Consider the following 54,800-nt stretch of genomic DNA (forward strand, 5'->3'; position numbering starts at 1 on the left):
GGGGCTATAGCTCAGCTGGGAGAGCGCCTGCATGGCATGCAGGAGGTCAACGGTTCGATCCCGTTTAGCTCCACCAATTTACAGTTCAACGTCGGGCCACACTGGCGTTGAATCGATCAAGCTTAAGCTTGATCACTGTTAGAAGGGTTTGTGTCCCCTTCGTCTAGTGGCCTAGGACACCGCCCTTTCACGGCGGTAACAGGGGTTCGAGTCCCCTAGGGGACGCCACGATTACCCGCTCTGCGGGATTTTTAAGGGTCATTCAATTATTGAATGGCCCTTTTGTTTGTCTGCGTTTTAAGCCTGTCGCTGCACCTCCTTCTAACCCTGCGTTACACTGCGCCCTTTATTGGAGCGTGGAGCTGGGCATGACGTGGGATTTGGCAACACCATTCATCATTGATCTACAGGTGCAGGCTGAAGACATTGACGGGTTTGGGCATGCCAACAACGCAGCCTATGTCGTGTGGCTTGAGCGGTGCGCCTGGCGCCACTCACAGCGCCTGGGTCTGGACCTGACCGAATACCGGCGTCTGGACCGTGCCATGGCGGTGGCCCGGCATGAAATCGACTATCTGGCCAGCGCCTATGAAGGCGACGAATTACAGCTGGCCACCTGGATTGTTGACTGTGACCAGCGCCTGCGCATGACCCGCCGCTTCCAACTGGTAAGGCCCTGCGATGGCAAGACCTTGCTGCGCGCGCACACCACCTTTGTGTGTATCGAGCTGTCCAGTGGCAAAGCCAAGCGCTTGCCGCCTGAGTTCCTGGAAGGCTATGGCCCGGCGGTCGTTAGCGGATGACAAAGGCTCACGGCTTGATACCGATTCCCCACGGAACACCGTAAACTGCGGCACGTTTTTTATGAGAGTCACCCATGCAAATTGCTTTGGCGCCGATGGAGGGGTTGGTCGACAACATCCTGCGTGATGTCCTGACCCGCACCGGCGGTATTGATTGGTGCGTGACCGAATTTATTCGGGTTACTGAGCGCCTGCTACCAGAAGCCTACTTCCACAAGTTCGCCCCTGAACTCCAGCACGGCGCCAAAACCCGTGCCGGGGTGCCGCTGCGTGTGCAGTTGCTGGGTTCGGACCCAGCGTGCCTGGCGGATAACGCGGCACTGGCTTGCCAGTTGGGTTCTGAGGTCATCGACCTTAATTTCGGTTGCCCGGCCAAGACGGTGAACAAGTCGCGCGGCGGCGCCGTACTGCTCAAAGAGCCTGAGTTGCTGCACGCGATCTTGTTGCAGGTGCGGCGCACCGTGCCCGCGCATATCCCGGTCACGGCCAAAATGCGTCTGGGTTTCGATACTCCCGACAGCGCCAATGAATGCGCCATCGCGCTGGCTGAGGGCGGTGCGAGTCAGATCGTGGTGCACGCCCGAACCAAGATGGACGGCTATAAACCACCTGCGCATTGGGAGTACATCGCGCAAGTGCAAGAGGCCGTCAACGTGCCGGTCTTTGCCAATGGCGATATTTGGTCGGTCGATGACTGGCGGCGTTGCCGGGAAATCAGCGGTGCTGAAGACATCATGCTGGGGCGCGGCCTGGTCTCGCGCCCCGACCTGGCACGCCAGATCGCAGCCGCCCGTGCGGGCGAAGAGATCGTAGAAATGACCTGGGCCGATTTGCAGCCCATGATTCGCGATTTCTGGGCGCAGGCGCAGGCCCAGTTGACCCCGCGTTCAGCGCCGGGCCGGCTCAAGCAATGGCTGGCCATGTTGACGCGTAATTACCCTGAGGCGATGGTGCTGTTCAACGCCATGCGCCGCGAAACCGACTGTGAAAAGGTGCGGTATCTGGTGAATAACCCGCCTGAGGGCGCGATTTGATCGGCCCAAAAAAAATTTGAAAAAGCCCCTTGAAATGATTTTGCCGGTCCTTATTTAGTGGGTACGCGATGCCGAAACCGGGTCGCGAATAAAAAACTCGCTGAAATCAGGAGGCATAAATTATGAGCACTGCATTTTCTCTGGCGCCACTGTTCCGTAATTCTGTCGGCTTTGACCGTTTTAGTGATTTGTTCGAAACAGCGCTGCGTAATGACACCAGTGGGGGCTACCCACCTTACAACGTAGAAAAACGTGGCGAAGACAGCTACCGCATCGTCGTCGCTGCGGCAGGCTTCCAACAAGATGACCTGGACCTGCAAGTTGAAAAAGGTGTGCTGAGCGTCAGTGGAAGCAAACGTGAAGCCAGCAATGATGAAGGCTTGACCTATTTGCATCAGGGTATTGCGCAACGGGCATTCAAATTGTCCTTCCGTCTCGACGACCATATCGAGATCAAAGGCGCCAACTTGAGCAATGGCCTGCTAAGTATTGATCTGCAACGGGTGGTGCCTGAAGAAGCGAAAGCCAAACGCATCCCTATCAATGGGGAGCAGCCAGCGCTGCAACACTGATCCACAGCAGGTGCTAGCCATGAACCCCGTCTCGTCAGGCGGGGTTCTTTGTTTTAGGGAGGGTGAGCCGCGTGCACAGATCTGCAAGCGTTTGTTTCTGTGGGCGATAAAGCGTTTTTTGTTCAACTAGCCTGTAGAGCACTGGCCGAACACATACGGTGTTTGGCACAACCCGCAGGTGAAGTAGATGAAGAACAAACGCGCGCGCGATGCAGTCACCGGGCTATTCATTCCTTTGGAAGAGGCCAAGCGTCGACCGCGGGAGAGCACCCTCGAAACCATCAAAAAACCCAAAAAGCCGGACGCAAAAAGCTGATGAGCAGCACGCAGGCATTTGTCTTCGACCTCTCCCCGAGGCAAGTGCCTGCACTTTTACCTGGCGCGCTTGCACGAGAGCGCACAAGCATCAAATGCGCGCCCTCTATGGGGCTGTGAGAAGCGTCTTTGCACCGGGCAGGTTGAATATGACCCTGAACAGTTCGGCGCGCTCGCAAGCCTGTTGCTCGACAACGAATGCGCCCTGCATACCCGTCAGCAAGCAATTAAGCGACGTTGATCCAGGCCCGGCATTGCGGGCCTGGGTAACGGGTTTTACTTTGGGTTGTGAGGCTGGGCGGTTGGACGTGCTTTAAGGTTTTTGTCCGCTTTGTAGCGCAAGGCTACATCCGGCACGCTGCCACTTTTGCCGGTTTCTATCCAGTTGCGGATACGGCTGGCATCGGCAAAATGCGTGTATTTGCCGAACGCATCCAGAATCACCAGCGATACCGGCCGGTTGCCCATTTCAGTCACCAGCACCAGGCAGTGCCCGGCCTGATTGGTGAACCCGGTCTTGGTGATTTTGATGTTCCACTTGTCCTTGTTCACCAGGTGATCGGTGTTGTGAAAACCCAGGGTGTAATTCGGTTTTCTGAACGCCACGGTTTTTTCTTTGGTGGTGCTCAACTGGCTCAGCATCGGGTATTTACGCGCGGCGGCCAGTAGCTTGCTGAGGTCGCGGGCGGTGGACACGTTGTGAATCGACAGGCCGGTCGGCTCAACGTAATGGGTATGCATCATGCCCAGACTTTTGGCCTTGGCGTTCATGGCGGCAATAAACGCCACGTAGCCGCCAGGGTAATGGTGCGCGAGGGTGGCAGCGGCACGGTTTTCAGAGGACATCAATGTAATCAGCATCATGTCGTGGCGGGTCAGCTCACTGCCAAGCTTGACCCGTGAAAACACGCCTTTCATTTCCGGCGTGTCGTTGATGTTGACCGCGATGTACTCATCCATTGTCAGTTTGGCATCGAGCACCACCATAGCGGTCATCAGCTTGGAGACCGAAGCAATCGGCACCACCACGTCGGGGTTGCTGGCGTAGATGATCTTGTTGGTTTGCAGATCAACCAACATCGCGCTGCCTGAAGCGATGTGCAGTTGTGATGTGTCGCGCGGGGCTGAGGTGCTCTCATTCGCTGCGGCGACTGAGCAAGCAGCGGTGCCTGTAAGAACTAAAAATAGGCCAAGAATCGAAAGATGAATTTTCACGCAGATTGACTCAATAAGGGTTAGGAAGTGCCTGGCTGTCAGTGCTGTTATACACATCACGTTACACTTAGAGAGTATGTATCAATAATCGCGCAAATGCGTGAATAAACGGGCCTTTAGAGCACCTTTTTCGCGTAAATCATACGTTTCGTGTTTGCCTGATGTGCACTGCCAGTCAGCAAGATCGCCTGCCTGCCAAGAGGGTAGCAGTACAACGCTGAGCGCACGCTGAACAGACACTTCATCGTCTGCGCCAAGCCATCGCATCGCGTGGCAATTGTGTAAAATGCCCGCCCTTTGAAATGACCGGCTCACACGATGACCCCTCAAGCGCTGTCCACCCTCCATCTGCATCTTCTGTCTGCGCTTGAAAACGTGCCCGACGAAACCCGACGTCTGTTTCACGGGCGCGGTCGTTGCTGGCCGGGATTGGAGCAGCTAACGGTGGACTGGCTGCAAGGCGTGGTGCTGGTTTCGCTGTTCAAAGAGCCTGAAGCGCCATCACTGGTTGCGCTGAAAGCGCTGCTGCTGGACCTTGCGCATACCCCGGTGTGGCAAGCGTGTGGTGCGCACACATTGGTCGTGCAGCATCGCTACACGTTGCAAAGCGACAGTGAATGGCTGGTGGGTGAGGCCATTGATGAATGCACGCTGACCGAAGGCGGGTTGCGCTATCGGGTGGACCTGGGGCGCAAGCAGAACAATGGGCTGTTTCTCGACATGCGTTATGGCCGTGATTGGGTCAAAGCGCAGGCCGAAGGCAAGCGGGTGTTGAATCTGTTTGCCTACACCTGCGGGTTCTCGGTGGCTGCGATTGCCGGTGGTGCACAGCATGTGGTTAACCTCGACATGTCCCGCGCGGCCTTGAGCCGTGGCCGCGACAACCATCGTCTCAATGGCCATGACATGAGTAAGGTGACGTTTCTGGGGCACGAGCTGTTCAAGTCATGGGGCAAGGTAAAAAGTACCGGTCCCTATGATCTTGTCATCATCGACCCACCGTCCTTTCAGAAAGGCAGCTTTCTGTTGACCAAGGATTACCAGCGGGTAGTACGACGCCTGCCGGAACTGTTGAGTGAAAACGGTCTGGTTTTGGCGTGCATGAATGATCCTTCGCTGGGGTCAGACTTTTTGATCGAAGGCGTGACCGAGCATGCGCCGGGTTTGCGTTTTGAGCAGCGCCTTGACAATCCCCCGGAGTTCCCTGACGCAGACGCCGAATGCGGCTTGAAAGCGCTGGTGTTCAAACAAGGTATTTGAGGGGCAAAAAAAAGCCCGCGGGGGAGGGTGCGGGCGAAGGGTTCATTGAATGAGCAGGGGCAATATACCGCCTGACATTCACTGGCTGGGTGAAACTAAATTCATCTAAAACGGCGGATTGATCACGATCAATCCGCCGTTTTGGTTTATTTGGTACGCGACGATTCAAACAGGAACCAGACGCGGCGCTCAGCTTCATCAATCCAGTTTTCCAGCAGGCTGGTGGTGGCCACGTCGCCCAGCTCGGAACACATGTCGTGGGTTTCGCGCATGTAGGCCGCCAGTTGAATGTTGTCTTCGCGCAGTTCGGCCAGCATGTCTTCCGGGGTCACGAAATCGGCATCGTTATCCAGCAGGCGTTGCAGCTTTTTGATGTGACCTATAGAGCGGATGGTGGTGCGCCCCAGCTTGCGCACGCGTTCGGCGATGGCGTCTGTGGTGGCGAAAATTTGATCGGATTGCTCGTCCAGCAGCAGATGGAAGTCGCGAAAGTGCGGGCCGGACATGTGCCAGTGAAAGTTTTTGGTCTTCATGTAAATGGCGAACGTATCAGCCAGCAGCGCATTCACTTCGGCTGCAATGTTGATGCAGGCTTCATCGCTCAGCGCCGAAGGTGTCCGCAGATCGGCCTTTCTGGTTTCCTTGGCGGATTTCAGGTCTTTCATGATGGTTCCTCGTGGAAGCTGTGGATGGGAGTTAACAGATATTGATTCGGGCTGACTTAAGACCAGGATTGGTCTTTCGTCAAACGAGCCAAGCCGCGCCAGTGCGGTATTTCAAGGGTTTGAAGGCCCGCTGAGCAAGATTGTTCAAGACTTTGCCTGCGTTTGTTGCGACGCTTTGACGCTGCCCACTGCCCGGAAGTTTTAAATGCCTGATTCGATTCCCCGCGTCGCGTTCATGCGTGGCGTGATTGCTTGTCTTCCCTTGACGCTGGCGTGTGCGCCCTGGGGGCTTCTGGCCGGATCGACGGCCATTGATGCGCAATTGACCCCCGCTCAAAGCCAGGGTTTGTCGGTGCTGGTGTTTGCCGGTGCGGCTCAGTTGGTGGCAATTGGCATGATCAAGGGTGGCGCCAGTGCGCTGTCTATCCTGTTAACGACCTTGCTCCTGACTTCACAGCATCTGTTGTATGCCATGCACCTGCGCCCTGTGGTTTCGCCTTTGCCTGCCAAGTGGCGGTTTGGTCTGGGTTTTTTACTGACGGATGAATTTTTTGCGTTGGTGAGCAGCCATGACCGCCAGACGTTTAACCGCTGGTACGCACTGGGCGTGGGCTTGTGCATGTACATCGGCTGGAACCTGTTCACGCTGCTCGGCGTGGTGCTGGGCAAGAGTATTCCGGGGCTGGATCAGCTTGGGCTGGAGTTTTCGATTGCCGCGACTTTTATCGCCTTGATCACGCCTGTGGTGCGCAATGTGCCGACCATCATGTGTGTGGCGGTTTCACTGCTCAGCGTGGTGCTGTTCAGTTACTGGCAGTGGGAGTCGGCCATTGTGCTGGCGGGGTTGGCCGGGATGGCCGCAGGGTATTTGAGCAAACGGGCGGGAGTGTTTTTCGAATGATGTGGGTCATTATTGTCGGGATGGCGTTGATTCTTTTTTTCAACCGTTATCTGTTTCTTGAGCCGCGCTTGCCGATCCGTTTGAACCGCGGGGTCAAGGAATTTTTGGGCTTTGCGGTGCCGGGCATGCTGACCGCAATTTGCGGGCCGATTATTTTCGTCAAGGAACACACGCTGGATCTAAGCCCCGGCAACCCATACCTGCTGGCCGGGTTGTGTGCCATTGGCCTGATGCTCTGGCGCCGCAACGTGTTGCTCAGTGTCGTGTGCAGTGTGGCGCTGTTTTATCTGTTTCGCAGGTGGCTTTGACCTGGGCGGCGGCGCGAGACGTAAACGGGCCGCTGACAGGCACTCCGTCGATCACCACGTACCAGCACGCTAACAGCCCATTGGCGCGAAGCGGGGCGGGTACTGCACTGCCCACCACGGACATGACATGAATCTTGGACATACACACCTCCATCAATCAATGAGAGCACCTTACGGCGTGCGCCGCGGTACAAAAAATCATTGCGCTTGATAGTCGCCATCGACAGTGATGAGGGTAGTGCGTGTGGCAGGTTAATCCACCACCAGGTCCAGCATGTGCATGACTTCGTGATCGCTGATCAACCCTTTGTTGACCAAATGCTGCGCCAGCAGTGAGACCAGCTTGGCAGAGCGATGCCCTTCGAGTTGTTTGAGTTCGGTGAGTGCGTTGTAAACCTTGCTGGAGGTGCACAAGCCAGCGGTGTGGTGAGGGTTCTGTGTTGGCATGGAGCCTTCCTTGTTTTTATAGGTATTAAGGTGTGTAAGCAGGTGGTTCAGCCATCAGTGGCAAGCCTGCGGGTACGCACGGCATTAATCATGCCGCAGATAAGTTACATTTTGTGTCTTACCTGCGACATTCACATCATCTATCCAGACCAGCTGCCGTTACCAGCGCGGCGGGCCGTAGTAACCGCGTGGTGGGCCGTAATACACCGGTTGTGGCCGGCCATAGTAACCCTGGTAATAAACGGGTTGGGGGGGTGGCACATACACCGGTTGTGGCTGGTAATACACCGGTGGCGCCTGTACATATACCGGCTGGGGCTGAGCATAGACCGGTTGTTGCACGTAGACCGGGCGTTGATCGTGGCTCGAAATGACCGAGCCGATGATCGCACCGCCCACCACTGCACCAAACAGGGCCGGGCCAGGGCCCCAGCCACCGTGGGCAGAGGCTTGGCCGGCGACAGCCAATGCGCCAATCAGCAAAGCGACTTTTGAGATACTGCGCAACATGACGAATCCTCGAATTCCAGCCCCGGCAATTTGGCCTGTACCAGGCCACAAAATGAGTGCGGGGATAACACTCAGACCGCATTTCTTGAAAAAACGGCGGCGCGCATCGGTAAATGTTGTGTAAGGTCTGCGCCAGCTGACACGTTTCAGCGTGATCTGCCCGTCCATGATTAACCAAAACACTCGAAACGGCTCTGGCCGTTTATCTGAAAGCGTTCTGCCTGGAGATGAGCATGCAAATGAATCCGAACAAAGACACTCGACTGTGCATATCGCTGTCGGGCCGGCCGGGGAATTTCGGGTTGCGTTTTCATAACCATCTGTATGGCCAACTGGACCTCAACTACTACTACAAGGCGTTCAGCAGCCAGGATCTGGCAGGCGCAATCACCGGTATTCGGGCGTTGGGTATTCGTGGTTGCGGTGTGTCCATGCCTTTCAAGGAAGCTTGCATTGCTTTGGTCGACGAGCTGGATATGTCGGCCAAGGCCATTGATTCGATCAACACCATCGTCAATACCGACGGTCACCTCAAAGCGTACAACACCGACTACATCGCCATTGCGCAGTTGCTTGAAACCCATCAAGTGGCGAAAGACACCACGTTTGCCTTGCGTGGCAGTGGCGGCATGGCCAAAGCAGTTGCCTCGGCGCTACGGGACGGGGGCTATCGCAATGGTTTGATCGTGGCGCGAAATGAAGCGAGTGGCACGGCATTGGCCGCCAACTGTGGCTATCAATGGCAACCTGAGCTGGGTGCGCAGCGCCCGCAGATGCTGATCAATGTCACGCCAGTGGGTATGAGTGGCGGGGCAGAGGCCGATCAATTGGCGTTCGAGGCCGGGGCGATTGATCAGGCGTCAATCATCTTCGATGTGGTGGCGATTCCCTCTGAAACCCCTTTGATCGTTCGTGGTCGCGCTCAAGGCAAGCAGGTAATTACCGGGCTTGAGGTCATTGCGATTCAGGCCGTAGAGCAATTTGTGCTGTACACCGGCGTGCGCCCGACCCCTGAGCAATTTCAGGCGGCTGTCGAGTTCGCGCGCCGTTGAGGGGGTGGCCGGATGAGCCAGCTCATCCGGCCAACTGTTTACTCAAGTTCGGCCAGGCGCGCTTCGAGCGCGGTGATCCGAGCCTCCAGCGCTTCGAAACGCTCCAGCGAGATGCCAGCGCTTGCGCCGCGCTCGGCCGGCTGCTGGCGAGCGGCCATGATCGTTTCGATGTCAGCCGGATCGCCTAGCGCGTGCATGTAGCGGTCTTCACGCTGACCATTCTGGCGAGGTAGCAGCAGGACCAGATCGCGCGCAATCAATCGTTCCAACGGGTGCTGTACTTGCTCAGTGTCTTCAAAGTCGTGCAAGCGCGCGCTGCGGGTCAGCAGCTCATTCAGGGTTTGCGGGCCGCGCAGAAAGAGCAGCCCGATCAACACCATCTGGGCGGGCACAAGCTCCAGTACCTTATCGACCCGGTGCTCCCAGCGATCTGCACGGCTGCCCATCACCAAACGAGTGAAGCCTCGACCTTCAAGGGCGCGCAAACTTTGTCCGACCTGGCCCTGACTTAGATTCATCACCGGTTCGCGGCTGGTTTTTTGATTGCAGGCCAGTACCAGTGCGTTGAGGGTCAGCGGGTAGGTATCGGGGTGGGTGGCCTGTTTCTCGATCAAGGAGCCGAGGATGCGAATTTCCGTGCTATTGAGCCGGGGTTCGACGTCGGTATCGTGTTCTGTGCTCATCACGCTTTCCTTGTGCGTTGGAAGGCGGCTAGCCTAGAACCAATGCTGGCTAAAAGACAAGCCGCTTGCGCGCGGCTTCAGGGCTATAATTCGCCGCACATTAATTCCCGCCCACAGACTGTCGAGACTTACATGACTATCTCTCTGTATGACGCTTCCATTCCCGTGTTCAAACAAATGCTTAACGCCATGAGCGGTGTGTTGAGCAAAGCTGAGGCGCACGCGACGGCCAAGAACATCGACCCGAGTGTGTTGCTGCAAGCACGTCTGGCCCCGGACATGTTCGCGCTGGTGCGTCAGGTGCAAATTGCGGTCGATTTCGCCAAGGGTGTTTCGGCACGTCTGGCGCAAATCGAACTGCCAAAATACGACGACACCGAAACAACTTTTGCAGAGCTGCAAGCATTGATCAGCAAAGTGCTGGCCTTTGTAGACACCATCAAGCCCGAGCAGATTGATGGCAAGGAAGGGATTGAAATCATCACCCGTCAGGGCACGCCCAAAGAAAAGCGCTTCACGGGTCAGGCTTACTTGTTGACCTATGGTCTGCCCCAGTTCTTCTTCCACGTGACCACCACCTACGCGATCCTTCGCCACAATGGCGTTGAAGTCGGCAAGCGCGATTACATGGGTGCGTTCTGAGTGTGAGAGGGCGTTGCGCTGAGTAGCGCATGGTCGGCATTCAAGCGCAGCCCTGGGCTGCGCTTGAATATCGGGAGGTTTAGCGTTGTACGGCTTTGTCTTCAGCCATGCAGGCTGCCGCTGTAAACAACACGTCGGTGGAGGAGTTGAGCGCGGTTTCTGCCGAATCCTGCAGAATGCCGATGATGAAACCTACCGCCACGACTTGCATCGCAATCTCGCTCGGGATACCAAACAGGCTGCACGCCAGCGGGATCAGCAGTAACGAACCACCCGCCACGCCCGATGCGCCACAGGCGCAAACAGCCGCCACGACACTGAGCAAGATGGCTGTCGGCACATCGACTTCAATACCCAGCGTGTGTACCGCTGCCAGGCTCAGCACGGTAATGGTAATCGCCGCACCTGCCATGTTGATGGTGGCGCCCAGCGGGATCGACACAGAGTAGGTGTCTTCATGCAGCCCTAAACGTTCACTCAGTGCCATGTTCACCGGGATGTTGGCGGCGGAGCTGCGAGTGAAAAACGCGGTGATGCCACTTTCACGCAAACACATAAAGACCAGCGGGAACGGGTTGCGACGCAGCTTCCAGAATACGATCAGCGGGTTGACCACTAACGCCACAAACAGCATGCAGCCGATCAGTACGGCGAGCAGGTGCAAGTAGCCCAGCAGCGCGTTGAAACCCGAAGAGGCGAGGGTCGAAGCCACCAGCCCGAAAATACCCAGAGGTGCAAAGCGGATTACGACGCGCACGATCAAGGTCACGCCGTTCGACAAGTCATTGAGCACGGTGCGTGTGGTCTCTCCGGCATGGCGAATCGCAATGCCCATACCGATAGCCCACGCCAGAATGCCAATGAAATTGGCGTTCATCAGAGCGTTCACCGGGTTGTCGACCACGCTCAGCAGCAGGCTTTGCAACACTTCACCGATACCACCGGGGGCCGACACGGCAATGTCTTGCGTGGAAAGCACCAGGTTCGAAGGAAAGAGCATGCTTGCAACAACAGCCACAACGGCGGCGGCAAAGGTGCCGAACAGGTAGAGGACCAGGATGGGGCGGATGTGGGTTTCCTGCCCGTGCTTATGGTTGGCAATCGAGGCCATGACCAGTACGAACACCAGAATCGGTGCGACGGCTTTCAATGCACTGACAAACAGCTTGCCAATAAAAGCCACCGAGAGTGCAGCTGAGGGCGCGAGCCAGGCCAGCAGAATCCCGGCAATCAATCCGATCACAATCTGGGTCACCAGGCCGGTGCGTTTGAGCCGGTGCAACAGGGAAGGTGAAGCGTCAGTCATAGGGGACTCTCTAGTTGTTGTGGGCATTGCATTCAGTGATCTTGCGCCGAACAGCAAACGGGCAGGCTGCTCAGCAAAAATCGCAGGACGGGACCTGCGCGGCAGATGATAGGCGGGCGTGTTAAACACGTCTGTGTGACTAAAACCATGGCGCAGGGGCGGACTTTATCATAGCGGTGTAGGAACTTTCCCGCCCAAGGGCAATCTGTCACACGCGCAGGGCTTGGCCCGCATGGATTCAACGCAGGCCACGATCGAAACATTCTGTTAATATTGCGCTCCCCCACATTTTTTCAAATCAGCGGACTCGTTGCTTCGCTGGCGTTGCTGTCTCTGGAGTTTTTCATGCTGTTGCCTATCTTGCTGCTGTCCGCGGCCGGTTTTACTGTGCTCACGACTGAGTTCATCATTGTTGGCCTGTTGCCATCAATCGCGCGCGACCTTGAGGTGAGCGTGCCTCAGGCCGGCTTATTGGTGACCTTGTTTGCCTTTACCGTTGCGGCGCTGGGCCCTTTTTTGACTGCTTATTTCGCACGATTTGAGCGTAAGCGCCTGTTCATAGGCATCTTGCTGATGTTTGCCTTCGCCAACACGGTGGCGGCACTGGCGCCCAACATTTGGGTGATGGCATTTGCCCGGTTATTACCGGCCCTTGGATTGCCGGTGTTCTGGGCATTGGCCAGTGAAACCGCAGTGGATATCGTGGGTCCTGATTTTGCTGGGCGAGCCATTGCCAAGATCGGCTTCGGGATTGTCTGCGCGACGGTATTCGGTATTCCAGTGGGCACACTGATATCGGATGCGTGGGGCTGGCGCAGTGCGTTCGCCATTTTGGCGGTCGTGGCTTTGGCCAAGGCCTTACTGCTGTGGATCTACCTGCCCGCCACTCGCGTGGCCAAAGAGACCGTCACGCTACGCTCGCAATTCGGCATGCTGCGCAATCCGCTGTTGATCGGCCATATTGTGCTGTCCGTGCTGGTGTTCAGCGGCATGTTTACGGCTTACACCTATCTGGCAGACATTTTGGAAAGGTTGGCAGGCTTTAACGGCACGCTGGTCGGTTGGTGCCTGATGGGGTTCGGTGCTGTTGGTCTGATCGGTAACTCGTTGGGTGGGCGGATGGTGGATCGTCATCCGCTGATTGCCTCTATGGTGTTTTGCGCCTTTATGATCGGCGGGATGGTCGCCTTGGTGCCCAGCATTCACTCAACGCTCGGGCTGGCGGCGGCGATGGGGGTTTGGGGCGTGACGCAGGCGGCGCTGTTCCTGGTGAGCCATGTGCGCTTGATGAAAGTGGCGCCTCACGCGCCCGCATTTGCAGCATCGCTCAACATTGCCGGGGCTAATTTGGGTATCGGTCTGGGGGCGATGGTGGGTGGCCGGGTGATTGATCATTACGGCTTGGGCAGCCTGGGTTTTGCGGCTGCCGGGTTCATTGTGCTGTCGATCTTGCTGGCTTTGTTGCTGATGACATCTAAAAGCCGCGCGGTCTGTGCTTAAGTCTCCATGTCAGTAAACAGTTCGCGCCGCGCACCTTCGGTAATCGCAACGATGCCGGGGTGCTTGATCTTGCGCTCCACGGTGATGGCGTAAAACGATTCGGTGACCGCCTCGGTGTGGCCTATCAGCTCAACGTCAAACTGGCGCATGACTTCTTTGGCGATCACGCTGGGCGCAATAAAAACGCCAATGCCCGACTGCCCGAAAGCCTGCATGAGGGCGCTGTCATCGAACTCACCGACGATGCGTGGCTGAATTTGCAGCTCGGCCAGCCAGCGCAACAAGCGGCTGCGCAACACTGTTTCCGGGCCGGGTATGAGCAACGGTGCGCCTTGCAAGCACTGCGGAAAGTTTTCTGAGTAGTGTTTAGCCAACGCATGAGTGGCAAAAAAACTGATCCCGCATTCCCCCAGTTTTTGGCTCAGACCTTTTATGTCCAGGTGAGAGGGCATCGGGCTGTCGGAAATCACCAAATCCAGGCGTTGAATGGCCAGATCCGCGAGCAGGCGATCGAGCTTGTCCTCGCGGCAGGTGATGCGAATCGGCTCATCCAGCTCCATCGTCGGCGCAATCAAGCGATACACGATTGATTTGGGGACCACATCGGCCACCCCGACCCGGAATAAGATCTGCTGCTCCTTGGGCGACATGCGCAACATGCTCTGGAGTTCGCTGCCCACTTGAAAAATTTGTTCAGCGTAGGGCAGCACCTGGCGTCCGGTCTCGGTGAGTTCCAGTTGCCGGCCCACGCGTTGAAACAGTGGCAGGCCGTAGGTCTGCTCAAACAGGCTGATTTGCCCACTGATGGTCTGGGGCGTGAGGTTCAATTGTTCACAGGCGCGGACGATGCTGCCGGTTTTGGCAACAACCCAGAAGTAGTGGAGCTGACGGTAGTTGAGCATTTGATGGGTAACACTTCGTAAAAAACGAAGTATAGTGCTTAAAAATACGAATTTTCCTGAACTGTTTGCCTCTTTAGAATCCCGCGTTATTCGCGTGTGCAGGCCGCGACCCCGATGACAGAGGAAAAACACGATGACAATCAAGAATGCGGGCGTGGCGACCTTGTTGGCGGCAGCGCTATTGATGATGGGCGGGTGCGATCAAGCGGAAAAAGCCGCGCAGCAGATGCTCAGTAAAACCGCAGAAAGCGCCAAGCAGGCAATTGATGACACGCATCAAGCTGCCGAGCAGGCGCTCAATGATGTCACCGGGGCTACACCCGATGACAAAGAGGCACCCGAGCAAGCGCGCAAAGAGTCGTCGCACACCATTTAACACCTCTTACTACTGAGTCAGATCGCACCTATGGAATACCTTTTACAACTGGCCGCCAGCCCTACAGCCTGGGTGGCGTTGGCCACATTGATCGTGATGGAGATTGTGCTGGGGATCGATAACCTGATCTTCATCTCGATCCTGACTAACAAGTTGCCGGAAAAATTTCGTACCCAGGCGCGCCGCATTGGTATCGGCATGGCGCTGATTTTGCGCCTGGGTTTGCTCAGCACCATCGCTTATATCGTGCAGTTGACCACGCCGGTGTTTGAAGTGCTGGGGCAAGCTTTCTCATGGAAGGACATGATCCTGATTGCCGGTGGTTTGTTCCTGGTATGGAAGGCTACCAGTGAAATTCACCACAGCATGAGTCCGCAGGCAGAAGGTGAGAGTGAAGGTCAGTCGTCTGCAATTTCTTTAGGCTTTGCGGCCGCGATTGGGCAGATTCTGATGCTGGACCTGGTGTTTTCCATCGACAGCATCATTACCGCAGTCGGTATGACTGAGCACTTGCCGATTATGGTGATTGCAGTTGTGGTGGCGGTGTTGGTGATGCTGCTGGCATCGGAGCCATTGGCCAAGTTCATCAATGAAAACCCGACCGTGGTGATGTTGGCGCTGGCCTTCCTGATCATGATTGGCATGACCTTGATTGCCGAAGGTTTTGGTGCTCACGTGCCTAAAGGCTACGTGTATGCCGCGATGGCGTTCTCGGCGACGGTTGAAACACTCAACATTTTGGCGCGACGGGTTCGTGAAAAACGCCAGGCTGCTTTGGTGAAGTAACGTCGCAGTGATGCAGCAGGCCGTTCCTCCCTTAAGGGGTGGGGCGGCTTTTTTGTTTAATGAGCATTAGCGGTGTTGATCTTGGGTGTGTCAGCGGGTTTTTTTTGAGCGGGCAACGTTTGCGGATGATGGCGCCGACTGATGCGCATCACGCCCCAGAGCATGGCAGCCGCAACGGCCAGCCAGCCGCTGAACAGTAGGAAAATGGTTAAGGCCGGGCTCATCAGTGCCTCCTTTGCCCTAAATGGGCATGCACACATAACAAGTGACAGTCTAGCCGCTGGTGTGTTTCAAGCTATTGACCAAAGGTCGAGAGTCATCGACTGATTCGCTCTATATGGCGGGGCAAACTGCGGGTTAAGGCTATACCTCGACAGGCGGGCGCCCTATGATCGGCGACCATGCTGGGTATTGAACATCCAGCCTCTATTCAAGGCGAGGGAGCATGCGTGCAGTGATGGGCTTGAAATTGACACGAGTGTGGTGGGCGGGTGTTCTGGTGTTGCTTATGGCGGGTTGTGCCAGTGTTGAACGGCCCGACCTGCGCCACTTGCCCGAGCGGGTTGAACTCAATGGGGTGCCGTTCTTTCGTGGCAATGCCAACCAGGGTGGCCCACAAGTGCTGGCGAGTATGTTCAGCGAGCAACGGATTCGTACTACACCCGGACTGTTGACCAAGCCATTAAAGTTGCCGGGCGCTGAAGACGCGTTGCAAAGCAATATGGAAAAACTGGCATCCGAATATGGATTGGTGGTTTATCCCCTGGATAAATCGCTCTCGGCGCTGCTGACACAAGTGGCTGCAGGTTATCCGGTGATGCTGCGATTCACTGACGGCACTGTTTGGTCTACGCCGCGTTACGCGATGTTGGTGGGCTACAACCGCACCAAGCAGACCGTTTTATTGCGCGCAGGTATGGAACGGCGCAGGTTAATGGACTTTGATAAGTTTGAGTCGGCCTGGAAGGATGCCGCAGGCTGGGCGGTGCTGGTGGTGTCGCCGGGGCAATTACCGGCCGATGTCGATCGGGCCCGCTGGCTGAAAGCCGCTAATGACCTTTCTCGCGCCGGGCAGGAGCAGGCAAGTGCCAAGGCGATTCAAGCGTTAGAGTCGCACAAGTAGCCAAACGCCTCCAAAACGGCGCCCTGGCGCCGTTTGAAGGTGCAGTTTGTCAGAATCCGTATTTGTCTCGCAGGCTGTAGTACCAGGCACCTAACGCTGTCAGTGGTGTGCGCAGCAGTTGGCCGCCGGGAAACGGGTAGTGTGGCAGATCGGCAAAGGCGTCAAAACGCTCAGCCTGGCCTCGTAGCGCTTCGGCCAGAACCTTGCCCGCCAGGTGGGTGTACGTCACACCGTGGCCGCTGCACCCTTGGGAGTAATAGATGTTGTCACCGATACGTCCCACCTGCGGCAGGCGTGACAACGTCAGCAGAAAATTACCGGTCCACGCGTAGTCAATCTTCACGTCCTTGAGTTGCGGAAAAGCCTTGAGCATTTTGGGCCGAATAATCGCTTCAATATTGGCCGGATCGCGTGCGCCATAGACCACGCCACCGCCGAAGATCAGGCGCTTATCGCCGGACAAACGATAGTAGTCAAGCAGGTAGTTACAATCCTCAACACAGTAATCCTGTGGCAACAGCGTCTTCGCCAGCTCATCACTCAACGGTTCGGTGGTGATGACTTGGGTGCCGCACGGCATTGATTTGGACGCCAGCTCAGGAACAAGGTTGCCCAGGTACGCATTGCCCGCCACGATGATGAACTTGGCCCTGACCTTGCCCTGTGGCGTGTGCACTACCGGGCTGGCACCGCGCTCGATGCGCACGGCGGGCGACTGTTCATAAACAGTGCCGCCCAATGACTCAACCGCAGCCGCTTCACCCAGCGCTAAATTGAGCGGGTGAATATGGCCGCCGCTCATGTCCAGCAATCCTCCCTGGTATTGGTCGCAGGCCACCACTTCACGGATTCGGCGCTGGTCCAGCAACTCCAGTTGCGTGTTGCCATAGCGCTCCCAGAGCCTTTTCTGCGCCTCAAGGTGACCCATTTGTTTGCTGGTGATTGCTGCGAAGACGCCGCCGTCTTTCAAGTCGCACTGGATTTGATATTTAGCGACGCGGTCACGGATGATCTGGCCGCCTTCGAATGCCATTTGGCCTAACAGTTGGGCTTGCTTTGCACCGACCGTGCGTTCAATCACATCAATATCGCGACTGTAACTGTTAACGATCTGGCCACCGTTACGCCCCGAAGCGCCAAACCCCACCTTGGCCGCCTCAAGCACCGTGACCTTGAAACCGTGCTCAAGCAGAAATAGCGCACTCGATAGCCCCGTATACCCGGCGCCAATCACACACACATCCGTCTCAACCTCACCTTGCAGGGCAGGGCGCTCAGGCGTCGGATTTGCTGAAGCCGCATAGTAAGACTGGGGGTAAGGAGTGTTCGCCATTCTGCAACCTCTGTTTTATATTTTTTACGAGTGCGGCCGATGCTACCTGAGTTGAAATCTGCCCGCCAGCGGCTCACAGCCGGCTATTTTTGCGCTTCAAATAAATAATTCGACAATTCATAGGGTTACCTGCAAAAAAGGTGTTGACACACCTCTGCAAATCTATAGAATGCGACCCCACAGCAGGCACGTAGCTCAGTTGGTTAGAGCACCACCTTGACATGGTGGGGGTCGTTGGTTCGAGTCCAATCGCGCCTACCAAACAAAATCCGCTCTGCTGGGCGGTCTAGAAGGGCTCACCGAAAGGTGGGCCCTTTTTTGTTGTCTGCGTTTTGCAAAACTTTTGCAAAACCCCCACCTCAGAACGCCAAATCAGCCCCCACCTCTAGGTACTCGATACCTTTCTCTGTGTGTCCCTCCTGATAGTGTTTGGTCATCTTCGCGTCCGCGTGGCCCATCAGCGCCTGGATGTATTCCTGCGGGAAATTCTGCTGCTCGTACAGCCAGGCCCCCAAAGCGCGGACTTCGTGAAAGGTGGGTCGCTCAGTGGCTGGGACATGGTCATACGCATGCGCCGCGTCCCGGGCTTTGCTGAACTCGTTGCTCAGATAGTTCGGAGTAACAGAGGTCCAGTGATCCTTGGCGGCTATCTGCTCGCGCTTTCGCGCTTTGGGCCTGTAATGGATCAGGTAGGGCGAAGCCACGGGGGAGCGCAAACATTCGCTCACAACCTCTCGCAGGGCTTGGCCCATTTTGATCTGCAAGTGAATCGGGTTGTCATAGCCCTGAGTCTTGCCGGGCGAAACCTTGATCGTGTTGTTCTCAAGGTCCACCGAAGACTTGAGCCACGAAACGATATCGTCACGCCGCTGCAGGCTGGCCAGTGCCAAGCGGATGGCGCGTTTCAGCCACATAGGCGTGGTGTCGGCGTCCACAATTGTCATCAGGCCCGCTAGCGTATGGAGTTGGCGCTTCTTCTCGGCTTCTTTTTTGATCAGCGTCAGCTCAGCCACGTTGCGCTCAGCCAAACCCTTGGCCACCGCGAAGGCAAAAATCTGGATCAACAAACCGCGATGCTTGGTGTAAGCGTTGTTGCTAAATCCGTCTAGGTACTCAGCGACAGTAAGCACGTCGAGTTGGCCGATCAGTTGATCTCCCAAGTCCTGCCGGTAGCGCTCAAGCTTGAACTGGATCTCTACAAGAGTGCGGGCGGCATACCCGCGATCTTTCAGCCATTCGGCCTCAAAGCGTTCTACCAGGTTGCGCATCGTTGGCAGGCGATCGCCTGTCAGGATCATGAGCAGCTCACCGTCACCGGCCATTACAGGAGCCAGCTTTGCGTTTGCAGCCCTGGCCAGCTTGATCGCGTCTTCAAGGGGGCGGTTGATGCTGGTCATCAGGCCGGTGATGGGGTTGCGGTACCGCCAGTATTTGCCATTGGGGTAGAGGTTGGGGGGAAGCTTGCGGTTCTTGATACTGCGAGGCCGGGAAGCCATTACCCAAGCTCCAGCATTTGAGCGAGCAGCGGATCACTTGACCCCATGATCGCGGCCTGCAGGTCTACGAAATACATCCCGCCTTTTACCTCACACAACACTTCACCTTCCTCTATCCATTTCTTTAGTTGTTGCAAGCTTGGTTTACTGCCTGCGTAGCGCAGCTTTCTGTATTCGCCTGCTTCCATCAAGCGAGGGAGACGGGCCGTGATCTGGGCAATGACTTTTGCCATGCAGCACCTGCCGCGTGGTTTATGGCGCCCATAGAGCCCAACTTGACCCAGCGCATGCTCAACGAATTATTGGAATCACCAGCGACGGCGACCAAGGACTGATCGCGCTGCAGGCCTGTCAGGCCTACGCCAAAGAAATCTCAAGCACATAGTAAAAAAGGAGCGGCCGAAACAGGATGCGTCAACATCCCGTCCGGCCACCGAACCCGCAGATCACACCTGCAAGCCCAGCCAAGGCTCCCGCCTCGTGCACAAAGCCGAGCGGCCTGGCAACGCCTGCAGGGACCTATGTCGAAAACCTGCCGTGGCTGAATGCGCTGAACGCTACCGCCGGGCGCACACCTTCCATTACATGGCCCCCCCCTGCTGGCAGACGGCAGGGTGCGGCGTCGACTTCGCGTTTGGAAACTACGAACGCATGGCCGCCTTCATGCATCGCTGCAAAGGCAAAGTGATGGTCAGAATCAACGACCACCCGGATATTCAACGTATATTTGAATGCTTTCACTTTGAGACGACCGAGACTCGCTACACGAACATGAGTCAGCGGCATGGGAAGCCTGAGGTGATGGGGGAGTTGATCATCATGAATTGGAAGCAGGAGGCGTTGGAAGGGTTGTTTCAGAGTGTAGAGATTGAACCGAGAGCAGTTTGTAGGGAAGACTGCTATCGGCCAAGAGCAGTCAGTCAATACGTCTACAAAAGCAGGACGATTCTGTAACGTAGCAGTTTGCATTAAGCATATCCAGCCGTCGGCACAAGGTAGAGGCGCTTAGTGATCATTCTGTGGCGTTCATTTTTCGGGGGGCGTAGCGATCAAGGTATGACTTTAGTCGTGTTCGGTTAGGTCAGACTCGGTTCAAGTAACTTATGGCTTTACCCTGATCGCAGGTGAGGCTATCGTGCTGGCATAAAGACATGATCCTGCCTGTTTTCGCTCTATCTGGAGCTCCGTTAAGACGTTCCTAACTAACAAATGTTGTGTCTTGGCTAGAGAAAAATAAAACCTTTTCTCGGTAAATTGCTGCCTTGAGAAAAGGCTTTTAAATCAAATGTTCAAAGGTGCTGGAATGGAAGATTCATCATTTTTTAGTCTACTGAAGGACGCGAGTGCGGAACAACTGACAGCCCCGGTGTTGGTGGTCAGTGTTGTGCTGTTTTTACTTGTGGTATTTGTCTTCCGCTACTTACGGCCCTCTCTGAGGCTGGCTAAAAGTCTCGCAGAGCTTAAGGTTGCCCTTAAAAAGGCCAAAGCATTTGCACCTGGTCAGCGCCGCTCTGAACTTCAACGAATTTTTGCAGGCAGTTCGCTTGAGCATTCCTGGGATGAATACTCTGAAACGCTGCACGACCAGTATGAGTTTCGCGAGGGTGAGCAAGTCTTGGTTCGCTCGCGTGCGACAGCCGCTGCGGCTCATTTTTTCTCGGCTCAGAGTGTTGTCGATACGCCATTGCGTACGGAGTTTTATAAACACCTTCCCGGCATCCTGACGGGTATCGGTATTGTCGGGACTTTTTTCGGACTTATGTTAGGGTTGCAAAGTTTTGATCCCAGTACCCCTGAATTGGTAAATGCTAGCTTGGATAAGCTGCTAAAAGATGTATTTTTTGCGTTTGTCGGTTCTGTATTTTCTATCGGAGTTTCAATTCTGGTCACTTTGGTCGAAAAGTGGCGTTTAGGCCGTTGCTACACATTGCTTGAAGGTCTGACCGAGACCCTCGACAGCCTGTTTGATAGCGGCGTGGGTGAAGAGTATTTGGCTGAACTGGTGCGTTCCAGCGCCGAGAGTTCGATTCAGACGCGTCAACTCAAAGACAGTCTGGTCACGGACTTGCGGGAAATGCTGCAAAACCTTGTCGACACCCAAGTGCGTGAAAGCCTGAAACTGGCTGACACTTTGTCCACGACTTATCGCGATTCAGGTCAGTTATTGGCTGATCAAGTCAGCGGTGCCATTGAGAACAGCCTCAAACAGCCCCTAGAAACTATCGCAGGAGCCGTTCAAGCCGCCAGCGGTGCCCAAACCGGGCAGGTGGAAGGCATTCTCAAAGATGTGCTGGTCGCTTTTATGAACAAACTGGAAAGCACCTTTGGCCAGCAGTTTAATGGCCTGCACGACTTGATGGGGCAATCGGTGGCCGCCATGCAGTCCATGCAACAAGGTTTCTCGACGCTTATCCAGGACATGCGTTCGGCCAGTGATTCGTCTAATCAGACCAGCTCGACGATGATTGCGCAGTTGCTGACGGACATGCATTTGGCCCAGAACGCCATGCAGGCGGGCATGAGCGAGATGTTGGCGCATTTGCAGGAATCCGTGGCGCGTATCGGCAATGAAGGTGAAGGCGCGGGCCAGCGTATGGCGCAGCAGATGGAAAAACTGTTTGCTGACAGTGAAGCCCGCCAACAAGCCATGGCTGAACACCTTCAGGCGTTTGTCGAGTCTATCCAGCAGAATATTGGTCATGGACAAGAAGCGACGATGTCAAAAATCGCAGGCTCGGTGGATGTCCTTGGCGAACAACTTTCGGCGGTGTTCTCGCAACTTGAGCGTGGCCAGCAGCAGATGGACCAATCGACGCGCGCGGCGCAAGCCGATTTGCATCAAGGCACTCGGGATCTGGTCGGTGGTCTGGATGAGCAGGTCAAAGCCCTGCTGCAAACGGTGGGTGAGCAGCAGCAGGCGGCGCAAGACACGGTTAAGGCACTGAGTGCGCAAACCGAACAGCATTTACAGAGCATGCAGGTGGGCGCCGAGAAAATGCGCGCCGCAGCTGAGCGATTTGAAACTGCAGGCCACAGTGTAACCAAGGCCAGTGACTCGACAGCCAACTTGATGGGGGCTGTTCAGGCGGCAGGGACTGAGTTGGGCCAGGCAACCCGGGAGCTTACGGCCGTTGTGTCGGACTACCGCAATAACCGCGAAGCATTGGCCACAATCTTGGCCGTGATTGAAGGGGTGGTAGCCAGTGCTCACGGTGAAGCCAGCGGCCGCAGCCAGTATTTGCAAGATCTCAAAGCGCAGAGCGAGCGTTTGCAAACGATGAACCGTGAAGTGTACGAGTACCTCGACAACATCAGCGGTGTACTGGGCAATGGGTTTAAAGAGTTTGGCGATGGCATGGATGATGTCCTGCGCCGGACCCTGGGCAACCTAGACCTTGAACTGGATAAAGCGGTCAAGAGTATCGCTGCCGGGGTCGATGGGGTGAAGGAAAGCATCGAAGATTTCAGTGATGTCATGGAAAAAATCAGGTCGTAACGGAGGCTACTCATGTTTGGTAAACAGATGCCTTCGGCGACGCGTCAGAAAGATGAAGGCGAAAAGCCGTTCTGGATATCCTTCGCCGACCTGATGACGGCGATGATGATCTTGTTTTTGGTGGTGATGGTCGCGTCCTTGAGCTCGGTGACCCAACGCATCAAGCAGGCTGAGCAAGGAGAGAAGCAACGCACCCAGGATATTGGACGGTTGTGCGAGCGTCTTCAGCTCACCGCCAAAAACTCAAACACGACGATCCTAGTGGACTGCAAAGACAATCGCATCAGCTTCGGTGAAGCGGGGCGTTTTGGGCATAACCAATATTCGCTGAATGCACAGGGCCAAAACGCCCTGCAAGAAGTGGTGCCTTTGATCCTCGATGCGGCAGACAGTGAAGAAGGGCGTAAGTGGTTCAAACAAGTGGTGATTGAAGGGTTTACCGACACGGTCGGTTCTTACTTGTACAACTTACACCTGTCCCTGCAGCGCTCCGAGTGGGTGATGTGCAGCTTGCTCGATAGCCGTAGTCCGCTGCAAATTGGTCTGTCCGCCGAACGCCAACAACAGATTCGCTCCATGTTTTTGGCTGGGGGTGTGTCATTCAACAATGCCAAGGGCACCAATGAAGAGAGTCGGCGGGTCGAACTGAGAATGCAGTTCTATGGCTTGAAGGAGAAGGAAGGGGCGCTGGTGCCGGAAGTGCCTGTATTCACCAACATTGAAGCCGAAAGGTGTCAGTTGGCGATGTCGCGATGAGCGGGTCACTGGCAAAGCTGGCAGCGGTCATCGAGTCCCAGCTCATCGGCAAACGCATGGGCATGGGCAGGGGCCCAGAGCCTCTGCTGCGTTTCAGCCATTTGCAAGCGGCGAGTCATGAGTTGTATCAGCGCTATGAACGCGCCGAGCAGGCATTGCCGCCTCCGCATCTGAAACGACGTGAAGCGCTCAACAAGTTCAGAAACGAACAAAAACTCAATCCATCGGAATGGCGGTTGGTTTTTTCAGGTCTGTCCGATAAAAGTGAGCGGGTGGGCCCTATTCTTGAAGAGAGCCAGTTGTTTGACCGTGTTCACCATCAGGTGCAGGAACGTATCCGCCAGCGTTCACTGAGCCGGCGTGACTGGCTGGCGCTGTGTTTCAGCTACTTCGGCTATGAGTCGGAGATGCCGGATGCCAATTTCAGTTGGTGCACGCTCAGGCAAGATATTAAAGATGGTTTGGAAAGCGTAAAAGGCCGGCAGGTACGTGAAAAGGAATGGATTCGTATTGTTCAGCAGTACGAAGAGTTGTTCACTGACACGGCAGGTGAAGGCCTGGGCGAGCAAATGTTCAATGGTGAAATTGACGATTTGTCGGTGTTGCAGACGATCGCACAAATCCCTGACAGCAGCTGGCTGTGGCGGCGAATTTTCAATGTGCTCCTGTCGAGAATATTTAACCTGGACGATGTAGAGTTTGAGTACCGCATCGCAGGTTTTATTGCCCTTGGAAGCCAACACCCTAAATACGTGCACGATATTTTAAGTGCTTGTTTATCGCGCTATTACCTTGCGTCGTTCCGTGAAAAACCATCATCCATACTGAAGCAAGCCGCTCTGGATAACTGGGGCAGCCCGCAAATGCGCTCCAGAGAAAATCGTTGGCTTCAGCATGTAAAGCCCGACGTGTGCGCAATGGTGGTGGCGTGGTTTGCCAAGGAAGATTTGGAGCACTTTTTCAACTTGTTGAAAGGTGATGCTGAAGTTGACCAAGCGCGCTTGTTCTACTGGCTACGTTTTGCCAATCAAATGAGTTACACGCGCATTGTCATGGGAAGTGGCGCCTGGATTGATCGCAGTCAAGACTTTGTTCATTTCCGTGAGAAGAACAAAGGCCGCTTGAGTCGCCTTGAGGGCGCGCCGATGCATAACAACGCAGTGGTTATGCAGATTGGGAATTACCTGTTTGTCGAGTTTTCCGGGACGGGCAATGCCTGCTTTGTGTACCCGGTGGACACATGCCCGTTCAATCCAGATAAATTTATGTTGGATTTGAATGACGACCTAAAGCAGCGAGGGCGTAAACCTAAGCGTTTATTACATACGCCAGTGCCTTATTACCCCAACAAAGTAGAAGGCTGGCTCAGTAAGTTTGACGACGAGTTACGCGCTTTGGGTATCACCCTCAATGGCCATATTTCTGCGCAGCCTGCTCAACCACTGATGCAGGCCACACCGCAGTCAGTGTCGATTGAGGGCAAGGTAGAAGCTGCTTTGGTAGGCATTCCCCATACTCTGCATGACACGCGCGCCAAGGGCGGCGCGTTTTACGTGCAACTGGAGCGCCCAGATCCAACCGCGATGGCTGCTTTGCACCGGTTAGGTTTTAAACAGGTTAACGATCAGCCTTTGCGGTTCTGGAGACATTGATGTTCAAGCGTTTTCTATCAGGGAAAAAACGTCAGGCGGGTAATACGGCTGGGTTGCCTTTAGTGCTTTACTCGGTCGAAGAGCAGGGCCTGTGTTATCCATTGAGTCTGGCCGATCAGGCCGATTCATGGCCATTGGCGCTGTACCTTGATCAGTTGCAGGAAGAAGAATTTGCATGCCAGCTGAGTGATCGCTGGTTGCTGTCCTGGGATGAGCTTTATCGCTTGATTGAAGATCCCGAGCACCATAGCAGTCTAGGGTTATTGGGACTGCCCCCGCTCACGACGTTGACTCCTCAGTTGGTGAGTCAAGGTAGCCTGGCCTCACCTGATTTTAAGATTTCGATCAGCGGTTGGCGTGATTCGGTCTCGGGTGCCGTTGTAGCTGTGCAACGCACAGGCGCAATGATTGAACATGGCATACAGACTGAAATGCTTTCCCAGACCTCATGGCGGTTGCTGGGGGCCGTGCGTCATCTTTACCTGGCGCAGCAGGAAACCCCCGGCGAATTGACCAACCAAATTGGTTGGTCGCGTATTCGCAGCCTGGCTTTAAAAGCCGGTGCAGGGATGGACGGTTTTCTGGATAAAACGGTGGTGGTCAAGCCTGAGAGTTTGCGCCTGACCCCGCGTAAATCCATGGTGGGCGATACCCCGGTTATCGAGCTCGTGCCTTCTTTTGAGGGGCAACCTGCCAATTGGCTTTCCAGTTTCGATGGCCAGCAGCAGGTACAGGATCGCTATCGGATTACCGACGACGATGGCTCGCTGACCCATGTGCTGATTAAACCTGAGGTTAAATCCGTACTTGATTATGTGCATACGTTGCCGGGGCGCCGCGTTGCCGGGGATGACGCCTTGTCCTTTGTGCGCAATCCTTACAGTGCCTTGGGGGAAAGCGCGAGCCAGGTTCTCGACGCCACGGTCTACGAAGAGGGCTTGGTAGCAGCAGGCATCTTTTTCCACCGCTTCAGCCTGCACACTCAAGTCGATGAACCAAGCCAGCGCATCCAACAGATCACGTTGACCCTTGAGCCAATCGCCCCCACACCCCAGGCCCCGATCGAATTGGCGTTTCATGCGGCGTTTGAGTTTGCTCCTTTCGTCAATGAGCTCGAATTGAAGCTCGCGGCGGGGATGCCAGCCGGATTTTGGCAGGGCTATGAGTTGGAGCTGAGTGACTTTGATTTGTGCCAGTTAGCGGGCATCAAAGAGCTGCTCAAACGCTGGCAAAGTGAAGCCATGGGCGCCGAGTTCGATTCGGTGCTGGATTTATCGCAGTACGGCGACCGAGTGACGGGTATTGGTGAAGCGGAGCGCATTAGCTCCCCCTTCCTGGTCAAAGAGGCCACCGAGAACTGGTTGCCTAAAGACATTGCCGACTTAGCACTGGGGGCTGAAGCATTCGGCCGGTGGGATCCCTCTGACAGGGCCCAGTTTGACGACTTCGCGCAACGCTTGGAGGACGCTCGTGCCAACGGCGAGCAGACCGTGTTATTGCCCAAGTCGACTATTGAACTTCCATTGCCGGCGGCACAGCAACTGCTTGACGCCTGGTCGCAAAAAATCGCCCCGGCTTCAACGGCTAAACCAGACGTGGAAAAGGTCGGGCGTGCGGTGCTGCAAATCGGTCAGAATATCGATGAGCCCAACTACGTACAGTTGCGCCAAGAAGCATTGCTTGCAGGGCTTGACGCTGTGCCGCAATTGCCCACATTGCTTCAGCCCCACGTGGTGCTACGGGAGCATCAGTTGCAAGGAGTGGCCTGGCTTCAGCACTTGTTCAAATTGTCACCCACCGATGTCTCGGGCTGTTTGTTGGCGGATGACATGGGCCTGGGCAAGACCATTCAATTGCTGACTTTTCTGGTTTGGTATCTCGAAGTCTATCCTCAAGACAAACCGGTATTGATCGTTGCGCCGGTGTCATTGCTGGATAACTGGGAGCGCGAGCTTGGCCAGTTCTTTTATGCTGACACGTTGCCAGTGCTGAAGCTGTATGGCGCTGCGTTGAGTGCGGTGAAGTTTAAAAAGGACGAAATACCCGTCGATATCAAAGCCAAGGGCATTAAAAATCTTCTGCGTCCGGGCTGGCTCGGTGGTGCCCGAATTGTGCTGACCACCTACGAAACCCTGCGTGACCAGGAGTTCTCACTGGCGCGTCGACAATGGTCCATTGTCGTGTGTGATGAGGCGCAAAAACTTAAGAATCCTGCCGCGTTGGTGACGCAAGCGATTAAGGCGATCCCCGCTCGCTTTCGTGTTGCGTGTACCGGTACGCCGGTTGAAAACTCGCTGATCGATCTCTGGTGTTTGTTCGACTTTATTCAGCCCGGCTTTTTGGGTGGATTGAACCAGTTCGGTCGTGAGTATCAGCGTCCGATTGAAGCTGCCCTCGAACGGGATACGATTGCTCTTGAGCGACTGCGCAGACTCATAGAACCGCAGACACTACGCCGGACCAAGCAGGACGTCGCCAAGGACTTACCGGCAAAAATTGAAGACCGCGCGTGTCGCTCGCTGACCATGCATGGCCTTCAACGAGATCTGTATCTATCCGAAGTGTCGGCCTATAGCCGCAAGCAGCAAATCGAAGAGCAACTTGATCAGAAAAGTTCAGGGATGTTGGGTTTGCTGCATAAGCTGAAATTGATCTGTGCCCACCCATACAGTGTGCAGCCTGATGCCCGTTTACGTGATCACTCGCCAAAAATGCAGTGGCTTATGCGCACGCTGGAAAGCATCAAGTCCGCCGGGCAGGACGACAAGGTCATCGTCTTTACCGAACTTCGTGACATTCAGCGGGAACTGCAACATGCCATTCAAGAGCGTTTCGGTTGGCGTGTCACGGTGATTAATGGCGATACCAGTACGAGCAGCGAGAGTGCCATGAGTCGGCAGAAGTTGATTGATCAGTTTCAGGCGCAACCTGGCTTTGGCGTGATCATTCTGTCGACCATTGCGGTTGGCTTTGGTGTCAATGTCCAAGCGGCGAACCATGTTATCCACTTTACGCGGTGCTGGAACCCCGCAAAGGAAGATCAAGCCACAGATCGTGCGTATCGAATCGGACAAACCAAAGACGTGCATGTGTATTACCCGACCGTGCTGGACAGTGGAATGACCACCTTTGAGGCCACGCTGGATCAATTGCTCAGTAAACGCCGAGAGTTGGCTCAGGATATGTTGAGTGCAGCGTCTGAGATTCAGGCTTCGGAGTTTGAGGCGTTGCTTAGGGCTAGGAAGTAGAAATTATGAAGGCTTATGTGGAAATCAGTCGGAGGGTGTTTACTTGGTGGCGCGCAGCGCACTTGTGCTTGCTTTTTGCAGGCCGGGATTGGTTGAATGCGCGCCTACCCGCCACGGATACGCCGCGCATGAGCGTTAAAAATTTTGAAAGTCCTGCAAGCAGATTAGGTTTTGTCGTTTTTTGTTTTTCTTCGGCGCTCTGTTTAGTCGCATTTGTTGTCACTTATGAATCATTTCATGACGTGAGTTTTTACAGGCTCGCCTATTTGATTTTCGACCGATCTATTCATTGGCAGCAAACGGCATTCAAAATAGGCCTTGCCGGGGTTGTGGTGGGTGCTGCGTTGGCATGGGATTTCTTGTCGTTTGCGAAGCGCGTTTATGACTGGATTAAAAAAGGCTAGCCGCCATGTGTGATTGGTTTTTTGCAAACTGCATTTAAATAACGTCGCCAAGCTAGATACCCTGACTGCACTATGCAGTCAGGGTTGTGTGTAGCACTGCTTCAGGTATGTGTAATTTAAGCCGCAGATTAGTGAGACAGCTTTTTGATTTGCGCAGTAATGTGTGTTGAAATCTCAGCGTCAAACCCGTATTCAATCAGGCAGTGCTTGAGGAACTTGATCTGATCTTCATAGACCCTTTCCGTTCTGTCTAGGGCGCGTTCTCTTTGATTGAGCACTTTTATTTTTTCAATGATTTCGATTGTCATTTCCTCAATGAAATCCGCCGTCTCCTTGTATTGGCGCAGGTCGATTTCTTTTTTTGCAAAGCTGTTGTAGTTGTCCTTGGCTGCAATATTAAGTGCGTTGAGCGTCATTTCGTACTGTGCAACCAACGTTTGTTCAGCTTGCTGAAGAAATTCATCCAGTGAATAGCTCACTACGTAGCCGTAACGATAACTGCTCATGACCTGGTTATTGAAAAAACCTCGTTCTTGGGTAACGTTACATGACACTGATGCAAATATTCTTAATCCTTGACCAATCGGTATCGAATTAGTGGCTGTGCTGACTTGTACTTTACTTGATTTCCCGAACGAGTTAACGATGCCTGTCAGCAGGTTCAGGCAATTGGATGCAACCAATAAGCGCATATCATCCGTGATGCCACCCTCCTTGTTGATACTTTCCACATCAGGGGATGTTTCGACACCTTCTGGCAGCTTACCCACAGGACCCAGGATGCCTACGACGGCACTGGTAATCTGTTGGATGATAGCGTTGAGATTATCAAGGCTCCACGTGGCTGACGTTTGAAAGTCAGAGTTTGCACCGTACACATAGTCTGAAAACTTCCATTCCCTCTGGTTGTTTACGTAAAAGTTTTTTTGCTCTTCTCTTAGAGTCTTTCCGGCTTCAGCTTGTTGAGCTTCAAGTTCTTTTTTTATTTCTTCCAGACGTTTTTCATTCTGCTTGCTCTGTTCCAAGAGCTTTTTAACACTGTTGTTCATTCCCATGTCATAGCATCCTTGTTAGTAGGTTTGAGTGCCAAGGCCCCATGGCGAGCCGCACGCCATTCCTTGGCAAACAATAACGTAGCTCGTTTTTTTAGCCTGTAAAGGTGATATGTCTTTTTTTGGAAATAGTTAAGATTCGATAGGCGGTATTGATTTTTAAAGGGGGCTGGCTAGAATCCATGCTTGTTCGCAGGTTGATAATGAGGCCTAAGTAGCTTGCGAGGCGCTTTGCGCATTAATCGAACCGAGAGGGGAGGTTTTAGTTATTTCGCAGGTCGAAATAACCGATGTGTTTAATGATTGAAACAAATAGTATTACTTTTGCGACGCCCTTGTTTTTAGAGTGTCGTCATTCAGGGTCAGTTCGCATTTTGATCACGGTGTGGGCCAAGCCGGGTTCGGTTGTGGCGCTGACAAATCGATATTTGTATGGCTAAGGGATTCAACGGAATGAAACTATTGCGCACGACTCAAGGACTTGTTTTGATGTTGGCCGGTTTCTGCTCAGCACTGCCGGTTGCCCATGCTTGCACACGTTTGGTGTACCTGGGGGACAACCAACAGGTAATAACCGCACGCTCGATGGACTGGGCAAATGATGTGGAAACAAATCTGTGGGTCTTCCCCAAGGGCATGCAGCGTCATGGGGCAGCAGGGGCTAACTCAGTCACATGGACGTCCAAATACGGCAGCGTTATAGCATCGGGCTATGACATTTCTACGACGGACGGGGTCAATGAAGCGGGTCTGTCGGCCAACCTGTTATGGTTGGTCGAATCGCAATATCCCGCTTTCGATAAGAGTAAAGCCAGGCTAAGTGTCTCTGCGTGGGCTCAATACGTGTTGGATAATTTCAAAACGGTTGCAGAAGCGGTAACGGCACTCAAAAGTGAACCCTTCAATGTGATGCCTATCAATGTGCCTAACGAGGAGCGTTTGGCAACCTTGCATCTTTCAATGTCTGATGCCTCAGGCGACAGTGCGATTATCGAATACATAGAGGGTAAGCAAGTGATCCACCATGACCGTGCTTATCAGGTCATGACCAACTCGCCTGCGTTTGAAAAACAATTGGAGATGAATGCTTATTGGCAGGGGATTAATGGGACAGAAATGCTCCCTGGCACGAATCGCTCGCCTGATCGTTTCGCGCGTGCCTCTTTTTATGTCAATGCCGTGCCTAAATCCCAAACCCCGCAATTATCACTGGCCAGTGTATTTAGCGTGATACGCAACGTATCGGTACCCTATGGCCTGACAACGCCCGGCGAGCCCAACATTTCGTCCACACGCTGGCGGTCTGTCATTGACCATAAGCAGAGCCTGTATTTTTTTGAGTCTGCTATCACGCCGAATACATTCTGGGTAGACCTTAAAAAGCTGGATTTGAGCCAGGCAACAGGCAAAGTGAAAAAGCTTGATCTTGGGCCTAATCAGAGCACGGTTTATTCCGGTGAAGTGTCCAGCCACTTTGAGCCGGCGGCGCCTTTCATATTTTCAGGCGAAGAATCACGACGGGTTGCCTTGATTCGTTGATGAGTCTTGGTCTGCTATCCGCGTGGGCTTTCAGTCAGCACAGTTGGCCGCCTGTTTCTCGCACATCGTGCAGAGTATTCAGTGCGGCCGATACCGCCACGCGCAGGCCCTTTACCAAGGTTTCCTGGCTCATTGAAGGTTGCGCTGATGCCGCCAAGGCTACTTGTTCAGTGAGCAGCGGGACATGCATGAAACCACTTCGCACCGTTGAACCTGCCAGCGTATGTTGCAGGCTGTAAAACACCTGATTGCAGACGAATGTACCGGCTGTATGCGAAACCGTGGCTGGAATGCCGGCTGCCCTGAGTGCAGCGACCATCGCTTTGATCGGCAGTGTGCTGAAGTAGGCTGTGGGACCTTCAGCCGCGACGGGGACATCGATTGGCTGCTCACCCTGGTTGTCGGGGATTCTGGCGTCGATCAGGTTAATGGCCACCCGCTCCAGAGCAATATCAGAGCGGCCCGGCCCCAGACCCACGGCAATGACCATTTGCGGAGTAAACCTCTCAATCAATGCGTGCAAGTGTGCAGGGGCCTGCGAAAACACGCAGGGCAACTGGCGGGCAACAATACGGACGTCGTCGTTTATCAGCGTCTCATCCAGCAGGCGTACGGCTTCCCAGGATGGATTGAGGGTGTCTTGATCGAACGGTTCAAAACCTGTCAGCAGCACGGTACGCATAGACGCCTCACATCAGCAGATAAAGCAGGACGATATTAACCACCAGCATCAGCAAAGCTGTAGGCATTTGCGCCTTGATCACGGCGTATTTGTCCGGCAGTTCAAGCAGGGCCACCGGCACGACATTGAAGTTGGCCGCCATTGGCGTCATCAGTGTGCCGCAGTAGCCGGAGAACATACCGATCGCAGCCATGACAGCGGGGTTGGCATCGTAGATGCCGACTAATACCGGTACGCCGACGCCGCCGGTCATCACGGGGAATGCTGCAAAACCATTACCCATGATGACAGTGAACAGCGCCATGCCCAGGACATACACCATCACAGCAATCAGACGGTAATCCATATTGATGTAGGAAGTTGCGACGTGTGCGACGGCCGTCCCCACACCCGCGTCGTTAAATAACAGACCCAGCATGGCCAACATTTGCGGCAACACCATGGTCCAGCCGAGCGCTTCGGTCAGACGACGGGATTCGCGCAGGCTTTGCAGGGGCGTATCGCGGGTCAGGAGGCAAGCCAGAATCAGCGCGACGATGCAGCCGAGGCCCAAGGAAACGAACGTCGTATTTTTTGGGTCCAGCAGCGGAACGCCCGCAATTTGTATGTTTTTGAGCAGTACTGAGCCGATTACGGTGACCAATGGAATCGACAATGCCGGGATGAACAATTTGTGGCCTAAGCGGCCTGCACTCGCCCGGGCTGCCTTGACGTGCAGTTCAGTATGGGTGCCGCGACCTACGCCGCCAATGCCCGCGATGACCGCCATGACCAGTACGCCAACCCCGATCACAAACGGCGGCAAGCGATCACCCATCAAAAAAACGATGCTAAATAGCAACCAAAAAAGACTGCTGGTCCAGCGTTTTGGGTGGGTTCGGTCAGAGGCAATCATGCCAGCAGTAATCAACAGCAGTACGCCTGCCAGCCAGTAGAAATACTCAATGGAAATAATCATTGCACGGCCTCCTGCGACATAGGCGCGGGGTGCGTTTGGAGGTCAGTCATCTTGCGTGTGAGCATTAAATCGAAGCGATAAAGGCGCAGGGCATGCACGATAAACGCGCAAATGGCAGTGGGGATTCCCCAGAAGGCGATGTGCAAGGGTTCTACGTCCAGCCCTGCACCCAGTAGGAAGGTGTGCATCAACGCAATTGCGCCGAACGCTACAAATACATCTTCGCCAAAGAACAGACCCACGTTATCGGTGGCAGCACACATCGCCAGCACTTTATGGCGTAACGCTTCTGGCAGTTTGCCGAATGTGTTTTCTGCAGCGCCTTCTGCCATAGGCGCCAACAGCGGGCGCACCATTTGCGGGTGGCCGCCCAGGCTGGTGAGGCCCACGGCTGCAGTCGTCTCGCGTACGAACAGGTACATGATCAGCAAGCGGCCAACGGTGGCCCGTTGAAATTTGGCGATCCAGTTTTGTGCGTGCAAGCGCAGTCCATGACGCTCCAGCAAGCCAATCACAGCCAGGGGGAGTAGCAGAATCAATTGCAGGGCGCGGGTCTCAAGAAACCCTTCGCCCATCAGGGAGATGATTTTTTCAAGTGGGAAGTTTGCAGCCAGGCCGGTCACTATCGCCGCCAAGCTTACGACTAATAATGGATTGAAGCGCAGTACGAAGCCTACGACGATGACAAGCACGCCCAATAAGGGCCATAGATTGACGACGGTTTGCATGGGGGGTGAATCCCTTGACTGGTTGCCGCAGCGCCAGGGCAGGCTGGACGCGAGCAAGGCGAAAGCGGTCTGGCTCACTTTCGCAACATTGATACGCTGCCGGACTCAGCGTTTTTTTTATTGTTGACGCTCGGCATCAGAACGTCATTGGGCGATATCTTTGGTTGCTTTAAATACGGCGTCCAGTCAAAAAAAGTTGTCACCGCTGAACAATAAAGTTTGCTGAAACACTCACTTCTTCACGCTGGCTTGAGCTTGTTACAAGGGTTTACAGTGGCAGCCTTGTTTAGAGTGAACGGATAAACCTGCATGAATATGCGATTTCTTCTGACATTTGTGTGGGTGGCGCGGCTAGGCAGTTTTCGACTGACAGCGGAGAAGCTTTCAAGCACTCAGGCGGCTATCTCCAGCCGGATATCAGTGCTCGAAAGCGAACTGGGGGTGCAGTTGTTCCAGCGTGATTCGCGGGGCGTAAGCCTGACCCGCGAGGGACATAACGTGCTGGGTTATGCCGAAGAAATGCTCGCGACCCAACAGCGCCTGCTTCAGTCATTGGGTAAAGCGGATACGTACTCGGGGCGATTACGCATAGGTGTGATGGACACGGTAATTCACAGTTGGTTGAGTGAACTGATCAATGCTCTGAGCCAGGACTATCCGCTCGTTGAAGTGGAGTTAACCGCTGATACGGCTCTGAATTTGAGTGAGCAACTGCTCAAAGGACAGTTGGATCTGATTTTCCAGACAGACTTATTACGCGCTGATGGCGTGCGTAATGTGCAACTTGCCAGCTACCCCTTGAGCTGGGTAGTGGCAAAGGGCGCTGCGTTGGACCGTCCTTATGATGGGTTGGAAGATCTGTGCCAAGAGCGGTTGTTGACTTTTTCCCGGCTGTCACGGCCGCATCAGGATGTGCTCAATTATTTGCATCAGCAGGGCATCTCGACACCACGTATCAGTTGCATCAACTCGGTGGCTGCCATCATCAAGCTGGTTGCCGATGGCTTCGGGATAGGCGTGTTGCCCCCTGTGCTGGTGAGTCGGGAACTGCAAAGCGCAGCTATGATCGCGTTACCGATAAAGCCGGCGCCCGGCTTTGCGGTGTATGTCAGTTGGCGCGCGGGGGCTGGCCTGGAGTTAAACGAGGCAGTGGTGAACTTGGCCAGAAGCGTGGTGGCGGAGTATCAACGTACGGCCTCACCGGGCCATTTTGTGCTCCCAGACGCGCCCGGGTAGTACAGAGATCCATCTGATCCGTATTTTTATGGCTTACCTGCGCCTGTATTGCAGCTCACAATCGGCAGAAAATTACACCCAGTCCTGATAGGTCAAATGAGCTTTGGACCTTGAACGATGCAGGCAGGTCGTCAGTTCTGGCTCGGTTTCTGGTTTACGACACACTTACGGTAGGCACTGATATGGCTAAGATGGGTTGGTTTTTGGGCGGTTTTCTGGTGTTAACCATTGGTATCGGTATTCTCGCGACCATTCCCCCGGGTTGATGACCAGAAGGCAACAGGCCAGCTGTTTATACAGCGGCCTTTTCTGTTTTAAGACCTGAGCCGCTTTATGTACAACGCTCCATGGCCTGATCAATATCGGCCAGTAAGTCCTCAACATCCTCCAGACCGATTGCCAATCGCACCAAGCCTTCAGAAATGTCGTGCCGGGCGCGTTCTTCTTGCGTGTAAGCCGAATGCGTCATGCTCGCGGGGTGCTGCGCCAGCGATTCGGCACCACCCAAGCTGACAGCGCGGCTGATCAGCTGTAGCGCATTCATGAAGCGGCGGCCAGCCTCTAACCCTCCCTTGAGTTCGATAGCAATCATCCCGCCGGGTTTTTTCATTTGGCGCGAGGCCAATGCATTTTGCGCGAATGAAGGTAGACCGGGGTAAAACACTGACTCGACAGCCGGGTGGTTTTCCAGATACTGCGCAATCAGTTGAGCACTGCTGCAATGGCGATCCATGCGCAATGCCAGGGTCTTGAGTCCGCGCATCAGTAGATAAGCATCGTGGGGTGACAGCACCGCACCGGTCAGGTCCTTTAACCCTTGCAGACGAATACGATTAGCCAGCTCTTGGCGTGCGACGACAATGCCGGCGGTGATGTCGCTGTGCCCACTCAGGTATTTGGTGGCCGAGTGCACGACGATATCGGCCCCCATTTCCAGTGGGCGCTGCAAGTACGGCGTGCAGTATGTATTGTCGATGACGACGGTGATGTCGGGATGGCTGTGTGCAAGGCTTGATACCGCAGTGATATCCACCAGCTGCATATTCGGATTGGCGGGTGTTTCAAAATAGATCATGCGGGTTGACGAGGTGATTGCAGCTTCAAGTTCTGCCAGGTTTGCCATGTCGACGTGTTTGACGTTGATCCCGAACTCACCAATGCCGTGATGCAACAGGGCAAATGTGCAGCCATAGAGTGTTCGGCTCACGATCAGTTCGTCACCGGGCCTCAGTAATGTCCAGAACGTAGTGGCAATAGCGCCCATGCCTGAGCTGAACGCTACGCCTGCCTCGCCATTTTCAAGTGTGGCCAACCGCGATTCGAGCAAGGCCAGCGTAGGGTTGGAGATGCGCGTATAAAAATGCCCGCTTTCTTGCCCGGCAAAACAGGCAGCACCATATTCGGTGGACGCAAAGGCGAACGTGGAAGTGAGATAAATGGGAGGTATCAGGGCACCGTTATTCTCAAGCGCGTTGTAACCGTGATGGATCGCTCTTGTAGAAAAGCCGAACTCATTTTTTTTGTCGTTCATGCTGGACTCTCCGATATTTCCTACAATGCTATGCTCAAATTCAACGGTATAAATTCCAAATTGACGTAACGATTTGAGCATTCTTGGAACAAAAGCCAGCCACGATGATGTTTAGAGGCAAAGCATGCCCAGCGCCCTGGATAGAACCGACAAGGCCTTACTCGCCGCCCTGCAAAGTAATGCACGCTTAACCGTGGCGGAGCTGGCAGAGAGGGTTTCACTGACGACATCACCTTGCTGGAGACGCGTGAAGCATCTTGAAGAGCAAGGCCTGATTACGGGTTATCAAGCGATTCTTTCACCCAAGCAATTGGGCTACGGTGTCACGGCGTTTGTCAGTGTGATGATGGCTTCGCATTCGCAGGACATGGCCAGACATTTTGAACAGTGCTTACTGGATATTCCTGAAATTATTGCGTGTCACAACGTCTCGGGCCGTTATGATTTTTTATTGGAAGTAGTGGCCAAGGACCTTGAGTCATTCGGGGAGTTTACTCGGGAAGTGTTGCAGGCATTACCCGCAGTCAAAGAGATTTATTCGAGCTTTTCATTCAAGTCTGTAAAGCCCCAGCGTGTAATACCTGTTGCCCGCTGAGGCCAGCGCCATTTACTCGATCAAGAAGTCGACCTTGTAACTGTATGGGTAGTTCGGGGTGCGCCGGGTGATGCTTGAACTGCATCGCCTGTTCGATGAAGGGGTGCATTTAATGCTGTGGTCCCAGTAATAATTTATTTTGGGTGATTGGTAGTACAGCCGTTTTTCATAGGCGTAAGAAAAGCACGTTTCGAAATGGATGATGTGTTCATTCAGCGCGTAAGAAAAGCGCGCTTCGAAAATTGATTTCTTGACGTCATAGTCGATTAATATGTCGCCTCGCAAGTGCGGGGCTGCCTGGAATTGGACGGCATCTACGCGAACTTCAAGATCACTGTCACTCAGCCTGGGTGGAAATGAACCTGCAAACGCATTGTGTGTAGCTGAAATAAAGTCAAGGGACTGGCCTGACGTATTAATGAAGCGCATGTCGATATACATCGTATCAAGCTGTGGATTGGCCATTATCAAGTTCCTTCTTGGGGATGGCAGCGTTCAATTTACCCACGCTGAGTGGGCGCGCGAGGCATGTTAAGGCTTAAGTTTGTATGCGTCTGGAAGGAACTTAGTCCAGGGGCGTTAGGGGCGATTGTCAGTAATGTCCAAGAAGTAAGTAGGGGATGTCTAATAAGGGTTTATGTGCGCCTGCTAAAAGACATAGAGTGCTTCACTTTTAATTTAAATAATTAAGAGGTGGTCTTATGTTGACCCGTGAAGTCATGTTGCAGTTGTTCCCGAAAAGTAGGCCGTTCATAGATGATTATTTCCCCGCTGTACAAGAGGTGACGGCTCAGCGCTTGATCGATACTCCTCGTCGTTTAGCGGCTTTTCTAGCGCAGGTGGGTCATGAAAGTGCCGGTTTCACACTGCTTTTAGAGAGTCTGAACTACAGTGCGGCAGGTCTCGCCGCTACATGGGGCTCGCGATTCGCTGAAAAGAATTCAGCCGGTCAGTACATCACTGTCATGGAGGGTGGTCGTGCACGTCGAGTCCCCAACAGTGAAGCGCAAAAGCTGCACCGCAGACCTGAAGCCATTGCCAACAGGGTCTACAGCGACCGCCTGGGTAATGGCACCGAAGACTCAGGAGAGGGCTGGCTGTATCGCGGCAGGGGGCTGATTCAAATGACCGGCAAACTCAATTATCGACAGTGCAGCCTGGGTTTGTTTTGCGATGAGCGACTCATCGCAACGCCACACTTATTGGAGCAATGGCGCTGGGCCGTTGAGTCGGCGGGGTGGTATTGGCATTCGCGCAATATAAACGTTCTGGCAGACGGTGATGATTTCGAGCAGGTGACCAAAGCGGTTAATGGTGGGCTCAATGGTCACGCGCAGCGCGTCGCGTTGTATCAGCAGGCGCTAGGCTTGTTAGGCACTGTTTAGCAGGCGTTATCGGGCCAAGACGGAGCAAATTGAGGCACTGGCGCGGATACGTGCGAGAGGTTGAAGGCAAAGTGCCTTTATCAGGCCATAATGCCGGGCATCCCACTCACTTTGCAGGAGCCATATAGCCGTGATGTTTGAAATAAAACCGATGAACCCGGACGTTTATCGTCAGCAAACCCGACGCAGTACGCTGTATATCGCGCTGATTTTTGCGTTGCTGGCGCTGTTGGTGTCCGGAGTGGCGGTGATGGTGGCGGGTGAGCCTGGAGGGGATAATTTTCGCTTGAACCTGGCGGGCGTGATTGCGGCATTGATCGTGACCATCGTGCTGGTGCGCTATGTGTTTTGGTCACAGCCGTGGATGGCGCAGGCGGTGTACGGCTGGCAGCTCAAGCGCAGCTTGATGCGGGTAACCAATGTCATGCATTACGTGACGGCCGGCGTAATGGCTGGGGATGTCAGCGCCCTGAAGCTGTTGCGGTTTTATCACTTGGGAATTACCCAAATGTACCAACTGGACGCTAATTCCAGTGCGTTGAGCCAGATGGTAAAGGAGATCGATTTGCATAAAACGCGGTTGCAAGCGTTGGGCATTGAAACCGAACAGACTCGTCTGGACCCTGCCTGGATTGAGGCGGTAAAAAAGTTCACCCCCATGAAGTGAGTGTGAATGGCCAGCCAGGCAGTGGAGGCGCTGTAATGCGCCCCTTACCTGGCAAGCCCGCAGGGGCTGAGGGTTAGCTCACCACCCGATAACACGGCACATACGCTGCGCCGCCTGGCAGCTTCATGCGGTGTTGTTCGACAAACGCTTGTAGCAGTTTATCCAGCGGTTTCATCACGGCGGCGTCGCCATGGATCTCGTAGGGACCGTGCTGCTCGATCAGATGAATGCCTTTTTCTTTTACGTTACCGGCCACAATCCCGGAGAACGCCTGACGCAAATTAATCGCCAGTTCGTGGGGTGGCAAGTCGCGGCGCAATTGCAGGCTGGCCATGTTGGCGTGCGTGGGATCGAACGGGCGCTGAAAACCTTCGTCAATTTTCAACAGCCAATTGAAGTGGAAGGCGTCATTGCGTTCGCGACGGAACTGTTTGACGGCCTTGAGCCCTGTGGTCATATGGCGGGCCACTTCGGCCGGATTGTCGATGATGATCTGGTAGTGCGTCTGTGCGGTTGCACCCAGCGTAGCGCCGACAAATTCATGCAGTTGTTGCAGGTACGGCTCGGCTTCTTTAGGGCCGGTCAAAATCACCGGGAACGGTATGTCGCGGTTGTCCGGGTGCATCAAGATTCCGAGCAAATACAGAAACTCTTCGGCCGTACCTGCGCCGCCAGGAAAAATGATGATGCCGTGGCCGACCCGTACAAACGCTTCAAGGCGTTTTTCGATGTCAGGCAAAATCACCAGCTCGTTGACGATAGGGTTGGGGGCTTCAGCGGCAATGATGCCAGGCTCGGTCAGCCCCAAGTAGCGCCCGCCAGTTAAGCGTTGCTTGGCGTGGGAAATCGTTGCGCCTTTCATCGGCCCCTTCATGACGCCTGGCCCGCAACCGGTGCAGATGTCGAGAAGGCGTAACCCCAGCTCGTGTCCGACCTTTTTGGTGTACTTGTACTCTTCGGTGTTGATCGAGTGGCCACCCCAGCACACCACGATTTTGGGCTCGACCCCTGGGCGCAAGGTGCGCGCATTGCGCAGCAGGTGGAACACGTAGTCGGTGATACCGGCTGAGTGGCTCAGGTCCATGCGCGGGCTGTCCAGCCCACTTTGGGTGTAAACAATGTCGCGCAAGGCGCTGAACAGCATTTCACGTGTGCTGGCGATCATTTCACCATCAACAAACGCATCGGCGGGCGCATTGAGCAACTCAAGACGTACCCCCCGGTCTTGTTGATGGATGCGTACGTCGAAGTCTTTGTAGGCCTCAAGGATGGTTTTGGCATTGTCGACGTGGGCCCCGGTATTGAGGATGGCCAGCACGCATTGACGGAACAGTGTGTAACTGCTGCCTGAGCCGACTTCACTCAGTTGTTGCACTTCACGTTGCGATAAAGTCTCCAGGCTGCCTTTGGGGCTGACCGAAGCATTGATGACGTGTCTTTGGACCATGGATGACTTCCTTGAGCGGGTCGAAAAATTGCCTGATGCAGCGCGAACATTCATATCAGCCGGGTGCATCTTAAGTGCAAGAGGTTCGAATTCTTGCGGCGATGGGTGGAGATCCTGACTTTAAGGTCGCTAATCACCGGCCGGGCACTACAGTAACACCGCAGACTCACAAGAGCAGAGCGGTGCAATTGGACACAGGTGAACTCAATCGCCGCGGCTGTGTCTGAGGTAACCTGCCGCTCAGTGAGGGCAGGTGTTTGACCTCGAGTGTCATAAGGAAGTTTTAATGATTATTACCACGACCAACCGTATTGAAGGTCGCCAGATTACTGAATATCTGGGTGTGGTCAGTGCCGAGTCGGTTCACGGCATTAATTTTGTGCGGGATTTTTTCACCGGCATGCGCGACTTTTTTGGTGGGCGCTCGCAAACGCTGGAGCGCGCGCTTAAAGAGGCACGCGCCGAGGTGACGGCTGAAATTCGTGAGCGGGCGGGTGCGTTGCGCGCGGATGCCGTCGTTGGGGTGAATTTTGAAATCAGCATGCCGTCAGGGCGTGGTGGCATGTTGGTGGTATTTGCAACGGGTACTGCCGTGCGATTGAACTGAGGCTCGACTGAGCTGATCGCAATCATCAAGAAGTGGTGTTTTTTATCAAAAGGAGCGTTCTCGATGAGTCAATTATTAAGCCGCGTGGTATTGGGTTTGGCGCTGGCGGGTTTCGCGGTTGGCGTGTCTGCTGAAAACCGGTTGCCGGACTTGACGACCCAGGCGCCGTACAAAAAAGCCTATGCAGCCATGTTGGCTTATCCCGATTGGGTGAGCACGGGGCAGGGTACGGCGGCACCGGTTGAAAAGGTGGTGGTGGACGGTAAAACCTACACGGTTGGCCAGATGTGCAAACCTCATGACTGCGCAGACAACCAACTCAATGTGGTGTTCAGCCCTGATGCAAAACACGCGTGGGGGCTATTGTCAGTTCGCGCAGAGAATGCCGAGGAGTTTGACCAGCAATACCTTGGCATGCCGGATGAAACGATCAAAAAGCTGCTGAAAAAATCTTTTGCAGACAACAATCCAACGGATTGAGGTGTTGCTAAAAAGCTCGACCGCCCTGGAGGCGGTCGACTGTTGTGTGCTCTGCAAGCCCTTACAGGGCAGGCTTAAGCCGATTTGTTCAGGTCAGTTTTGGACAGTGCATCCTGAAGCTTTTGTTCTTGCTCGGGCGACAGGGAGGTGCGCAATACTTTGCCTTTGAAGTTTGAGTCTTCAAGTTCTTTCAAGACTTTTTCTGGCTGAAATTTACGCAATAACACGAACAACGCCGAGGAGTTGTTCGGGATGGTTTCGCTCAGCGACTTGATGAAGTCGTCGTCAATCCCGTAATCGCTCAACGATCCTGACAGTGCGCCGGTGCCAGCACCCAAGGCGCCGCCGATGGCAAAGCCTGCCAGCGGGTTGAGAAACAACAGTCCCACCAGCGCCCCCCAAAGCCCCCCTGTAACCAGACCCGAGGTTGCGCCCAGTGCGGTCAAATTGACGCTTTGCTTGATATGAACCTTGCCTTCTTCGTTGCGTACAACAATGACGGCGTCTTCCAGTTCGACCAAATGCTCTTTACTCAGTGACACCATCTTGGTCAAGGCGCGGTCAGCTTTCTCGGTATCGTCAAATCCCACTACGATCAAATCAGACATGTCTTTCATTCCTTGACTGTACAGTTCAAGCCCGCAAAGGGCTGAACACAAAAGTTGGCCTCAAGGCGTGACTGCATAATTAACACCTTGTTACACAGCGAGTCAGGTTGAGCACAGACGCTGCGAGCAATGAGCGTGGTCGCAGACATTGAAACCGTCAAGTCGATCGGCGGTTCAGTTTGTCGCAGGGGAGGGGGAACTGCGGGGGGTTAGGGTGTTTGCCAGCAAGCACAATCAATAAGAGGAGGGCTGGCTGAGCAGCCCTGACGCTCACTCCAAGGGCTGATACCTCGGAGTTTTATTACTGGTCGTTCTTGTCTGATGCTGTCAAACCGGCCTGAATGCGCTGGTAGATTTCTTCACGGTGGACGGCGACATCTTTCGGTGCATTGATGCCGATCCGGACCTGTTGGCCGCTGACACCTAAAATAGTGATCGTAATATCGTCACCGATGTTTATGCTTTCACCAACTTTGCGGGTGAGTATCAGCATTTTTTTCTCCTTGATGGCTTTGTAAGGCACGTCTCTGAGACGGTGCGGCTTCGGTCATGGCTACAGAATACTGCTAAGTGCATATAAATGCGCCGCTCATTACAGACGTCATAGCCACAGGGTTAATTCCCTGTGCGAGGGAAACTCTCGCGTATGAGCCTTAGATAAGGGCGGATTGGATTTGTTCAAGGAGAGCAAAGGCCGCTGCCCCAGTGATAAAATCGACCCACTCAAACAGATAGGGGAAACGCAGTGCGTAAAGTCATCGTGATGACAGCAATATTGGCCTTGACGGCTTGCGGTCAGGAGTCTAACGATAAAATTCAACGGGCTAAAGCTGCTTCTGAAACATCGACGGTTCAAGCGCCCATTGCCCAATGGGCGGTTGAAGTGAAATTGGGTAAAACTCAGGCACTCAGTGATCTGACGGCAAGACTGCTTGAGCATGGTTTCAGCTCTTATATTTATGTGGATGAAGGTGTTCAGCATGTGCTGTTGGGCCCGTTCAACACGCAAGAACAGGCCCAGGAGAAGCTGACGCGGCTAACCACCAAGCTCGACAATCTTGAAGCCGCAGTGATTGAACTGCCCCCTGGCAAACCGGCCCATTAAGCAGTCAAAGCGGCGTTAGCTGCCTAAGCGTAGCGCCAACCGGCGCTATTGGAGGGGTTTGGAGCATTTTTTTTGCGTGCAAGCGCTGGCAGCAGCATCCACTGTCACAGGGTTCCCCACCCACCGCCCAGCGATGTCAGCAACTGCACGCTGGCCTGCAATTGCCGGGTACGCAGTGTTTGTACCTGGCGTTGTGCCTGCAATGCAGCCGTTTGTGCGCTCACCACATCCAGATAATTCACGGCGCCAGCCTCGTAACTGTGGGTGGCCAAGCTTTGAGTCTGTTGAGCGGCATGGGCAGCGGCTTGCTCGTCAAGGCTTTGCAGATGCAAGTCGCGCAACTGGGCCAGACTGTCTTCGACTTCACGCACGGCGCGCAACACCTGGCTGCGGTAATGAGCGCTGGCCTCCTCAAATTCAGCTTTGGCCTGGCGTTCCTGTGCATCCAGTCGGCCGCCGTCAAAAATGGGCAGATTCATCAAAGGCCCCAACGCCCAAAAGCGATTGCTCGCCGCCAACACATTGCCGCTGCCTTGGGTTTGCCCGCCGATCAGCCCGCTCAAGCTGAAATCCGGGTACCAGGCCGCTTTCGCCACGCCAATCGCGGCATTGGCCGCAAACACTCGGCGCTCAGCTGCCGCAATATCAGGTCGGCGCTGTAACAACGTACTGGGCAGAGTGGCAGGTTGCGTGGGCACAGTGAGGCTGCCTTCGCTGGCGGCCAGGTGAAAGTCGCTTGCGGGTTGGCCCACCAGCTCGCCGATCGCATGTTCGGCCAGATTACGCTGCCCACGGACATCGTCCAGTTGCGCCCGCGCCTGCGCCAGTTGGCTTTGGGCGCGCGTCAGATCAAGTTCTGACGCTATCTGGCCCTGATAACGGTCGCGGGTCAGCTGCAAGGCCTGGCGGTAATCTTCCAGAGAACGGGTCAGAATCTGCTGTTGCGCATCCAGCCCGTCGAGCTGGACGTAGAGGATGGCCAATTGGCGCTGGAGACTCAGGCGCGCCACAGCCAGATCATCAGCCGAGGCCTGCGCCTGAGCATCGCCTGCTGCCACTTGGTTGCGGATTTTGCCCCACAGATCGAGATCAAAATTGAGTGCAAACCCGGCCGTCAAGCTGTTGTACACCGAGGGTTGAGTCGTCCCGCGTAGTGGGCGGTTGTCTGATTGACGCTGACGAAGGGTTTGAGCGCTGGCGGTTAATTGCGGGAACAACCCGGCATGCAACTGGCTGGCGTAAGCCTGTGAGGCATCCACATGCGCCAGCGCCGCTGCAAGGTCCGGGTTGGCTGTGAGTAATTGTTGTTGCAGTGTGTTCAACCGCGGGTCCTGATACGCCTGCCACCATTGCTCGGGCACATGATCGGCGGGCTGCGCGCTGTGCCACGGGCCGTCGCTGTTTTGTTCGCGGTAATGCGCGGGCAGGTCGATTGAGGGGGCGGTATAAGCCGGTGCCAACGAGCAGCCCTGTAGCGCCGTAACCAGCAGCAATAACGCGCATTTAAGCCTTGGCTGCATGGGAGGCTCCTGTGTCCGCGAGTTTCACCGTATCACCCTCGCGCAGGGCGTCAGGCGGGTTGTCGATGACGGTGTCCGCAGGTTTGAGCCCTTGGTCAATGACCAGCCGATCGCCTAAATCCAGGCCAATGTGGATGCTTTGCAAATGCACATGGTGGGCGCTGTCGAGGAGGGCGACCTGAGTGCCCTGGGCGCGAAAGATCAGGGCGCTGGCCGCAATACTGACGCCGTGGGTATCGGCCGGGATCGCTAACACGGCTTCGGCGTAATCGCCGGGCATCAGCGCATCATCAGGATTGAGCGCGACAAACTGTGCCATCAGCGTGCCCGAACGCCGGTCAATCGAGGTTGAGTTACCGATCAACCTGGCGCTAAAGGTTTGGCCCGGGTGCTCCGGCACACTGAGCTGCACATGCATGCCCGGGCGGATCACACTGGCGTAGTTTTGCGGCACCGGCACGTAAAGGCGCAGTTGGTGGGTGTCGGCGATGTCAAACAGCTGCGTGTCGCTGTCGGTGTCAGCTTTGATCAATTGGCCAATGTCGGTATGGCGCGCGGTGATGGTGCCTGCGAAAGGCGCACGGATGGTTTTGTAGGCTTCCAGTGTCAAAAGACGTGCGTAATCGGCCTGGGCTGCCTGCGCATTGGCTTTGGCCGCGGCGGCATTCGATTGTTTCTCGTCGGCCTCCTGACGCGACACCGAGTGCGAAGCCAACAGGTTTTGCCAGCGTGTGGCGGTGGTGGCCGCCAGTGAAGCGTTGGCTTGCTCCTGCGCCTTATGGGCGCGGGCCTGCGCCAGTTGCTGGTCCAGATCAGGGCTGTCGATCAGGGCCAACACCTGACCGGCTTGCACCTTGCTGCCAATGTCGGTTTGCCAGCTGTGCAGATAGCCGCTCACCCGTGCATGAATCGGCGCCTTGCTCCACGCCTCCAAATGAGCGGGCAAACGCAGCGTGTCGCCGTGCGCGTTTTGCAGCGGCTGAAACACACTCACCACGGGCAATGCGGCCGCTTCAGTCCAGTGGGCCACCGCCTGTTCATGGCGGCTGCGGGCCGCCAGCCCGTTAGCCACCAGCAAGGCGGCCAGCGAGAGGCCGCCGATACCCAGTACCATTAAGCGCTTGCGTGACGGTGTTTGATTAGACATGGGTTGTTTCTCCAGCAGCAGCGCGGGTTTCTTTGCGCCCGTGCACCAGGCTGAACACCACGGGCACGAACAGCAGGGTGGCGACGGTGGCCAGCATCAGACCGCCAATCACGGCGCGTCCGAGCGGGGCGTTCTGTTCTTCTGAAAGGGCCAGCGGCAACATCCCGATCATCATTGCCAATGCGGTCATGCACACCGGCCGAAAGCGTGTGTAGCCCGCTTCAAGCGCGGCCTTGAGCGCGTCGCCATGCTCGGCCAGACGTTCGCGACAGAAGCTCACCACCAGAATCGAGTTGGCCGTGGCCACCCCCATGCACAAGATGGCACCGGTCAAGGCCGGGACCGACAGCGAGGTGGCGCTCAAGAACAGCATCCACACGATCCCGGCCAGAGCCGCAGGCAGCGCAGTGATGATCACAAACGGGTCGACCCAGGACTGGAAGTTGACCACGATCAGCAGGTAAATCAGCACCACGGCGCCAAGCAAACCAAAGCTCAGGCCGCTGAACGCCTCGTGCAAGGCATCGATTTGTCCATGCAAACTGATGATCGCGCCTTTGGGGCGCAGGTCGGCGGCGCCATCAATGACCTTTTGCACATCAGCGGCCACTGATCCCAGGTCGCGGCCCTGAATGTTGGCGTACAGGTCCAGCGTCGGCTGAATGTTGTAGTGGGTGATTACCGCCGGGCTTTGCACGCGGCTGATCGTGGCCAGCCCGCCGAGAATTTGTGACTGGCCGTTACTGCCCGTCACCGGCAGCGCTTCCAGGGCAGGCATGCTGTCCAGACGATATTGCGGCGTGGCTGCCACTATGCCGTAAGACACGCCGTTTTGCGGGTTGAGCCAGAAGGTTGGCGCAACTTGAGAGCTGCCGGCCAGCGACGCGACCATGCTATTGGTTACATCACGCTCGGTAATGCCCAGGCCATTGGCGCGCTGACGATCCACATTGACCTGCAACGACGGGTAACCCACCGACTGTTGGATACGCAGGTCGGCAATTCCCGGCACATGTTGCAAGCGGCGCTGCAACTCCAGCGCATACGCCCGGTTGGCGACGTCATCGCGCCCGGAGATTTTCACGTCAAGCGGGGCGGGTGAGCCAAAGTTAAGAATCTGGCTACTGATATCCGCAGGCATAAAGGCGAACTGGCTGCCGGGGAAGCTTTCGGGCAGGGCTTCACGCAATTGCTTGACGTAATCGGCAGTCGGAGCGTGTTTGGCGTTGAGCGTGATTTGAATATCGCCATCCTGCGGGCCGATGGTGCCACTGCTGCTGTAGGCCATGTCGATACCGCTCAACGGAATCCCGATGTTATCGATGATGCTGTCCAGTTGATCAGCCGGGATGATTTCGCGAATCCGCGATTCGATCCGGTCGAAGGCGGCAGCGCTTTCTTCGATGCGCGTACCCAGCGGCAAGCGCACATGCAAGGCCAATGCGCCCGCATCGGTGGCGGGGAAAAAGTCCTGACCCAAGCTTGGCAGCAGCGCAAACGAGGCCAGCACACAAGCCATGAACCCCAGCAAAAAGCGTTTGCGATGGGCCAGTGTCAGCTCCAGCACAGCGTAATAAGCATCGCGCACCGCCGAAAAACGGCGCTCGAAACCTTGCTGGAAATTCAACAGCGCCTGCACCGGTGCCGAATGCTTTTTGCTGTGCTGATCGCCCTCGTGATGGTTGATGTAGCCATCTTCCGGATGCTGCCCAGCGCCTTGTTCCGGCACGTGGGGTTTGAGCAGAAACATCGCCAGGGTCGGCACCAGCGTGCGCGACAGAATAAAAGAGCTGCCCATCGCGAAAATCACTGCCAGAGCCATCGGCCGGAACAGATACCCGGCAATCCCCTGCAACATGAACATCGGCACAAACACGATGCAGATACACAGCAGCGACACAAACGCCGGGCCGACAATCTGCGCGGCCCCATCGAGAATCGCATCGCGCACCGACTTGCCTTGCTCCAGATGCCAGTTGATGTTCTCGATAGTCACCGTCGCATCATCGACCAATATCCCCACCGCCAACGCCAGCCCGCCGAGGGTCATGACGTTCAGGGTCTGGCCACTGAGGGCGAGCAGGGCAATCGCCGAGAGCACCGCCAGCGGGATCGACACCGCAATAATCAGCGTCGAACGCCAACTGCCGAGAAACAGCAGAATCATCGCGCTGGTCAATAACGCGGCAATGATGCCTTCTTGCGCCACGCTGCCCACCGACTGTTTAACGAACACCGAAGCGTCGCCCAACAGCGTGGTCTTGAGGGAGGGCGGTAGGGTTTCATTGATGCGCGGCAACATCGCGCGAATGCCGTCGACAATTGAAAGTGTCGAAATGTTGCCGTTTTTCAAGGCCGGCATCAGCACGGCGCGATGACCATCCACGCGCACGATATTGGTTTGTGGCGGCGAACCATCACGCACATGCGCCACTTGGCCAATGGTGATCAGTGCGCCATTTACGGTTTTGATCGGCAACGCGTTGAGTTCGTCGATGGCTTTGGGGCTGTTGTTGAGCATCACCGTGTATTCATAGGTGCCGAGCTTGACGGTCCCTACCGGGATGATCTGGTTTTGCGCCGCCAGCGCATTGCCCACGTCTTGTGCCGACAGCCCTTTGGCTGCCAGCGCTTGCGGATCAAGGTCAAGGGTGATCTGGCGCTGCTTGCCCCCCATCGGCGTCGGCATGGCGAGGCCGGGCAGGGCGCTCAGGGGCAAGCGGATGTTGTTCTGCACCAAATCGCGAATGTGCGCTTCGGAGAGCGTAGGGCTGGAGAAGGCCAACTGTAATATCGGGACGGTCGAGGCGCTGTAATTGAGAATCAGCGGGGGCGTAATGCCGGGCGGCATTTGTTTGAGTACGGTTTGTGACACGGCTGTCACTTGCGCGTTGGCGGTACGAATATCGACCCCAGGCTGAAAGAAAATTTTCACGATGCCCATGCCGGGCAATGACTGCGACTCGATGTGCTCGATGTCATTGACCGTGGTGCTGAGCGAGCGCTCATAGGTGTAAATCACCCGGCCCGCCATGTCGGCGGGCGCCAGGCCGGTGTACTGCCACACCACAGCGACCACGGGAATGCCAATGTCCGGGAACACATCCGTGGGCGTACGCACGGCGGCCAACGGCCCAATGATGCAGATGAAAATCGCCAACACGATAAACGTGTAGGGCTTGTGCAGTGCGGTCTTTACCAGCCCGAGCATGCCTGAACCTCCGAGGAGTGGAATTGCAAACCCCGGCAGTCTTGCTGTTGGCACCTAACGATCAGCTTTCAGTAACGTGAAGGATCCTTTAGGTAAGGGCTGAAAATCCCTTCACTTTCATTCATTTGGCGCGGTACGCGATGGCCGCCAAGCTTACGACCTATTCGACGGGTCGGGGTTGAGCCTGTCGCACTTTTTGAATGCTCTTTGCGAGGCTCGTCTGCGATGACTGTTAAACCGCTGCTTTTGATTCCCTCCCTGAGTCTGGTTCTGTTGCTATCGGCCTGCGCGGGGCCGATGCCCAAGCAAGACCCGGCTCAAGCCTGGATCGGCCTGAAAGAAGAAGGCACCAGCGACCTGATGGCCGAACGGGTGGACGGGAAAAACACCCGTGACGGCCGTTATTTTGAAGTGACGCCAGGCGCCCATCGGCTGGACGTGACCCTGTACGAAGGCGCGACCGGCGACCAGAATCAGGTGGATTGCCAAGGCGATGTGCAATACAAGGCGTTCAAGGCGGGGGAGCATTACCAACTGATCGAGTCGAGCCTGGGGCCTGAAATCAGTGCGGCGCTGGTGGACTCAGCCGGCAAGGAAGTCGCCCATACGGCCGACTTCACCTGCATGCCGGGGTAAGACACAGCCCTCGGCGACGGCTACGGCGTGTCTGGCGTATGGGATTAAAACGAGCGCACGATTTTGCCCAGGGTTTCCATCGCTTTCTCGCTCGCTTCATCCCACGGGCTGCCGTAATTGAGGCGGATGCAGTTTCGAAAGCGCTGGGTGGCCGAGAAAATCGGCCCTGGCGCGATGCTGATACCTTGCGCCAAGGCCATTTGAAACAGCTTGAGCGAGTCCATTTGCTCAGGCAACTCCAGCCACAGAAAGTAGCCGCCGCTGGGATGGCTGACCCGGGTTTGGGCCGGAAAGTAGCGTGCAATCGCGGCCAGCATGGCGTTTTGCTGGCCTTCCAGTGCATCGCGCAATTTGCGCAAATGACGGTCGTAACCGCCGTGTTGCAGGTAATCGGCGATGGCGGCTTGCGCGGGCATCGAGGCGCACAGCGACGTCATCAGTTTGAGGCGCTCCACTTTTTGCGCGTACCGGCCCGCCGCCACCCAACCCACGCGATAACCCGGGGCCAGGCTTTTGGCAAACGAGCCGCAGTGCATCACCAGACCTTCGGTATCAAAGGCTTTGGCCGGTTTCGGCGCGTGTTGGCCGTAATACAGTTCGGCGTACACGTCGTCTTCAATCAGCGGCACTTGATGGGTGCGCAGCAGTTCGACCAATGCCTGCTTTTTAGCTTCGGGCATGCTGGCGCCAATCGGGTTCTGGAAGTTGGTCATGCACCACACGGCTTTGATCGGGTGACGCTCAAGGGTTTGCGCCAGCACCCCCAGATCAATGCCATCACGCGGGTGCACAGGGATTTCCACCGCTTTGAGTTTGAGCCGCTCCAGCACTTGCAAACAGGCATAAAACGCCGGGGCTTCAATGGCCACCAGGTCCCCTGGCTCTGTGACAGCTTGCAAGCACAGGTTCAAGGCTTCCAGCGCGCCATTGGTGATCAGCAGTTCTTCCATTGGCAACATCAGCCCGCCGACCATGTAGCGCAGGGCTATTTGGCGCCGCAGTTGCGGGTTGCCCGGCGACATGTCGGTCACCACCATGCGAGGGTCCATTTCGCGGCTGGCGGTGGCCATCGAGCGGGCCAGACGTTGCAACGGGAAGAGTGTCGGGCTGGGGAACGCTGAGCCGAAGGGCACCGTGTGCGGGTCTTTGATCGAGTCCAGCACGGAGAACACCAGCGCGCTGACATCGACCTCGGTGGACTCGGTGACGTGGCTGCTAAAGACCGGTTCGCTGAACGGGCTGGGCGTGTGCGCGTTGACGAAATACCCCGAACGCGGTTTGGCACGGATCAGGCCTCGGCGTTCGAGCAGGTAATAGGCTTGAAAAACCGTCGAAGGGCTGACGCCGTAGGTTTGGCTGGCATAGCGCACTGAGGGGACACGTTGTCCGGGGCCGAGCACCCCGCAGCGGATCAGCTCAGCAATATCGTCGGCAAATTTTTCGTAGCGTTTCATGTAGGCAATGCTCGGTCCGGCGTTATTCAGGGAAATTCAGAAGGGGCACTGTACCCGTAGCGGCTGGCGAAGGCTGCGTCCGATTGCGCAACCTTGCGCTAGCGGACACACCCTCGGCACTCGGGTCAACGATTGAGCGGCGCCACAAAGCGGCTATCGGCTACCGCGCGGATGCCAGGTTCGTCCGTATCGGTGATCACAAACGTGATGGTTTGCGAACTGCTGGTCGGGCGATCTGCCAGCAGGGCGACGGACACGGGTACGTCAGTCATTTCACCGGGGGCCAGCGTCAGCTCGGTTTTACCTTGTAACTGATAACCTTCGCCGTCTTTGAGTGACACCCGATAGTGCTGCGCCTGCTGAGTTTTGTTGATGATTTTGAGGCTGTAGATATTTTCGATCTGGCCTTGGCTGTTTTCGCGGAACAGGCCCCGGTCCTTGATTACATCCATTGAGACCATGCTGCGCTGATTCAGTGCAAAGACCAGTGCGCCGATCATCACCAGCAGGACGATGGCGTAGCCGATCAGGCGTGGACGCAGTAGATGCGTCTTGCCGCCTTGCAATTCATGCTCGGAGGTATAGCGCACCAGCCCACGGGCATAGCCCATTTTGTCCATCACCGAATCACAGGCGTCGATACACGCCGCGCAGCCGATGCACTCCATCTGCAAGCCGTCGCGGATGTCGATGCCGGTCGGGCACACTTGCACGCACATATGGCAATCGATGCAGTCACCCAGCCCTGCCTGTTTTGGCTCAACCCCGCGTTTACGCGGCCCACGGCTTTCGCCACGCGCCACATCATAGGAGATGGCGAGGGTGTCTTTATCGAACATCACGCTCTGGAACCGCGCATAAGGGCACATGTGCATGCACACGGCTTCGCGCAGCCACCCGGCATTGATGTACGTGGCGCCGGTGAAAAACAGCACCCAGAACAAACTGACGCCAGCCATCTCCAGGGTCAGCAGCTCGGTTGCCAGGGGCCGGATCGGGGTAAAGTAGCCGACAAAAGTCAGCGCCGTCATGACACTGATGGCCATCCATAGCGCGTGTTTAGCGGTGCGGCGCGCAATTTTGTTCAAGCGCCATGGGGCTGCTTGCAGCTTGATTCGCTGATTTCTGTCGCCTTCTGTTATCTTCTCGCACCACATAAACAGCCAGGTCCAGGTGCTTTGTGGGCACGTATAACCGCACCACACCCGCCCCGCAAACACCGTGATCGCAAATAGACCGAAGGCTGCGATGATCAACAGGGCCGAAAGCAGGATGAAATCCTGTGGCCAGAATGTGGCACCAAAAATATGGAACTTACTTTCAGACAAGTCCCACAAAACGGCTTGGCGACCGTCCCAGTTAAGCCAGACAGTGCCGAAGAACAGCAAGAACAGAAAGCCTGCGCCGGCTAATCGAAGCGTGCGGAACAGCCCGGTAAAACTGCGGGTATGGATCAGGTTGTCGCTGGACTTGTTTTTATGTTTTGCGGCTCTAGGTCGAGAAGCCTCAAAGGATTCAAGTATCTGGACGGGTATTTGTTCGCTCATGGTCTTTCGCTCATCAGCCTCCATCAGGCCTGTGCACTATGACCAGCGAACTGTTTGCATAACAGACTCAGCTATCCGATTAAAAACCGTATCAGATGCTTTTGTGAGGAACCTGCGACAACTTGCTGCACCCCATGATGTTCAAGGATTTATTGGGGATTGGCTTGTAACTCATCAAGGCTTGGAAGATCCTGATCGGGATCAAGGAAATAAGCGACTCACTTGAGAATGGAGCTCCAGTTTTAACCGGGTGGGCACGCATTCAAATAAGTTGGTTGGGAGATACGTTTAATGGCTGCTGGAGCGAGGTTTGAGCCAGATTCAGATGCAGGAGGGCCAGCTTCAAGTCATGAGCTGCCTTTGATTGTGATCGAAGGCACGATGCCGGTGATTGGCCAGGGCCATAAGCCGGCCAAAGTGGTTGCAGGACAGTTGCTCAATATCAGCAGTCGCGTTTTTTGCCTGACTGGCGGGCCCTTGGCAGTGATTGTTCGTTGGCGGCATGTGGACAGCAGTGACGGTGAAAGCCTCTACATGCATACGCTGGGAGACCGGGTCTGGAATGGGCAAATCCGTATAGAAAAACCGGGTTTGCATGTGTTTTGCATTGATGCCTGGATTGATCGATATGCAGGCTTGTGCCTGGCCCTGGAAAGGGCCATGCAAAGGGGGGAATCACCAGAGGGCCTGATCGAGGACGCGTTGTCGCAGATTTTGCAGACGCTTGAGTTTTGTGATGTTGAGCGCCAGCAGCCTTTGATCGAGCTTTATCAGCAGCTGGCTATTCTGGTGGGGCATGAGCAAATCGCGCTGTTGATGGATGAAAGCACCCAGGTGCAGATGCGTGACGTTCAGCAACGAACGTGCCTGGTGTTAAGCCCTGAATACCCGTTGTACGTTACCCACTGAGCACCGCCGTGAGCACCCATGGCCGGGTGCTCATGGACTCACGCAAAGGTCTGATTCAAATCGGTGAGCCGTCCGTGGTGGCATGCAACATGACTCTTCGATCGTGGGCGCCCGCCGCCACCAGCGCTTGCGCCTCTTCTTCGGTTATGGCTATGCGCCTGCCTGCTACTAACGCTTGGGACAGGTGCGACGGGTCATCGTTAAACACTTCAATGCGACTCAGTGGCACCTGTTGCGCGTCTTCAGCAGAGGCAAACGTACAGGTGTGATGTAGCACGTCGATTTCAATGCTCATGAGCGATTTCCTTGTGTGAGGCCCACGGCGTCGTGGAGCCGCTGCGGGCTAAATTGACCGATTTGCTTTGATCGGCGGTGTTTCGCTGGGCGGATCACCCTGTGGGACCGGGTCTTTGATTGGCGGGTCTTCTTCGGGGACCGGTTGCGGCTCACCGGGCGGTAATACCGGGTCGTCAATGTTCGGGTCGGGAGTTTCGGCTGGGATAGGGATGCTCATCGCCAAGACCTCGTAGTTGTTATGAACAAGGCGCAATAAGCGCCGGGCTTCTTGAGGTTGACCTTCACACCGGCCAAAAAAATCCCGCGTCGCGACCAACGGAGGAGTGCAAATCAGTCTGAACTTTTAAACCGTCGTTGCCTCCCAACCTACGTGACCGGCGCCACTGCCGGAATGTGCTGTGAAACGACACACGTGAGCGTCCAAGGGCGTGAGGAGTGATGCTCGATGACTGCTGATTTCCCGGATTCTGATTCCACGGCTGTTTTGCCGTTGACCCATGCGCTGTTACTGCCGCGCATCGCTATTGAGAGCACATCCCCGGTGTTGGAGGGCGGTCAGTTTGCGGTCAAGGCGACCGTCGGCCAGCAGGTCAACGTCAGCAGTACCGTGTTTGTCGATGGTTACGATCAACTGGCCGTGAGGCTGCACTGGCGCAAAGCCGATCACGACGCAT

At 55.3% G+C, this 54,800-nt stretch carries 57 protein-coding genes, 3 tRNA genes and 2 pseudogenes (1 of these 62 running past the window's edge); 34 read left to right on the forward strand and 28 right to left on the reverse strand.

Going from position 1 to position 54,800, the window contains the following annotated elements; translation table 11 throughout:
* From AP059_RS12240 to AP059_RS22725, 6 genes are all read left to right on the forward strand, one after another.
* Window positions 1–76, forward strand: a tRNA-Ala gene (locus AP059_RS12240).
* Window positions 77–152: 76 nt separating this feature from the next.
* Window positions 153–228: transfer RNA gene (locus tag AP059_RS12245), tRNA-Glu, on the forward strand.
* A gap of 140 nt (window positions 229–368) precedes the next feature.
* Window positions 369–803, forward strand: a complete 435-nt coding sequence (locus tag AP059_RS12250; protein ID WP_059763386.1) for an acyl-CoA thioesterase — start codon at window positions 369–371, stop codon at window positions 801–803.
* 74 nt (window positions 804–877) lie between these two features.
* Window positions 878–1,837: a tRNA dihydrouridine synthase gene (locus tag AP059_RS12255; RefSeq protein WP_059763385.1), complete on the forward strand. Its 960-nt coding sequence runs from the start codon at window positions 878–880 to the stop codon at window positions 1,835–1,837.
* Window positions 1,838–1,959: 122 nt separating this feature from the next.
* Entirely contained in the window at window positions 1,960–2,409 is a 450-nt protein-coding gene (locus tag AP059_RS12260; protein ID WP_048366089.1) for an Hsp20 family protein, read from the forward strand.
* Window positions 2,410–2,596: 187 nt separating this feature from the next.
* On the forward strand, window positions 2,597–2,725 hold the full coding sequence (locus tag AP059_RS22725) for a hypothetical protein (RefSeq protein WP_256209835.1): 129 nt from the start codon (window positions 2,597–2,599) through the stop codon (window positions 2,723–2,725).
* A gap of 275 nt (window positions 2,726–3,000) precedes the next feature.
* Here AP059_RS22725 and pbpG read toward each other — a convergent pair whose 3' ends face one another.
* On the reverse strand, window positions 3,001–3,939 hold the full coding sequence (gene pbpG, locus AP059_RS12265) for a D-alanyl-D-alanine endopeptidase (RefSeq protein WP_059763384.1): 939 nt from the start codon (window positions 3,937–3,939) through the stop codon (window positions 3,001–3,003).
* Window positions 3,940–4,257: 318 nt separating this feature from the next.
* Here pbpG and AP059_RS12270 point away from each other — a divergent pair, with 318 nt between their 5' ends.
* Window positions 4,258–5,199 carry a class I SAM-dependent methyltransferase gene (locus AP059_RS12270; protein ID WP_059763383.1) on the forward strand — a complete coding sequence of 314 codons (942 nt, stop codon included), beginning with the start codon at window positions 4,258–4,260 and terminating at the stop codon, window positions 5,197–5,199.
* Window positions 5,200–5,345: 146 nt separating this feature from the next.
* Here AP059_RS12270 and AP059_RS12275 read toward each other — a convergent pair whose 3' ends face one another.
* A complete protein-coding gene (locus AP059_RS12275) occupies window positions 5,346–5,864 on the reverse strand; it encodes a Dps family protein (RefSeq protein WP_059763382.1) in 519 nt (172 codons plus the stop codon).
* 205 nt (window positions 5,865–6,069) lie between these two features.
* Here AP059_RS12275 and AP059_RS12280 point away from each other — a divergent pair, with 205 nt between their 5' ends.
* Together AP059_RS12280 and AP059_RS12285 are read left to right on the forward strand one after the other, a co-directional pair.
* Window positions 6,070–6,765: an AzlC family ABC transporter permease gene (locus AP059_RS12280; protein ID WP_059763381.1), complete on the forward strand. Its 696-nt coding sequence runs from the start codon at window positions 6,070–6,072 to the stop codon at window positions 6,763–6,765.
* Window positions 6,762–7,073, forward strand: coding sequence for an AzlD domain-containing protein (locus AP059_RS12285; protein ID WP_059763380.1), 312 nt, complete (start codon window positions 6,762–6,764; stop codon window positions 7,071–7,073). Before AP059_RS12280 ends, AP059_RS12285 begins: the two co-directional genes overlap by 4 nt.
* Here the strand turns inward: AP059_RS12285 and AP059_RS22025 are convergent.
* The 3 genes from AP059_RS22025 to AP059_RS12295 all read right to left on the reverse strand — a co-directional run bounded on the left by AP059_RS22025 (window position 7,021) and on the right by AP059_RS12295 (window position 8,030).
* Window positions 7,021–7,215, reverse strand: a complete 195-nt coding sequence (locus AP059_RS22025; protein WP_082706796.1) for a hypothetical protein — start codon at window positions 7,213–7,215, stop codon at window positions 7,021–7,023. The two genes, AP059_RS12285 and AP059_RS22025, sit on opposite strands and share 53 nt — an antisense overlap.
* Before the next feature lie 110 nt (window positions 7,216–7,325).
* On the reverse strand, window positions 7,326–7,520 hold the full coding sequence (locus tag AP059_RS12290; RefSeq protein WP_048366083.1) for a hypothetical protein: 195 nt from the start codon (window positions 7,518–7,520) through the stop codon (window positions 7,326–7,328).
* A 159-nt stretch (window positions 7,521–7,679) separates the two neighbouring features.
* The gene (locus tag AP059_RS12295; RefSeq protein WP_059763379.1) at window positions 7,680–8,030 is read right to left on the reverse strand and encodes a hypothetical protein; all 351 of its coding nucleotides are present in this window, start codon (window positions 8,028–8,030) and stop codon (window positions 7,680–7,682) included.
* 233 nt (window positions 8,031–8,263) lie between these two features.
* Between AP059_RS12295 and AP059_RS12300 the strand changes: the two genes are divergently transcribed.
* Entirely contained in the window at window positions 8,264–9,082 is an 819-nt protein-coding gene (locus AP059_RS12300) for a shikimate 5-dehydrogenase (protein WP_059763378.1), read from the forward strand.
* A gap of 38 nt (window positions 9,083–9,120) precedes the next feature.
* Here AP059_RS12300 and AP059_RS12305 read toward each other — a convergent pair whose 3' ends face one another.
* Window positions 9,121–9,765, reverse strand: a complete 645-nt coding sequence (locus AP059_RS12305) for a YceH family protein (RefSeq protein ID WP_059763377.1) — start codon at window positions 9,763–9,765, stop codon at window positions 9,121–9,123.
* Window positions 9,766–9,897: 132 nt separating this feature from the next.
* Here AP059_RS12305 and AP059_RS12310 point away from each other — a divergent pair, with 132 nt between their 5' ends.
* Window positions 9,898–10,407, forward strand: a complete 510-nt coding sequence (locus AP059_RS12310) for a DUF1993 domain-containing protein (protein WP_059763376.1) — start codon at window positions 9,898–9,900, stop codon at window positions 10,405–10,407.
* A gap of 79 nt (window positions 10,408–10,486) precedes the next feature.
* Here AP059_RS12310 and sstT read toward each other — a convergent pair whose 3' ends face one another.
* Window positions 10,487–11,713: a serine/threonine transporter SstT gene (gene sstT / locus AP059_RS12315; protein ID WP_059763375.1), complete on the reverse strand. Its 1,227-nt coding sequence runs from the start codon at window positions 11,711–11,713 to the stop codon at window positions 10,487–10,489.
* A gap of 345 nt (window positions 11,714–12,058) precedes the next feature.
* Between sstT and AP059_RS12320 the strand changes: the two genes are divergently transcribed.
* Window positions 12,059–13,213 carry an MFS transporter gene (locus tag AP059_RS12320; RefSeq protein WP_059763374.1) on the forward strand — a complete coding sequence of 385 codons (1,155 nt, stop codon included), beginning with the start codon at window positions 12,059–12,061 and terminating at the stop codon, window positions 13,211–13,213.
* Here the strand turns inward: AP059_RS12320 and nhaR are convergent.
* Window positions 13,210–14,115 (reverse strand): transcriptional activator NhaR, encoded by a 906-nt coding sequence (gene nhaR / locus AP059_RS12325; RefSeq protein ID WP_059763373.1) that lies wholly within the window; start codon window positions 14,113–14,115, stop codon window positions 13,210–13,212. The two genes, AP059_RS12320 and nhaR, sit on opposite strands and share 4 nt — an antisense overlap.
* Before the next feature lie 133 nt (window positions 14,116–14,248).
* On the opposite strand from nhaR, the gene AP059_RS12330 reads away from it, so the two are divergent.
* Both AP059_RS12330 and AP059_RS12335 read left to right on the forward strand, forming a co-directional pair.
* Window positions 14,249–14,491: a hypothetical protein gene (locus AP059_RS12330; protein ID WP_059763372.1), complete on the forward strand. Its 243-nt coding sequence runs from the start codon at window positions 14,249–14,251 to the stop codon at window positions 14,489–14,491.
* A gap of 30 nt (window positions 14,492–14,521) precedes the next feature.
* Window positions 14,522–15,277 (forward strand): TerC family protein, encoded by a 756-nt coding sequence (locus AP059_RS12335; protein WP_048401689.1) that lies wholly within the window; start codon window positions 14,522–14,524, stop codon window positions 15,275–15,277.
* A 56-nt stretch (window positions 15,278–15,333) separates the two neighbouring features.
* Here AP059_RS12335 and AP059_RS22475 read toward each other — a convergent pair whose 3' ends face one another.
* Window positions 15,334–15,501 carry a hypothetical protein gene (locus tag AP059_RS22475; protein ID WP_165599932.1) on the reverse strand — a complete coding sequence of 56 codons (168 nt, stop codon included), beginning with the start codon at window positions 15,499–15,501 and terminating at the stop codon, window positions 15,334–15,336.
* A 221-nt stretch (window positions 15,502–15,722) separates the two neighbouring features.
* On the opposite strand from AP059_RS22475, the gene AP059_RS12340 reads away from it, so the two are divergent.
* Entirely contained in the window at window positions 15,723–16,400 is a 678-nt protein-coding gene (locus tag AP059_RS12340; RefSeq protein WP_059763371.1) for a hypothetical protein, read from the forward strand.
* 49 nt (window positions 16,401–16,449) lie between these two features.
* Here the strand turns inward: AP059_RS12340 and AP059_RS12345 are convergent, their stop codons facing one another.
* Window positions 16,450–17,733 (reverse strand): NAD(P)/FAD-dependent oxidoreductase, encoded by a 1,284-nt coding sequence (locus AP059_RS12345; protein WP_059763370.1) that lies wholly within the window; start codon window positions 17,731–17,733, stop codon window positions 16,450–16,452.
* A gap of 184 nt (window positions 17,734–17,917) precedes the next feature.
* Here AP059_RS12345 and AP059_RS12350 point away from each other — a divergent pair.
* Window positions 17,918–17,994: transfer RNA gene (locus AP059_RS12350), tRNA-Val, on the forward strand.
* A 98-nt stretch (window positions 17,995–18,092) separates the two neighbouring features.
* Here AP059_RS12350 and AP059_RS12355 read toward each other — a convergent pair.
* Together AP059_RS12355 and AP059_RS12360 are read right to left on the reverse strand one after the other, a co-directional pair.
* Complete coding sequence (locus AP059_RS12355) at window positions 18,093–19,229, reverse strand: tyrosine-type recombinase/integrase (RefSeq protein WP_059763369.1); 1,137 nt, start codon at window positions 19,227–19,229, stop codon at window positions 18,093–18,095.
* Window positions 19,229–19,462: a hypothetical protein gene (locus AP059_RS12360; protein WP_059763368.1), complete on the reverse strand. Its 234-nt coding sequence runs from the start codon at window positions 19,460–19,462 to the stop codon at window positions 19,229–19,231. The genes AP059_RS12355 and AP059_RS12360 overlap by 1 nt, the downstream gene beginning before the upstream one ends.
* Window positions 19,463–19,473: 11 nt before the next feature.
* Here AP059_RS12360 and AP059_RS22730 point away from each other — a divergent pair.
* The 7 genes and pseudogenes from AP059_RS22730 to AP059_RS12390 all read left to right on the forward strand — a co-directional run.
* A pseudogene (locus AP059_RS22730) lies at window positions 19,474–19,614 on the forward strand (lysis protein); the annotation flags it as partial.
* Window positions 19,615–19,723: 109 nt separating this feature from the next.
* Window positions 19,724–20,084, forward strand: a pseudogene (locus AP059_RS22735) (DNA adenine methylase); the annotation flags it as partial.
* A gap of 448 nt (window positions 20,085–20,532) precedes the next feature.
* Complete coding sequence (gene zorA1 / locus AP059_RS12370; RefSeq protein ID WP_059763367.1) at window positions 20,533–22,725, forward strand: type I Zorya anti-phage system protein ZorA1; 2,193 nt, start codon at window positions 20,533–20,535, stop codon at window positions 22,723–22,725.
* 12 nt (window positions 22,726–22,737) lie between these two features.
* Complete coding sequence (zorB1, locus tag AP059_RS12375) at window positions 22,738–23,481, forward strand: type I Zorya anti-phage system protein ZorB1 (protein ID WP_059763366.1); 744 nt, start codon at window positions 22,738–22,740, stop codon at window positions 23,479–23,481.
* Window positions 23,478–25,133 (forward strand): type I Zorya anti-phage system protein ZorC, encoded by a 1,656-nt coding sequence (gene zorC / locus AP059_RS12380; protein WP_059763365.1) that lies wholly within the window; start codon window positions 23,478–23,480, stop codon window positions 25,131–25,133. Before zorB1 ends, zorC begins: the two co-directional genes overlap by 4 nt.
* The gene (gene zorD / locus AP059_RS12385) at window positions 25,133–28,381 is read left to right on the forward strand and encodes a type I Zorya anti-phage system protein ZorD (RefSeq protein WP_059763364.1); all 3,249 of its coding nucleotides are present in this window, start codon (window positions 25,133–25,135) and stop codon (window positions 28,379–28,381) included. Before zorC ends, zorD begins: the two co-directional genes overlap by 1 nt.
* Before the next feature lie 5 nt (window positions 28,382–28,386).
* The gene (locus AP059_RS12390) at window positions 28,387–28,785 is read left to right on the forward strand and encodes a hypothetical protein (RefSeq protein WP_059763363.1); all 399 of its coding nucleotides are present in this window, start codon (window positions 28,387–28,389) and stop codon (window positions 28,783–28,785) included.
* Window positions 28,786–28,913: 128 nt separating this feature from the next.
* On the opposite strand, the gene AP059_RS12395 is transcribed toward AP059_RS12390, so the two are convergent.
* On the reverse strand, window positions 28,914–29,840 hold the full coding sequence (locus AP059_RS12395) for a hypothetical protein (protein ID WP_059763362.1): 927 nt from the start codon (window positions 29,838–29,840) through the stop codon (window positions 28,914–28,916).
* Between the two features lie 450 nt (window positions 29,841–30,290).
* Here AP059_RS12395 and AP059_RS12400 point away from each other — a divergent pair, with 450 nt between their 5' ends.
* Window positions 30,291–31,376, forward strand: coding sequence for a linear amide C-N hydrolase (locus tag AP059_RS12400; protein WP_059763361.1), 1,086 nt, complete (start codon window positions 30,291–30,293; stop codon window positions 31,374–31,376).
* Between the two features lie 34 nt (window positions 31,377–31,410).
* Here AP059_RS12400 and pcp read toward each other — a convergent pair whose 3' ends face one another.
* The 3 genes from pcp to AP059_RS12415 are packed head-to-tail and all read right to left on the reverse strand — an operon-like array spanning window position 31,411 to window position 33,744.
* Window positions 31,411–32,058, reverse strand: coding sequence for a pyroglutamyl-peptidase I (gene pcp / locus AP059_RS12405; RefSeq protein ID WP_059763360.1), 648 nt, complete (start codon window positions 32,056–32,058; stop codon window positions 31,411–31,413).
* Between the two features lie 7 nt (window positions 32,059–32,065).
* Entirely contained in the window at window positions 32,066–33,016 is a 951-nt protein-coding gene (locus AP059_RS12410; protein ID WP_059763359.1) for a DUF979 domain-containing protein, read from the reverse strand.
* On the reverse strand, window positions 33,013–33,744 hold the full coding sequence (locus AP059_RS12415) for a DUF969 domain-containing protein (RefSeq protein ID WP_048365051.1): 732 nt from the start codon (window positions 33,742–33,744) through the stop codon (window positions 33,013–33,015). The genes AP059_RS12410 and AP059_RS12415 overlap by 4 nt, the downstream gene beginning before the upstream one ends.
* A 309-nt stretch (window positions 33,745–34,053) precedes the next feature.
* On the opposite strand from AP059_RS12415, the gene AP059_RS12420 reads away from it, so the two are divergent.
* Entirely contained in the window at window positions 34,054–34,980 is a 927-nt protein-coding gene (locus AP059_RS12420) for a LysR family transcriptional regulator (protein ID WP_059763358.1), read from the forward strand.
* 331 nt (window positions 34,981–35,311) lie between these two features.
* Here the strand turns inward: AP059_RS12420 and AP059_RS12425 are convergent, their stop codons facing one another.
* On the reverse strand, window positions 35,312–36,511 hold the full coding sequence (locus tag AP059_RS12425) for a methionine gamma-lyase (RefSeq protein ID WP_059763357.1): 1,200 nt from the start codon (window positions 36,509–36,511) through the stop codon (window positions 35,312–35,314).
* A 124-nt stretch (window positions 36,512–36,635) separates the two neighbouring features.
* On the opposite strand from AP059_RS12425, the gene AP059_RS12430 reads away from it, so the two are divergent.
* Window positions 36,636–37,106: an Lrp/AsnC family transcriptional regulator gene (locus tag AP059_RS12430; RefSeq protein ID WP_059763356.1), complete on the forward strand. Its 471-nt coding sequence runs from the start codon at window positions 36,636–36,638 to the stop codon at window positions 37,104–37,106.
* 12 nt (window positions 37,107–37,118) lie between these two features.
* Here AP059_RS12430 and AP059_RS12435 read toward each other — a convergent pair whose 3' ends face one another.
* Window positions 37,119–37,571: a hypothetical protein gene (locus AP059_RS12435; protein WP_059763355.1), complete on the reverse strand. Its 453-nt coding sequence runs from the start codon at window positions 37,569–37,571 to the stop codon at window positions 37,119–37,121.
* Between the two features lie 236 nt (window positions 37,572–37,807).
* Between AP059_RS12435 and AP059_RS12440 the strand changes: the two genes are divergently transcribed.
* Window positions 37,808–38,491 carry a glycoside hydrolase family 19 protein gene (locus AP059_RS12440; protein ID WP_059763354.1) on the forward strand — a complete coding sequence of 228 codons (684 nt, stop codon included), beginning with the start codon at window positions 37,808–37,810 and terminating at the stop codon, window positions 38,489–38,491.
* A 133-nt stretch (window positions 38,492–38,624) separates the two neighbouring features.
* Entirely contained in the window at window positions 38,625–39,158 is a 534-nt protein-coding gene (locus AP059_RS12445; protein WP_059763353.1) for a DUF3087 family protein, read from the forward strand.
* Window positions 39,159–39,231: 73 nt separating this feature from the next.
* Here AP059_RS12445 and ppnN read toward each other — a convergent pair whose 3' ends face one another.
* Entirely contained in the window at window positions 39,232–40,605 is a 1,374-nt protein-coding gene (gene ppnN, locus AP059_RS12450; RefSeq protein WP_048365044.1) for a nucleotide 5'-monophosphate nucleosidase PpnN, read from the reverse strand.
* A gap of 286 nt (window positions 40,606–40,891) precedes the next feature.
* Here ppnN and AP059_RS12455 point away from each other — a divergent pair, with 286 nt between their 5' ends.
* Together AP059_RS12455 and AP059_RS12460 are read left to right on the forward strand one after the other, a co-directional pair.
* Window positions 40,892–41,212 carry a YbjQ family protein gene (locus AP059_RS12455; protein WP_059763352.1) on the forward strand — a complete coding sequence of 107 codons (321 nt, stop codon included), beginning with the start codon at window positions 40,892–40,894 and terminating at the stop codon, window positions 41,210–41,212.
* Between the two features lie 63 nt (window positions 41,213–41,275).
* A complete protein-coding gene (locus AP059_RS12460; RefSeq protein ID WP_059763351.1) occupies window positions 41,276–41,692 on the forward strand; it encodes an Ivy family c-type lysozyme inhibitor in 417 nt (138 codons plus the stop codon).
* Window positions 41,693–41,766: 74 nt separating this feature from the next.
* Here the strand turns inward: AP059_RS12460 and AP059_RS12465 are convergent, their stop codons facing one another.
* Together AP059_RS12465 and csrA are read right to left on the reverse strand one after the other, a co-directional pair.
* On the reverse strand, window positions 41,767–42,300 hold the full coding sequence (locus tag AP059_RS12465) for a DUF1269 domain-containing protein (RefSeq protein WP_059763350.1): 534 nt from the start codon (window positions 42,298–42,300) through the stop codon (window positions 41,767–41,769).
* A 301-nt stretch (window positions 42,301–42,601) separates the two neighbouring features.
* On the reverse strand, window positions 42,602–42,793 hold the full coding sequence (gene csrA / locus AP059_RS12470) for a carbon storage regulator CsrA (protein ID WP_048365041.1): 192 nt from the start codon (window positions 42,791–42,793) through the stop codon (window positions 42,602–42,604).
* A gap of 252 nt (window positions 42,794–43,045) precedes the next feature.
* On the opposite strand from csrA, the gene AP059_RS12475 reads away from it, so the two are divergent.
* Window positions 43,046–43,405 carry a hypothetical protein gene (locus AP059_RS12475; protein ID WP_048365040.1) on the forward strand — a complete coding sequence of 120 codons (360 nt, stop codon included), beginning with the start codon at window positions 43,046–43,048 and terminating at the stop codon, window positions 43,403–43,405.
* A 104-nt stretch (window positions 43,406–43,509) separates the two neighbouring features.
* On the opposite strand, the gene AP059_RS12480 is transcribed toward AP059_RS12475, so the two are convergent.
* The 3 genes from AP059_RS12480 to AP059_RS12490 are packed head-to-tail and all read right to left on the reverse strand — an operon-like array spanning window position 43,510 to window position 49,283.
* Window positions 43,510–44,925, reverse strand: a complete 1,416-nt coding sequence (locus tag AP059_RS12480; protein ID WP_059763349.1) for an efflux transporter outer membrane subunit — start codon at window positions 44,923–44,925, stop codon at window positions 43,510–43,512.
* The gene (locus AP059_RS12485; RefSeq protein ID WP_059763348.1) at window positions 44,909–46,072 is read right to left on the reverse strand and encodes an efflux RND transporter periplasmic adaptor subunit; all 1,164 of its coding nucleotides are present in this window, start codon (window positions 46,070–46,072) and stop codon (window positions 44,909–44,911) included. The genes AP059_RS12480 and AP059_RS12485 overlap by 17 nt, the downstream gene beginning before the upstream one ends.
* Window positions 46,065–49,283: an efflux RND transporter permease subunit gene (locus AP059_RS12490; protein WP_059763347.1), complete on the reverse strand. Its 3,219-nt coding sequence runs from the start codon at window positions 49,281–49,283 to the stop codon at window positions 46,065–46,067. The genes AP059_RS12485 and AP059_RS12490 overlap by 8 nt, the downstream gene beginning before the upstream one ends.
* 225 nt (window positions 49,284–49,508) lie before the next feature.
* Between AP059_RS12490 and AP059_RS12495 the strand changes: the two genes are divergently transcribed.
* Window positions 49,509–49,919, forward strand: coding sequence for a PA0061/PA0062 family lipoprotein (locus AP059_RS12495; RefSeq protein WP_059763346.1), 411 nt, complete (start codon window positions 49,509–49,511; stop codon window positions 49,917–49,919).
* Window positions 49,920–49,963: 44 nt separating this feature from the next.
* Here the strand turns inward: AP059_RS12495 and mapR are convergent, their stop codons facing one another.
* Window positions 49,964–51,373 (reverse strand): GntR family transcriptional regulator MpaR, encoded by a 1,410-nt coding sequence (mapR, locus tag AP059_RS12500; RefSeq protein ID WP_059763345.1) that lies wholly within the window; start codon window positions 51,371–51,373, stop codon window positions 49,964–49,966.
* Between the two features lie 125 nt (window positions 51,374–51,498).
* Window positions 51,499–52,920 carry a cytochrome c oxidase accessory protein CcoG gene (gene ccoG / locus AP059_RS12505; protein WP_059763344.1) on the reverse strand — a complete coding sequence of 474 codons (1,422 nt, stop codon included), beginning with the start codon at window positions 52,918–52,920 and terminating at the stop codon, window positions 51,499–51,501.
* Between the two features lie 366 nt (window positions 52,921–53,286).
* Between ccoG and AP059_RS12510 the strand changes: the two genes are divergently transcribed.
* A complete protein-coding gene (locus AP059_RS12510) occupies window positions 53,287–53,829 on the forward strand; it encodes a maltotransferase domain-containing protein (protein WP_256209854.1) in 543 nt (180 codons plus the stop codon).
* Window positions 53,830–53,884: 55 nt separating this feature from the next.
* Here AP059_RS12510 and AP059_RS12515 read toward each other — a convergent pair whose 3' ends face one another.
* Entirely contained in the window at window positions 53,885–54,124 is a 240-nt protein-coding gene (locus AP059_RS12515; RefSeq protein WP_059763342.1) for a DUF3203 family protein, read from the reverse strand.
* Between the two features lie 48 nt (window positions 54,125–54,172).
* Complete coding sequence (locus AP059_RS22480) at window positions 54,173–54,343, reverse strand: hypothetical protein (RefSeq protein ID WP_165599933.1); 171 nt, start codon at window positions 54,341–54,343, stop codon at window positions 54,173–54,175.
* 228 nt (window positions 54,344–54,571) lie between these two features.
* On the opposite strand from AP059_RS22480, the gene AP059_RS12520 reads away from it, so the two are divergent.
* A protein-coding gene (locus AP059_RS12520; protein ID WP_059763341.1) for a maltotransferase domain-containing protein crosses the window boundary here: on the forward strand, window positions 54,572–54,800 show its 5' end (the start). It continues 1,766 nt past the right edge of the window; only the first 229 of its 1,995 coding nucleotides appear in the window; the start codon lies at window positions 54,572–54,574; the stop codon falls past the right edge of the window.

Origin of the sequence: Pseudomonas sp. TAA207 (assembly GCF_001529285.1) — a bacterium.
GTDB classification, from domain to species: Bacteria; Pseudomonadota; Gammaproteobacteria; order Pseudomonadales; family Pseudomonadaceae; genus Aquipseudomonas; species Aquipseudomonas weihenstephanensis.

Coding starts and splice junctions, on each gene's coding strand:
- AP059_RS12250 (WP_059763386.1), top strand. CDS start 369: ATGACGTGGGATTTGGCAACACCATTCATCATTGATCTACAGGTGCAG.
- AP059_RS12255 (WP_059763385.1), top strand. CDS start 878: ATGCAAATTGCTTTGGCGCCGATGGAGGGGTTGGTCGACAACATCCTG.
- AP059_RS12260 (WP_048366089.1), top strand. CDS start 1,960: ATGAGCACTGCATTTTCTCTGGCGCCACTGTTCCGTAATTCTGTCGGC.
- AP059_RS22725 (WP_256209835.1), top strand. CDS start 2,597: ATGAAGAACAAACGCGCGCGCGATGCAGTCACCGGGCTATTCATTCCT.
- AP059_RS12270 (WP_059763383.1), top strand. CDS start 4,258: ATGACCCCTCAAGCGCTGTCCACCCTCCATCTGCATCTTCTGTCTGCG.
- AP059_RS12275 (WP_059763382.1), bottom strand. CDS start 5,864: ATGAAAGACCTGAAATCCGCCAAGGAAACCAGAAAGGCCGATCTGCGG.
- AP059_RS12280 (WP_059763381.1), top strand. CDS start 6,070: ATGCCTGATTCGATTCCCCGCGTCGCGTTCATGCGTGGCGTGATTGCT.
- AP059_RS12285 (WP_059763380.1), top strand. CDS start 6,762: ATGATGTGGGTCATTATTGTCGGGATGGCGTTGATTCTTTTTTTCAAC.
- AP059_RS22025 (WP_082706796.1), bottom strand. CDS start 7,215: ATGTCCAAGATTCATGTCATGTCCGTGGTGGGCAGTGCAGTACCCGCC.
- AP059_RS12290 (WP_048366083.1), bottom strand. CDS start 7,520: ATGCCAACACAGAACCCTCACCACACCGCTGGCTTGTGCACCTCCAGC.
- AP059_RS12295 (WP_059763379.1), bottom strand. CDS start 8,030: ATGTTGCGCAGTATCTCAAAAGTCGCTTTGCTGATTGGCGCATTGGCT.
- AP059_RS12300 (WP_059763378.1), top strand. CDS start 8,264: ATGCAAATGAATCCGAACAAAGACACTCGACTGTGCATATCGCTGTCG.
- AP059_RS12305 (WP_059763377.1), bottom strand. CDS start 9,765: ATGAGCACAGAACACGATACCGACGTCGAACCCCGGCTCAATAGCACG.
- AP059_RS12310 (WP_059763376.1), top strand. CDS start 9,898: ATGACTATCTCTCTGTATGACGCTTCCATTCCCGTGTTCAAACAAATG.
- sstT (WP_059763375.1), bottom strand. CDS start 11,713: ATGACTGACGCTTCACCTTCCCTGTTGCACCGGCTCAAACGCACCGGC.
- AP059_RS12320 (WP_059763374.1), top strand. CDS start 12,059: ATGCTGTTGCCTATCTTGCTGCTGTCCGCGGCCGGTTTTACTGTGCTC.
- nhaR (WP_059763373.1), bottom strand. CDS start 14,115: ATGCTCAACTACCGTCAGCTCCACTACTTCTGGGTTGTTGCCAAAACC.
- AP059_RS12330 (WP_059763372.1), top strand. CDS start 14,249: ATGACAATCAAGAATGCGGGCGTGGCGACCTTGTTGGCGGCAGCGCTA.
- AP059_RS12335 (WP_048401689.1), top strand. CDS start 14,522: ATGGAATACCTTTTACAACTGGCCGCCAGCCCTACAGCCTGGGTGGCG.
- AP059_RS22475 (WP_165599932.1), bottom strand. CDS start 15,501: ATGAGCCCGGCCTTAACCATTTTCCTACTGTTCAGCGGCTGGCTGGCC.
- AP059_RS12340 (WP_059763371.1), top strand. CDS start 15,723: ATGCGTGCAGTGATGGGCTTGAAATTGACACGAGTGTGGTGGGCGGGT.
- AP059_RS12345 (WP_059763370.1), bottom strand. CDS start 17,733: ATGGCGAACACTCCTTACCCCCAGTCTTACTATGCGGCTTCAGCAAAT.
- AP059_RS12355 (WP_059763369.1), bottom strand. CDS start 19,229: ATGGCTTCCCGGCCTCGCAGTATCAAGAACCGCAAGCTTCCCCCCAAC.
- AP059_RS12360 (WP_059763368.1), bottom strand. CDS start 19,462: ATGGCAAAAGTCATTGCCCAGATCACGGCCCGTCTCCCTCGCTTGATG.
- zorA1 (WP_059763367.1), top strand. CDS start 20,533: ATGGAAGATTCATCATTTTTTAGTCTACTGAAGGACGCGAGTGCGGAA.
- zorB1 (WP_059763366.1), top strand. CDS start 22,738: ATGTTTGGTAAACAGATGCCTTCGGCGACGCGTCAGAAAGATGAAGGC.
- zorC (WP_059763365.1), top strand. CDS start 23,478: ATGAGCGGGTCACTGGCAAAGCTGGCAGCGGTCATCGAGTCCCAGCTC.
- zorD (WP_059763364.1), top strand. CDS start 25,133: ATGTTCAAGCGTTTTCTATCAGGGAAAAAACGTCAGGCGGGTAATACG.
- AP059_RS12390 (WP_059763363.1), top strand. CDS start 28,387: ATGAAGGCTTATGTGGAAATCAGTCGGAGGGTGTTTACTTGGTGGCGC.
- AP059_RS12395 (WP_059763362.1), bottom strand. CDS start 29,840: ATGGGAATGAACAACAGTGTTAAAAAGCTCTTGGAACAGAGCAAGCAG.
- AP059_RS12400 (WP_059763361.1), top strand. CDS start 30,291: ATGAAACTATTGCGCACGACTCAAGGACTTGTTTTGATGTTGGCCGGT.
- pcp (WP_059763360.1), bottom strand. CDS start 32,058: ATGCGTACCGTGCTGCTGACAGGTTTTGAACCGTTCGATCAAGACACC.
- AP059_RS12410 (WP_059763359.1), bottom strand. CDS start 33,016: ATGATTATTTCCATTGAGTATTTCTACTGGCTGGCAGGCGTACTGCTG.
- AP059_RS12415 (WP_048365051.1), bottom strand. CDS start 33,744: ATGCAAACCGTCGTCAATCTATGGCCCTTATTGGGCGTGCTTGTCATC.
- AP059_RS12420 (WP_059763358.1), top strand. CDS start 34,054: ATGAATATGCGATTTCTTCTGACATTTGTGTGGGTGGCGCGGCTAGGC.
- AP059_RS12425 (WP_059763357.1), bottom strand. CDS start 36,511: ATGAACGACAAAAAAAATGAGTTCGGCTTTTCTACAAGAGCGATCCAT.
- AP059_RS12430 (WP_059763356.1), top strand. CDS start 36,636: ATGCCCAGCGCCCTGGATAGAACCGACAAGGCCTTACTCGCCGCCCTG.
- AP059_RS12435 (WP_059763355.1), bottom strand. CDS start 37,571: ATGGCCAATCCACAGCTTGATACGATGTATATCGACATGCGCTTCATT.
- AP059_RS12440 (WP_059763354.1), top strand. CDS start 37,808: ATGTTGACCCGTGAAGTCATGTTGCAGTTGTTCCCGAAAAGTAGGCCG.
- AP059_RS12445 (WP_059763353.1), top strand. CDS start 38,625: ATGTTTGAAATAAAACCGATGAACCCGGACGTTTATCGTCAGCAAACC.
- ppnN (WP_048365044.1), bottom strand. CDS start 40,605: ATGGTCCAAAGACACGTCATCAATGCTTCGGTCAGCCCCAAAGGCAGC.
- AP059_RS12455 (WP_059763352.1), top strand. CDS start 40,892: ATGATTATTACCACGACCAACCGTATTGAAGGTCGCCAGATTACTGAA.
- AP059_RS12460 (WP_059763351.1), top strand. CDS start 41,276: ATGAGTCAATTATTAAGCCGCGTGGTATTGGGTTTGGCGCTGGCGGGT.
- AP059_RS12465 (WP_059763350.1), bottom strand. CDS start 42,300: ATGTCTGATTTGATCGTAGTGGGATTTGACGATACCGAGAAAGCTGAC.
- csrA (WP_048365041.1), bottom strand. CDS start 42,793: ATGCTGATACTCACCCGCAAAGTTGGTGAAAGCATAAACATCGGTGAC.
- AP059_RS12480 (WP_059763349.1), bottom strand. CDS start 44,925: ATGCAGCCAAGGCTTAAATGCGCGTTATTGCTGCTGGTTACGGCGCTA.
- AP059_RS12485 (WP_059763348.1), bottom strand. CDS start 46,072: ATGTCTAATCAAACACCGTCACGCAAGCGCTTAATGGTACTGGGTATC.
- AP059_RS12490 (WP_059763347.1), bottom strand. CDS start 49,283: ATGCTCGGGCTGGTAAAGACCGCACTGCACAAGCCCTACACGTTTATC.
- AP059_RS12495 (WP_059763346.1), top strand. CDS start 49,509: ATGACTGTTAAACCGCTGCTTTTGATTCCCTCCCTGAGTCTGGTTCTG.
- mapR (WP_059763345.1), bottom strand. CDS start 51,373: ATGAAACGCTACGAAAAATTTGCCGACGATATTGCTGAGCTGATCCGC.
- ccoG (WP_059763344.1), bottom strand. CDS start 52,920: ATGAGCGAACAAATACCCGTCCAGATACTTGAATCCTTTGAGGCTTCT.
- AP059_RS12515 (WP_059763342.1), bottom strand. CDS start 54,124: ATGAGCATTGAAATCGACGTGCTACATCACACCTGTACGTTTGCCTCT.
- AP059_RS22480 (WP_165599933.1), bottom strand. CDS start 54,343: ATGAGCATCCCTATCCCAGCCGAAACTCCCGACCCGAACATTGACGAC.